Below are 57,671 nucleotides of genomic sequence, written 5' to 3' on the forward strand. Positions count from 1 at the left end.
CCSCCCCAACCCGAAATACAGAAAAGAGCTCACACAGGCCGCTCAATCAGGGCTATGATATTCGCATCGTAATAAATTTTTTGCAATTTAGCCTTTAAACCATACAATTGATATAAGAACATCAAGCAATACGCAATATCTATAAGTCAATCCGCTTATATTTTTTATTTATAAGTAATTATGCTTATATTTGCAGAATGATAGCGGTAATTACCGGAGATATTATTAATTCACAACATGCGGATACGGAAGTTTGGATTACCAGACTTAAAAATCTTCTCGAAAAGTGGGGGAGTGCTCCTCAGACATGGGAAATTTACAGAGGCGACGAATTTCAGTTCAAATGCAATATTGATGAAGTATTCTGGAGATTTTTAGCGATAAAATCACTCATTAAAAGCCAGGAAAATTTAGACGTACGCATCGCTATCGGGATCGGTGAAGAAAATTTTTCCTCCGATAAAATCACAGAATCTAACGGAAGTGCTTACGTCCATTCAGGAAGATTGCTCAACGATCTTAAAAACGACGGACATACCGTTTCTGTAAAAACTTCCAACGACTCTGTAGACAGGGATCTTAATATTCTGCTCAAATGGTCTTCAAAAGATTTCGACAACTGGACGATGGCTACTGCCGAAATTATCCATGAAATGATTATGAATGAGGAGATTACCCAGGAAGACCTTGCGAAGAAATTTGCCATTTCACAGTCCTCGGTAAGCCAGAGACTGAAGCGCGCCAACTACGACCTTATTGTAGAAACCAATCAGTATTTCAGAAAGAAAATAGCAGAACTGTAAGCATGATTTTTATTACGCTCATATTGGCACATTTACTCGGAGATTTTATTCTTCAGCCAAATTCATGGGTTGCCGATAAAGAAAGCAAAAAACTGAAAAGCGGGTATCTGTATATTCATATCATGATTCACACGGTTTTAAGTCTTATTTTTCTTTGGAATCTTCAGCTTTGGTGGATAGCAGTTCTGGTGGGCATTTCGCACTTTATCATAGATGCTGCAAAGTTGAGATTTCAGACCATGCAGAATAAGAAAAACTGGTTTTTTGCAGATCAGGCTTTGCATATTCTGGTAATTGCAGGAATCTCTTTTTATTATAATGAATTCAATTTTAATTTTCTCAAGGATTTAACAATTTTAAAAATATTGGGAGCTGCATTGTTTTTAACAACGCCGGCATCCGTCATGATTAAAATACTACTGTCTTCCTGGACTCCGGCTCCGGAAGCAGCAGGTAATATCCAGACTGAATCCTTATCAAGTGCCGGAAAATATATAGGGATCCTGGAAAGGCTCATGGTTTTTACCTTCATTGTGGTAGATCATTGGGAAGGGGTAGGTTTTATGGTCGCAGCAAAATCGGTGTTCAGGTTTAGTGATCTGGCACAGGCAAAGCAGAGAAAGCTTACGGAATATGTACTTATTGGTACGCTCCTCAGCTTCGGAATAGCTATTTTAACGGGAATTGTAATCAAATAAATATAAATCTAATAAAGACAATTTAGCAATGGAAAAGAAAGAAATGTTGTACGAAGGTAAGGCAAAGCAGGTATTTGCTACCGACAATCCGGATCAGGTAATCGTGCGTTTTAAAGATGATGCTACTGCATTCAACGCTCAGAAAAGAGGATCTGTGGACCTGAAAGGGGAGATGAACAACGCCATCACTACGCTAATCTTTGAATACCTGAATGAAAAAGGAATCAAGACTCATTTCATAAAACAACTGAACGAAAGAGAGCAGCTGGTAAGAAGAGTATCTATTATTCCGTTGGAAATGGTCGTAAGAAACTATTCGGCAGGAAGCATGGCTCAAAGACTGGGAGTGGAAGAAGGAATCAAATCTCCGGTTACTATTTTCGATATCTGCTATAAGAAAGATGAGCTGGGAGATCCGTTAATCAACGATCACCACGCAGTTTTCTTAGGAGCAGCAACGTATGAGGAACTTGACGAAATGTACGAGCTCACTTCTGATATCAACGACATTCTGATTGATCTTTTCGACAAAATGAATATCATTCTGGTTGATTTTAAAATCGAATTAGGAAAAACATCCGATGGCGAAATTATCCTGGCAGACGAAATTTCTCCGGATACCTGCAGACTGTGGGATAAAGATACCATGAAGAAGCTGGATAAAGACAGATTCAGAAGAGATCTTGGTGAAGTTACCGAAGCTTATGTTGAGATCTACAATAGATTGAAACAAGCGTTAGGTAAATAAGTCCAAAAACACTAATCAGATGTAAGTTTTTTATTTAACATAATATTTAATTTTTCATCTAATTAAAAGATCTACCAAATAAAATCTAGATTAGAAAAAATAGAAATGAAAAGTTTAGACATTCATAAAAGTGAATATTTAAAGCAGTTTGAAACCCAGACCTACGGAAGAAATCTTTTCAGAACGCAGGAAGAAGAAAGACTGGATGCTCCCAACGAGGAGTGCGGGATCTTCGGAATGTATTCTGATAATGATCTCGATACGTTTTCGCTTTCGCAGTTCGGGCTTTTTGCATTACAGCACAGAGGCCAGGAAGCGTGTGGTATTTCTGTTTTGAAAAACGGAAGAATTACCAACATGAAAGATGAAGGACTGGTTTTAGACGTGTATAAAGATATACCGGACCCGGAAACTTTTATGGGAAATTCTGCAATCGGGCACACCCGCTACACGACTGCAGGAGACAAGAAAAAATATAATTTCCAGCCATTTTTCGCCAAAAATGAATACGATCAGATCATTCTTTCCATTGCGCATAATGGTAATTTAACCAATGCAAAAGAGCTGAAAAAAGAGCTGGAAGCAGAAGGAGTGGTTTTCAGAGCAACTTCAGATTCTGAAGTAATCCTGAGGCTTATCCAGAAAAACCTTGATCTCGGACTTCGAGGAGCGATTAAAGTGACGATGGAAAAGATTGAAGGCGCATATTCTGTTGTCGGGATGACCAGAAATAAATTTTTTGCTTTCAGGGATTTTAACGGAATCAGACCGTTGGTATTGGGAGCGATCGACGAAAAATCATATGTGGTTGCTTCAGAATCTGTAGCATTGGATGCCGTAGGTGCACAATATGTCCGTGATATTTTACCCGGAGAGATCGTTTACACTAACGAAAACGAGCCTGGAAAGCTTCATTCTTATATGGCCGATGAAGAAAAAGGAAAACAGAGAATCTGCTCATTTGAGTATATTTATTTTGCAAGGCCCGACTCTTCATTAGAAAATATAAATGTTTACGAAATCAGGGAAAAATCAGGGGAAAAGATTTGGCATCAGGCGCCTGTAGATGCAGATGTGGTAATTGGGGTTCCGGATTCCGGGGTTCCGGCGGCCATTGGTTTTGCCAAAGCTTCGGGAATTCCTTTCCGCCCGGTTTTAATTAAGAACAGATACATCGGAAGAAGCTTCATTGTTCCTACCCAGGAAATGAGAGAGCGGGTGGTAAACCTTAAGCTAAATCCTATTATCTCGGAAATTAAAGACAAAAGAGTGGTCATTATAGACGATTCCATCGTTCGTGGTACGACTTCCAAAAGGCTGGTTAAGATTTTGAAAGACGCCGGCGTAAAGGAAATACATTTCAGAAGTGTTTCTCCACCAATTATTGCTCCTTGCTATCTGGGAATTGATACACCGTCTAAAGACGATCTTATCTCTGCCAATATGACAACTGCTGAGCTGAGGGATTATCTTGGAGTAGATTCTCTGGAGTTCTTAAGTGTTGAAAATTTAAAAGAAATTCTGGGCTCTGCCAATCACTGTTTTGGATGTTTCACAGAACAGTATCCTGTTGGCAAAGGAGAAGAAGTGGAATTATTCAATTAAATCTTTACAACATAACATACAAAACAAAAGGTCAGGCTTCATTGAAACCTGACCTTTTTCGTATTGAAATCAAAATTGTTTTAGAATTTAAATGCTAAACCAACCTGGAATAAGTTGTTTCTGATGGCATCAGAGTTGCTTGGTCTGTCTTTAGCAATATCAGTAAGACCTGCAACATATCTTGCAGTAATACCGATATTATCTGTGAAATAGTATCCTGCACCAATACCAATACCAAAGTTGAATTTATTTAGGCTGTCTTTATAATCTCCTGATTCAGTGATAACGTCATTATCAGTCTCATTTTTGAATTTATTCTTTGCATTAACCATAAAACCGAATTCAGGACCTGCTTCTAAATAAAGATTTGGAATAACGTTATACTGGAACATTACCGGAACAGTGATGTAATCTAAATGTCTGGCACGGGAATAACGCGTCCCTGCAGTAGTCTGATCATATTTGTCACCATATTGAGAGTATAAAACCTCCGGCTGGATGCTGAATGAAGTAGCTACCGGAATATTAGCGAAAACACCCGCATTAAAACCGATTTTAGAACCTTGATCATCTAATCCGGCTTCATCTGTTACCGAAGAAACGTTCATTCCTGCTTTAATACCAAATGCTACAGGCGATGCAGATGAAGTAGAAGTCGTGGTTGTAGTCTGGGCAAACGCCAATGAACCAGCTGTAAGTGCTATTCCTAAAATTAACTTTTTCATAACTTTAATTTTTTGATAATTTACTTTAATTTTAAATTTTACTACTGTCAATTAAATTAACGGGGAGTATCTTTCAAATTGCTTGCCAAAAAATAAAAGTATGATAAATGTCAATATAGAATGATTTTATTTAATCAAAATATTTTTTTTAATATTTTGATTTTCAATAAATTATTTGTGTTTAGGTTTTGCTATTTTAGAAATAGTCTAAATTTCCAATTGTCGCTGATAATGAAAATTTGTACCTTTTAAATTACATCAGCATCATTAAGTTTTCTATAATATTCAAGGGAAGAAATTATCTTTTCTTTGCTGCACTGATAATCAAATGTACAAGATCCAATTTCCGAAATCAGTGAAAAATTGATTTTACTGTCTATATTCTTTTTATCATTGATCAGAAGTTCGAAGATATCTTTATCCTTAAAATCACTGATATCGAGATAAGGATAATATTTCTGAATATTCTCAATAATTGCAATGCAGTCTTCTTCAGAAAGAAGGCCTTCCAAAAAGGACAGGTGTGTTTCAGTAATCATCCCCATGGCAACCGCTTCCCCATGAAGAATTGGATTTCCCTGGCTAAGACAAAGGCTTTCTACAGCATGTCCTATGGTATGCCCGAAATTCAGCGTTTTACGGATGTTTTTCTCTTGGAAATCCTGCTGTACAATGTCTTGCTTAATTTCTATGGATGTTTCAATATGAGGAACAACAGCCTCAACATCCAATTTTGAGATATGGATAAGGTTTTCCCAATGTTTTTTATCCGCAATTAAACCATGTTTCAGCATTTCGGCAAAGCCGCTTCTCAATTCTTTAAAAGGAAGTGTTTCTAAAAATTTAGGATACACGAAAATCTGCTCAGGAAAAGTAAACGTTCCTACCATATTTTTGTAATGCATCAGGTCGATTCCTGTTTTTCCTCCAATGGAAGCATCACACATCGATAAAAGGGTAGTAGGAATATTGATAAACTGCACACCTCTTTTATAGGTGGAAGCCACAAAACCTCCCATATCCGTAATCACGCCGCCACCAAGGTTAATGATCAATGCTTTACGGTCTGCCTGCATTTCCGTAAGAATTTCCCAAAGCTGATTGGCGGTCTGAATATTTTTCATTTCCTCGCCCGGCTCTATCTCAAGAATTTCAAATGCCAGATCGGTTTCCAGGTTTCCTAAAAGAACGGGAAGACAATACTCATGCGTATTCTCATCCACAAGAATAAAAATTTTACTGAATGATCTTGAACTTAAAAAATCGTTGAGCTGCGAAAAATTATCATTTAATATTGTTATCATTTTCAGATTTTCTGTTGTGTTAATCGTATCACGATATGCAAAGTTATGATTCTTAATTTTTAACTCGTTACTAAATATGCTATCTTTGCAGAAATTTTTAGAATGAGCAGAGATAACAATAATTCAGAACGACCAAAGAGACCAAGAATTTCAATCAAGAAAAATTCTGATAATTCTCGTGCTTCCAGATCTGGAAATTCTTCAGAATCAAAACCTTTTAAAAAATCTTTCCCGAAAGCAGGAGAGAGAAATTCAGAGTCGAGGAGAAGCGGTGATACCAGTTACCAGGCCCGAATGGATAAAAAATATGGAAAAACCGAACAGGAACCCTTTATAACAAGTGCAGGAGAAGGTAAAAAAACTTTTGGTAAATCTGCACCGAAAAGAGGTGGAACTAGGCCCAATAATTTTGATACCAGAGATAAATACGAAAGAGGCAGCCTGAAATACGGAAAAAGGCCGGGAACAGAAAACCGGGAAGATAAAAATAAATCTTTTGTCCAGAAAAGAAGGCTAACCAAAATTGATAAGGATATCCACAAAGACACCATCCGTCTGAATAAATATATCGCTAATTCAGGAATCTGCAGCAGAAGAGAGGCAGACGAACTTATTACTCAGGGATTGGTTGAGGTGAATGGTAAAGTGGTAACCGAAATGGGTTATCAGGTTCAGAAAACCGATAAAGTTGTTTTTGACGGACAGAGCATCACGCCTGAAAAACCGGTATACGTTCTTTTGAATAAGCCGAAAGGATATATTTCAACCACCAAAGACGACAAGGCCAGAAAAACGGTGATGGATCTTGTAGCAAATGCTTCGCCTTATCGTTTGTTTCCTGTAGGAAGATTAGACCGTTCCACAACAGGAGTTATTCTTTTAACAAACGACGGGCATATGACGAAGAAGCTTACGCATCCGTCTTTTGATGCGAAGAAAATTTATCATGTTACCTTAGATAAAAAACTTACACATGAAGACATGAAGCTTATTGCTGAAGGAATTCGCCTGGATGAAGGAGTAGCAGTAGTAGATCAGATTTCTTTTATTGAAGGGAAACCCAAAAACGAAGTCGGAATAGAAATCCACATCGGGTGGAACCGGGTTATCAGAAGAATTTTCCAGCGATTAGGATATGAAGTGGAAGCGCTGGACAGGGTAATGTTTGCTGGACTTACCAAGAAGAACATCAAAAGAGGGCACTGGAGGATTCTTACAGAACTTGAAGTGAACAATCTTAAAATGCTTTAAAATAAGTATGTAATAATATAAAGACGCTCATGCAGCGTCTTTTTTTATGCCTATGATTTATCGGTCTAAATTTTCTCACAGAACCCGCATTTTCGCATGATTATCATAAGAAATCAATGTTAAAATTCTGCGTAATTCCGTATCTTTGGGAAAAATTTTTACAAAAATGATTGAGTGGAAAACCGCCAAAGAATACGAAGATATTACCTACAAAAAATGTAATGGTGTAGCAAGAATCGCTTTCAACAGACCGGAAGTTCGCAATGCCTTCAGACCTAAAACAACTTCAGAATTGTACGATGCTTTTTATGACGCTTATGAAGATCCTTCAATAGGTGTTGTGCTGCTTTCCGGAGAAGGGCCAAGCCCCAAAGACGGCGGCTGGGCTTTCTGCAGCGGAGGCGACCAGAAGGCAAGGGGACATCAGGGATATGTTGGTGAAGACGGAAGACACCGGTTAAATATTCTTGAAGTGCAGCGACTCATCCGTTTTATGCCGAAAGTAGTTATTGCAGTGGTTCCGGGTTGGGCTGTTGGTGGAGGACACTCTCTTCATGTGGTTTGTGATTTAACCTTAGCAAGCGAAGAACACGCTATTTTCAAGCAAACGGATGCCGATGTGACAAGTTTCGACGGAGGTTACGGTTCTGCATATCTTGCTAAAATGGTCGGACAGAAAAAAGCCCGGGAAATTTTCTTTTTAGGCAGAAATTATTCCGCACAGGAAGCCTTCGAAATGGGAATGGTCAACAAAGTGGTTCCTCACGCAGAATTGGAAGATACGGCTTACGAATGGGCGCAGGAAATTTTAGCCAAATCGCCAACTTCCATTAGAATGCTGAAATTTGCCATGAACCTTACCGACGACGGAATGGTTGGCCAGCAGGTTTTCGCAGGAGAAGCAACACGTTTGGCGTACATGACGGAAGAAGCAAAAGAAGGAAGAAATGCATTCCTCGAAAAAAGAAAACCGAATTTCGGGGAAGATCAATGGATATCTTAAAACATAAGTAATTGGTAATAAGTAGTGAGCAATACCGACATTACTTATTACCAATTACTCATTACTTATAAATTATGACTGATTGGATAAAAGCCGCAAGGCTTAGAACATTACCGCTCTCATTAAGCGGAATTATCATGGGTGCTTTCATTGCCAAATGGAGATTGTACGGTGAAGGCGGAACCTGGGACTGGAAAATTTTTGCTTTGGCACTTTTAGTAACCTTGCTGTATCAGGTTTTATCAAACTATGCTAATGATTATGGGGACGGAATAAAAGGTACTGATGCTAAAAGAGCTACGGAAGCCGAAGCAAGAGCGGTCGCATCTGGAAAAATTACCGCAAAACAGATGAAAAATGCAGTGATCCTGCTTTCAGTTTTGTCTTTTGCAGCAACGGTGGCGCTTCTGTATGTAGCCTTCATCCCGGACTATATGAATGAATTTTACATTTTTATCGGTCTTGGTGTTGCAAGCATTTTGGCAGCCATCGGATATACGATTGGTAAAAAACCATACGGTTACATGGGATTGGGAGATATTTTCGTTTTCATCTTCTTTGGGCTGGTTTCCGTGTGCGGAAGCTATTTCTTGTTTACAAAATCCTTCAGCTGGGATATGCTGCTTCCCGGAACCGCCATCGGAATGATGAGCATGGCTGTTTTAAACCTGAATAACATGAGAGACATCGAAAGTGATAAATTATCCGGGAAAAACAGCCTGGCTTTAAGGATCGGGTTTAAAAATGCAATGATTTATGAAATGATCCTGTTACAGCTTCCATTAATTTTAATATTGATGTTTTTAGCAGTAAACGGATTCTTCCAGACTCAGAATTATTATGTTTTTATTGTGATGATTCTCATGCTTCCGCTGATGAAAATCAGGAGGCAGATTATGGCTGTTAAAAATCCGAGAGAGCTTGATCCGTTCTTAAAACAGGTAGGAATTATGACCTTTATGATGGCGGTTCTTACTGCTGTAGGGCTTAATTTCTTTCATTAAAATAAAGTCAGTGTAGAAGTTGAGTGTTTTGGGGTCATGCTAAGCTGAAGTTTATATTAAGCCTGCCGAAAGAAAACATTTCCAATTAAATTAATAATTCGAAAAAATAAATTCAAAATGAAAATACAATATTTGGGACAAAACTGTTTTTTGTTCACTTACAAAGACAAAACCATTTTATCGGATCCATTTTACAACTACAAAAAAGCAGAATCAGGATTTGACATTGCTGCACAGAAAATCGATTACATCCTTTTGACGCATGCTCACGGAGATCATATTGCAGATGTGGAAGAAGTATTGCAGCACCATCCTGAAGCAACGCTTATCGCAGTTCCTGAAATCTGCGGATATTTTAAAAGCGCAAAAAATACGGATGATGTGAATTTAGGAGGATCGGCAAAAATTGATGATCTTAAAATTTCCATGGTTCCTGCGCATCACACAAGCTCATTTCCTGACGGAAGCTACGGAGGTGTTCCCGTAGGATATATTTTCAGGCTTCCTGAAGGCAGAAACCTTTACCTTGCAGGAGATACCGGTGTAATGGCAGATATGGAGCTGTTTCCTAAATTATACGGAAATCTGGATCTTTCTGTCCTTCCGATCGGGAGTCACTACACGATGTGTCCGAGAAAGGCAGCTTTTGCCGCGGCGGAATTATTGAAAACCCCGAAAGTAATCGGATGCCATTTTGATACATTCCCTGCGATTGAAATCAACCACGAAAGTGCATTAAAGCATTTTGCAGATAAAAATGTAGAGCTTGTTTTACCAAAACTGGGCGAAACGTTCGAATTTTAAATAAATGTTGAAAGATAATTTGAAAATCAGAATGGAATTGTTGAATGCCTTAAAAACAAAAAAAGATAATTTTCAAACTACCTCTCTTCAACTAAAACCAATAAAAAATGGCAAGCTACCTAAATCACACCGCTACGACCGATTACCTTTGCTGCGTTCCCACCCTGGAGGATTCTCAGGAGCTGGTTGTTTAGGACTTGCCGGTGCAAAGATAGCAATATTTTGTTAACTTAAAAATAATATGACAGAAAAAATAATTGAAAAAACGCTTTGTCAGTGCTAAATTACTGAATTTAAGAACAATAATTTTTCAATATTTTTTTAAAAAATTAGATATGACAAAAAGCCCTTCCACAATAGGAATTTTACTGTTTGCCGCTACAATGATTGTCTTTTTTGTAGTGTATTACTTCTTTTCAGGAGTTGAATATTTTGATATTTCATTGAAAGCCAATGCTTTCGTTTTACCCATTATTTATGCCGGGGCAGCGTTCTGGTCTGTAAAGACATACTGGGGCAGCCACAAGACGGTAAGCTTTAAAGAGGCTTTTAATAGAGCTTTTGTACCCATGTTTATCGGTGGAATTTTATCAATTTTCAGCATTTACGCCTTTTTGAATTTTGTTGATACCGATGCAAAAAAACTGTTAAATTACCAATATGTTACGAGGCAGAAATCGGAACTCGACAAGGAATATTCCTCTGCAAGAAAGATTTTAAAGCATCAGAAAGACATTGATGAGCTCGATCAGAAATACAAAGAAAGACTCCAAAGTTTTACGCCGGAAGCAGTTAAAGGAAAAGATATGCTTACGGCAAGTCATTTTTCAGGATATTTTGCGGCAATACTTATATTTTACGTAGTTTTGTCGTTATTTTTCGGGGCGTTTTTCAGAACAAGAACAATGTACCAGGAAACAGAAATTAAAGAATAATTTTTTATCAGAATTAAATGAATTTATCTATAGTTATTCCGTTATTGAACGAAGAAGATTCTCTGGAAGAGCTTTTTTCACGAATTGATAAAGTTTGCAGATCCAATAGTTTATCCTATGAGATTTGGTTTGTGGATGACGGAAGCACAGATTTGTCATGGAGCATTATTGAAAACCTGAAGGTTCAGAATCCGCAGATCCACGGCATTAAATTTTCTAAAAATTACGGAAAATCCCAGGCGCTTCATGCCGCTTTTGAAAGAACCAACGGCGATGTTATTATTACAATGGATGCTGATCTTCAGGACTTTCCGGAAGAAATCCCGGAATTATACGCAATGGTTGTCAATGAAAATTACGACATTGTTTCCGGATGGAAAAAGAAGCGTTTTGATAATGTGATGACGAAAAATGTACCGTCGAAATTATTCAATGCAGCAGCAAGAAAAGTTTCCGGAGTGTATCTTCATGATTTCAATTGCGGACTGAAAGCTTATAAAAAACAGGTCGTAAAAACCATAGATGTATACGGAGATATGCACCGATATATTCCGGTGTTAGCTGCCAATGCAGGGTTCAGAAGAATTACGGAAAAAGAAGTGCAGCATCAGGCAAGGCCTTACGGAGTTTCAAAATTCGGGACGGAAAGATTTATCAGAGGCTTTCTGGATTTGGTAACGCTTTGGTTTGTAAGCCGTTTCGGAGGCAGGCCAATGCATTTTTTCGGAGCAGTGGGCACACTAATGTTTATTGTAGGTTTCCTTTCGGCGATCTGGCTTGGAGTTTCAAAGCTAATTGATGTTGCCAGAGGAATGTATGGTCATCTTATTACCGATAATCCGTGGTTTTATATTGCATTAACGATGATGCTGATGGGGACATTGCTTTTTATCGCAGGATTTTTGGGAGAAATGATTATCAGAACAAACAGAGAACATAAGAATTATAATATTGATGAGGTAATCTAAAAAATGAATACAAAGAGTTGTTTAAACTGTGGCCATTTGGTTTCCGATGAGTTTTGTCCTCATTGCGGGCAGAAAGCCGACACAGCACGAATAACGCCTCGATCTCTCATCAAAAACGATATTCTCGGATCAATCTGGCACATGGAAGCCCGGTTTTTCAGTACTTTACAAGATATTATAACCAGGCCCGGACAAACGGCGATGGATTATATCGCAGGAAAAAGAATCAGGTACAACAATTTTATCCCGTTGTTACTGGTTCTTTTCAGTTTTAATGTATTGGGGCTGCATTATTATGAAAAATTTGCGCCGCCTGAAGTTCTTGCAGATGATTCAGGAATCAAAGATCTTCTTTCAAAATATTCAAAAGCTATTTTATTTGTTATCATTCCGATGCTGGCTGTGAATGCCTATTTTCTTTTCAGAAGAATAAATTTGAATATCGCAGAGCATTTTATCATCGGAACGGTTAGTCTTTTAGGAATTTTAACCTTATTTTTGTTGGATGATATCGTAAGTCTTATTGTTCTGTGGAAACCGGTTTCAAAGATTTTCAATATTGTTGATAGAGCATTATTTGCTGTTTCTGTACTTTTTCCGGCGCTTACTTACTGGAATGCTTTTAAAAGTTCATACACAAGATCTGGTTTAGCTTGGAGAATTATTGTTTTGTATATTTTGATGGTATCGGAAAGTGCGGTTATAGGTTTAATCTTATATGAAATATTTTAGAATGAATATGAAAAATATACTGTATGCATTCATTTTATCAGCAATAATTTCCTGCGGAAAAATTTCTCCGAAAGGAAATATTGAAAGAAAAGATATGGAAGTCTCGGAATTTGTAAATCTTGATCTTAAAGGGAAATTCCGTGTATTTTATGCAAGAGGGACAAAAAATTTCGTGGAGATTGAAACGTATCCCAATGTTGCAGATAATCTTGACGTGGAAGTTGAGGACAAAACATTAACGATTAAAGAAAATCGCGGAACGAAGGGGGTAGATTTCTATAATATTACCATCTATTCAAAATACAATCTGGAAAAAATTGCCATTTCGGATTCTGTAGAAATGAATATTTCAAGCGAAATTAAGACCGATAATTTTAGGCTTAATTTAAAAAATTATGCTACATTTATGGGTAGTGTAAATACAAGAAGGGCAGAAGTTGAAATGCTGAACCGAAGCAGGGCCAACTTCCTCGGGCAAACCCGGGATGCGGTGATAAAGATTTCCGATACGGCAAGCCTGATTGCTCCTTACTGGAAAATCGAAAACCTGAATATCGAATCCAAAAACGGGAATTATGCAGAAGTGAATGTGAAAGATTCATTGAAAGGGCATATTCAGAACACGGCGAAATTTACTTATTATAATGACCCGATCCGTGCATTTAAAATTGATAAAAGTGCAAAGGTGGAAAATAAAAAGTTGGATTAAGCTGGAAGTATGAAGCTGGATGATGGAAGCTTAGTAGTTTTGAATCTGCTAATCACATAAATACAAATGAGTTTCAAATTTGAAAAATTAATTATTTGGCAAAAATCTATGGAATTTGGAGAGGAAATTTTTAAATTATCTCAAGATTTCCCAAAAGACGAAGTATTTAATTTAGTTTCACAGATAAGAAGAGCTTCGGATTCGATTGCCCTGAATATTTCTGAAGGATGTATTTTACAGTCAAGATTAGAGTTTAGAAAGTTTTTAGGATATTCGATCCGTTCTTTGGCTGAAACTGTAACCTGTCTTTATAAAGCAAAGAACAGAAATTACATTTTAGAAGAACAATTTAATAAATTATATAATGAAAGCCATAGTCTTATGAATCAATTATAGCTTTCAGAAATCAGATAAAACAATAATAATATGCTGAAGTCTGGAATCTGATGTAGGAAAACTTCCTGCCTCCATCTTCCATCTTCCATCCAAAATAAACATACACGAAATACAAATATGACAACATTAGAAAAAGCAAAACTTTGGTTGCATGAATCATTTGATGAAGAAACAAGAGGCGCTGTACAATTATTGATTGAAGGCAATTCTCCGGATCTGGAAGACTCTTTTTACAGAGAGCTGGAATTCGGGACAGGAGGAATGAGAGGAATTATGGGTGTCGGAACCAATCGTTTAAATAAATATACGTTAGGTCAAGCAACACAGGGACTTGCGAATTATATGTTAAAGCAGTTTCAAGGTGAAGAAATAAAAGTTGCTATTGCTTATGATGTAAGAAATAACTCCAGAGAATTCGGGAAATTAGTAGCTGATGTCTTGACGGCAAACGGAATCAAAGTATTGTTATTTAAAAATCACAGGCCGACTCCGGAACTTTCCTTTACGGTAAGAGACAGAAACTGCCACGGAGGAATTGTTTTAACAGCATCTCATAATCCACCCGAATACAACGGTTACAAAGTATATTGGAATGACGGGGCGCAGATTGTTCCGCCACATGATGAAGCGATTATTAATGAAGTATATTCCGTAAAATTTGACGAAATTAAATTTAACGGAAATGATGATTTAATCGAATGGATCGGAGAGGAGCAGGATGATGTCTACATTGATGCCTGTATTAAAAATTCCACCTATCAGAATGTTGGAAAAGAAAATCTGAATATTGTTTTCACGTCTATTCACGGAACAACGTATACAACCGTTCCAAAGGCTTTGGAAAAAGCGGGCTTCAAGAAAATTGATCTGGTTAAGGAGCAGATGATCCCAAGTGGTAACTTCCCGACTGTAGATTCTCCAAACCCGGAAGATCCGGCAGCACTGGAAATGGCAATGGATCTGGCAAAGATTACCAACGCAGATATCGTGATCGGAACAGACCCGGATGGAGACCGATTAGGAATTGCCGTAAGAAATCTTGACGGTGAAATTGAGCTTTTAAACGGAAATCAGACCAATACAATTCTTACTTATTATATCCTGAATGAATGGAGAAAGCAGGAAAGAATTACCGGAAAAGAATTCATCGGTTCTACCATTGTAACCTCCGATATTTTCTTTGATATCGCCCAAAAATTCGGGGTTGACTGTAAAGTGGGGTTAACTGGATTCAAATGGATCGGGAAAATGATCCGCGATTTCGAAGGAAAAGAAAAATTTATCTGTGGCGGAGAAGAAAGCTTCGGATTCATGACGGGTGATTTCGTTCGTGATAAGGATTCCTGCGGAAGTATTGTCCTTGCCTGTGAAATTGCAGCATGGTGTAAAGCCAATGGAAGAACGATGTACCAATATCTTATTGAGATTTACCAGGAGACCGGAATGTATTACGAAGGGTTGGTGAATCTCGTAAGAAAAGGAAGAGACGGAGCGGAAGAAATTGAGAATATGATGAAGAATTTCCGTGAACATCCGCCAAAATCATTAGCAGGATCTCCGGTTGAAGAAGTAAAAGACTTTAAGGAACAGACAAATTTCATCGTTTCACAAAATGAGAAAAGGGTGATGGATGACATTCCGAAATCAAACGTACTCATTTATTATACTCAGGACGGGACCAAAGTCTGTGTAAGACCTTCCGGAACGGAACCTAAGATCAAGTTTTATATCTCAGTAAAAAACAGTATTATTTCTGAAGCAGATTTTAAAGATAAATTAAAGTCTCTGGAAGCAAAAATTCAGGAAGTCAGAAAAGATCTGCAACTCAGTTAAATATAACAATGTATCAGTCTAACAGTTTACCAATGATTGGTTTATTTTCAATTAATACACTGTTACACTGTTACATTATAAATTATTACATTAAATAAATTTAAATTAAATAAAGTGAAAGTTTCAAAATTAGCGGCGAACCTGATCGGTTCTGAAATTGTAAAAATTGGTAATGAAGTAAACGATTTAAAGGCAAAAGGAGCGGAGATTGCCAACCTTACAATTGGTGACCTTAATTCTAATATTTATCCCATTCCTGCAAAATTAAAGGAGGAAATTCAGAAAGCGTATCAGAATAACCTGACGAATTATCCGCCTGCTAACGGACTTTTATCTTTAAGAAAAGAGGTTTCAAAAGATTTAAAAACAAGATGGAACCTGGATTATTCACCTAACGATATCCTGATTACGGCAGGTTCAAGACCTTTGATCTATGCGGTTTATAAAACTATTGTAGACGAGGGGGATAAAGTGGTTTACCCAATTCCTTCTTGGAATAATAATCATTATGCATACCTTACTTCGGCAAATGCTGTGGAAGTAAAAACCACCCCTGAAAACAATTTCCTTCCAACAGCGGACGATTTAAGGCCACATCTTGAAGGTGCTGTTTTACTGGCTCTTTGTTCTCCGTTAAATCCTACAGGTACAATGTTCACCAAAGATCAGCTTTCAGAAATATGCGAATTGGTTTTAGCGGAAAACAAAAAAAGAGGGGATGATGAAAAGCCTTTGTACTTAATGTATGATCAGATCTATTCCAATCTTACTTTCGGTTCGGAGCACGTAGATCCGGTTTCGCTTTTCCCTGAAATGAAAGATTATACGGTGTATATTGACGGTATTTCAAAATGTCTTGCCGCTACCGGAGTTCGTGTAGGATGGGGATTCGGGCCGGTTCATATCATGGACAAAATGAAAGCGCTTCTTACACACGTAGGAGCATGGGCACCAAAACCGGAGCAGGAAGCTACTGCAAAATATTATGAAAATCCGGAGGAAGTAAATGCATTTGTTGAAGATTTTAAAGGAAAATTAGAAGCAAGCCTGAAAGTCCTTCATGCAGGAATCCAGGATCTGAAAGATAAAGGCCTAACTGTTGACAGCATCGAACCGATGGGAGCGCTTTATCTTACCATCAAATTAGATTATATCGGAAAAACAAAACCGGACGGAACAGTGATCGAAAATTCTTCTGATCTTGTTTTCTACCTTATTAATGAAGCAGGCGTTGCTTTGGTTCCTTTCTCTGCTTTCGGAGAAGATAAGTCTGAGCCTTGGTTCAGAGCTTCTGTTGGAGGTTTGGCCATCGACGAAATTGAAGTCATGATGCCGAAACTGGAAAAAGCTTTGAGTTATTTGAAATAATTTAAAATATATGCTTAGACAGGCTCAGCATGACAATTCTAAATATTATTTAGCAGCTTATTTTAGAGGTTATACTGAGCAGAGTCGAAGCGTTTTTGGAATTCAGATCCGTATTTCATAATAATGAAGTTTCCGAGAAAATATTTTTTAGATACAAAACTATTATGCCGTTCAACAGTAGTTATTACACTATTGGTAATTTTATGTGTATGGATTTCAGGGCAAAATTCACATAGATCTTTATTTCAAAACTCTATTTTTTCTACTTCGATTTTAGGAACTGCATTTTTACTTTTTATCAGCTTAGGATTATATTACGGCTTAAAACTGAAAGATAATATCGGGCATGTTTTAACAAAAGAAAATATCAAAAAATTATCAGATAAAACTCCGGAAATTGGGAATTTTGATTTTGATGGACCTGCTTTAGGAGATGGAATCGGAGGGATTATTGTATCAATTATTGTCTGGATTGTGATCTCTATAGTTGTTGTTTTTCTTTTATATTTTCTCGGCGTTTTTTTCTGGGCTGTAATTTTATTGTTAGCAGCCATGCTGTATTGGATTTTTTTCCGGGCTCTACGATTGGTTTTTAAAAACTCAAAATACTGTAGGGGAAATTTAGTAAAAAGCTTAGGTTTTGGGATATTTTACTCCTTTTTATATCTATCCTGGATCTACGGGATCATTTTTATGGTTAATTACTTAAATTAAATCTACATCAAAAAATATAAAATGAAAATTATCGCAGTTATCCCCGCACGTTACGAAGCAAGCCGCTTTCCGGCCAAGCTGATGCAGATGTTAGGCGAAAAGACCGTCATCACAACAACCTACCAAAACGTGGTGGAAACCGGTTTGTTTGATGAAGTTTTTGTAGCAACCGATTCGGAAATTATTTTTAATGAAATTTCTAAAAACGGCGGAAAAGCTGTCATGACCGGACAGCATGAAACCGGAAGCGACCGTATTGCCGAAGCAGTGCAGAATATTGACTGTGATATTGTCATTAACGTTCAGGGAGATGAGCCTTTTTTAAAATTAGAACCATTACAGCAATTAATTAAAGTTTTTCATAACGACGAAAATCAGGAAATTTCTTTAGCTTCGTTAAAAATAAAACTTCATGAAAAAGAAGAAATAGAAAATCCTAATAACGTAAAAGTAATTACGGATAACAACGGTTTTGCGCTGTATTTCAGCCGCTCTGTAATTCCTTTTCACCGGGAAATTTCGTATAACGTCGACTATTTTAAGCACATCGGCGTGTATGCTTTCAGAAAACATGCATTGATACAGTTTTCCAAACTGGAAATGAAACCACTTGAAATTTCGGAAAAAATAGAATGCATCCGCTATCTTGAATACGGCATGAAAATCAAGATGATAGAAACCAATTTTGTAGGAGTAGGAATTGATACGCCGGAAGATCTTGAAAAAGCCAGAAGGTTAATTTGAGAATTAAATAATTTGAAAATATGATATCAGTTCTCTATTTTCAAATTGCTTCATATCAAATTTTCAAATTAAAAAAGCCTTATATTTGGCATGATAAAATGAAATTAATGAAAAAGTTACTTTTCGTATTCGTCCTGATCTTTTCCCATTCCATTTTTGCCCAAACCGCAAAAGAAATCATTGATAAAAACATAGAATTGTCCGGAGGATTAACCAACTGGAAGCTTTTAAATTCCGTATTGCTCCAGGGAAAAGTGATCTTGGGAGTAAAAGATGAGTATCCGATCAAAATTTACCAGCAACGCCCGAACCTTACCAAAACAGTCATTACCATTGGCGGAAAAGACACCGCTATTGAAGGCTACGACGGAACGAAAGGCTACGCGATGAATTATGCGGCCAATAAACTTCAGCAATATCCGGATTACGCTCCCGAAAGCTTCGATAACGATTTTATCGACTGGGAAAGCAAAGGTTTTGAAGCTAAATATTTAGGAAAGGAAAAAATCGGAAATATTTATTGTCATAAAGTTGAATTAACAAAAAATGTAAATAAGAATATCTACTATTTCGATGCAAAGGATTATATGCTGATAAAAGAAATTAAAAAAGATGAAACTTTATTATACTCAGAATATAAAAAGGTAGGGAATTTGTTGCTGCCTTTCAGGATAGAATCGTCGAGTGCAAAAAAAGACGGAGATTATGTGATGCTTATCAACAGGGTTGATATTAACAAAGTATTTCCGGCCAATACATTCAAATTTTAATCAAAATAATAAAGGGAATTATGAAAAAGTTATTTTTAATGTTTCTTTCTGTAGTTGCGTTTTTCAACAGCTGCGCTCAGAAAAAAAGTGAAGAATCTAAAGCTAAAACCAATCAACTTATGGGAAAATCAATATATGATTTCAAGGTAGACGCCCTGGAAGAAGGAAAACAGATCAACTTTGCAGATTTCAAAGGAAAGAAAATCCTTATCGTAAACACCGCTTCAGAGTGTGGATTTACACCGCAGTATGCTGATCTTGAAAAAGTTTCGGAAGAATATAAAGACAAATTGGTTGTGGTTGGATTTCCGGCTAATAATTTCGGAGGACAGGAACCGGGAAGCAATGAAGAAATAGGCGCTTTTTGTCAGAAAAATTACGGGGTAACCTTCCCGATGGCAGCAAAAGTTTCAGTGAAAGGTGATGATACGGCTCCGATATTTAAATATTTAACTGAAAAAGAACTAAATGGCGTAAAAAATACAACCATCCTTTGGAATTTCACAAAATTTTTAATTGATGAAAACGGAAAACTGATTGATTCATTTGTAAGCACAACAAAACCTACGGATGAAGCGATTACGAAGTATCTGAAATAAAAAAATATCATTAATATAACAATATAGCAGTGTAACAGTTTACCAATTCAATTCGGAATTATTAAGTTGTTACACTGTTTCATTTTTATATTGCTACATTGATCATTTCTCTGCAAAACAAAAAATATTCCCCAGCTTGATACTTGAGTAACCATTGCTTTTAATTTTGGATGAATTAATCATTGCCTTTGCTAAGACGTTTGTAGGTAATGGTTTCTGGCTCTCAAGCAATCCCAGTTTATTGGCAAATTTTATAATCCTGCTTCCAAGCACTTCTCCCGTTCTGTCGGAATCTCTTCGCTCCAGCATTCCCGGTTTGAAGATGGTGATTTTTTCAAAATGCAGTTTCTTTACAGCCTCTTCCAGTTCGCCTTTCATTCGGGAATAAAATATTTTGGATCTCGGATTGGCACCGTATGCAGAAACCAGAATATAATCGGTCACATTATTTTCTCTTGCAGCTTTAGCAAATTCATATTGATAGTCGAAATCTACTTTTCTTTGGGCTTCTTTACTTCCGGCAGCTTTTAGAGTTGTTCCCAGGCAGGAAAAAACAACATCACCCTCTACTTTATCTTTCCATTCTTCAGGGCGATCAAAATTCACAACATATACTTTCAATTTATCATTTTGAATATCAACTGGTTTCCTTACAAAAATGGTAATTTCTTCGAAGTCACTATCTTCAAGCAACTGGCTGACCAAATCTTTTCCTGTAGCGCCCGTAGCACCAATAACTAAAGCTTTCATATAATCTTGTTTGTGAAATTGTTGTTTGCTTCTTAAATTTACTAAATTTCTGTAATTTCCCCTTAAAATTCTTCACAAAATACTTTTCCGTACAAATAAATCTTTATATTTTAATGCCCTTTTCTCAATCAAATGCCAAGAAATATATCCAAGAATAATTGAGATGGGTAAAGAAAATATGAGCAGCGTAATAGCATCAGATCTGTAAAGATGTACCAATGTTTGCTGCACCGGAAAAGAGTAAATGTAAATGCCGTAAGAAGTATCGCCAATAGTTTGCCCCACTTTATTAATAAGAGGGGTTGATCTTCTACCTAAGAATATAACAATTAGTGGCAGTGTAAGATAGCTTGTATAAACAGTAATATCCAGATATATACCTGCGCTAAAAATTATTGTTGAAAGTATAATAATAATGTTTTCTCTTCTTTTATTTTTTATATCTAAGTAAGTTATAAACATACCTCCTGTAAAAAAGCACATTAGGTTATAAAAATGTTTGCTGCTCAGGGCAATTTTAGCAAACAATCCATTTAGAAAGTAAGGCTGAAAAATACTCAAAGAGTAACTCAGTAGAAAAAGCAGTAGAACAATATATTTCAAATAAGTTTTTTTACGAATAAAATACAAAGCAGATACCATTACATACATGCTGAATTCATAGCTTATCGTCCATAAACTTCCGTTGATACTGTGTTTATAGGGATTGCTTTCAAAAACACCGTCAATGCCTTTTTGCCTGAAAAATAAAGTCATATTGAGAGGAATATAACTATAAACATCACTATTTTTATAATAAGGAATATTATTTTCATAAACAGCCGGTGCCAACAGAACGGTAAAAATAAGAATTACTGTTAATGCGGGGAAAAGCCTTAATATTCTCTTCCAATAAAAATCGACAAGACCTTTACACCGCAAAAGGCTCTTAAAAATAAGATATCCGGAAATGATAAAAAAGCCATGTACACCAAGATATGATAGCTCGATTCTGTGAAGAGTAATTTTTGAAAAAGGCTCATACTGGCCGGTTCCGGAAAGAACATAAGAATGGCTTATCACCACGAGTGCTGCAAAAAGCAACCTCATAAAATCAAAGTTATTCGTTCTTGAAATCATTTTTCGGCTGATTTTTCAGGATTTGTAAAGAAAGGTTTCTTATTATTTTGTTTTCCTGATACTCGCCGGACAAGAATTTTTGTACTAAAAGTTGCTATACAAGCAAAAAAATTTCTCATACAATTGTGTTTTTGTAAATATATAAATTTTTAATAATATTGAAGTAAAATTTTAATTCAATAGATTTTTAATGGATACTAATGAAATCCTTGATTATTGCCTTGCAAAAAAAGGCGTTACAGAAAGTTTTCCTTTTGATAATGAGACACTTGTCCTTAAAGTTGGCGGGAAAATGTTTCTTTTAATGCCGTTAGAAAGGCATCCGTTACAAATCAATGTAAAAACTGATCCGGAGTGGAGCGCAGAACTTCGTGAGCAATATCCACAGATTACCGGTGCATTTCATATGAACAAAACCCATTGGAATTCCGTACAGTTAGACGGGCTGAAAAGAGATCTTATCCTGCAGCTTATTGATCATTCCTATGAACTTATTTTTAAATCTTTAACCAGGAAAATTCAGAATACAATACAAAACTCCTAAATAAAACTAATCCTAACATGAGGAAAATACTAATTTCCGCGGTCTACTTTTTGTCCGTTGGTGCATTGGCACAATCCAAAGAACAGTCTAAAACCTGGGAACTTTTGCTAAACAACAAAAGGGTAGAAGCAAGAAACTTTTATGATAAAAACTTAAAAAATAATTCAGCTAAAGACTTTGAAAATCTCTTTCTCGATGCAATGATTGATGAAGAAATGGGACAGATGATTTTTGATGAAACATTCATTAAATATTTTGCTGACTTTAAGCTGGATGATGCTTATCTGTATCCGATTATTAAAAAGTCTTTCCTGCTCGCCGATTATGAGAACTCAGGATTTGATGATAATTCATACAAAAAAGTTGATTTTTTAGCGCAACATCCGGTATATGGGGAAAGTACAGCTATTCTTGAATATAAGGCAACGCTTGACAGGATAAGGAACAATAATAAAAGTGCGGACGATTACCTTTCTAAAATTAAACGCATTGATCAATGGCAGTTTGCAGGTGTATTTGAAAATCTGAACGGAAGCGGACTTTACAATGAATATGAACCGGAAACTACCGCCTCCGGCGACAAACTCTTTAACGCAGACAGTTTCGGATATGTAGGCTGGTACAACAGAAAATTTCCTACAAACGACGGTTTTGAATTTTTCATTAATGAAACTGAATATGGAAGAGGGATTATGTATGCCCAAAGTTTTATTGAAAATCCGGTTGAAAGAAAAATTTTGCTCGAAGTAGATGCTAATACAGAGTTCAGGTTGTTTTTAAATGATACAGAAATCCTGTCAAGCACAGCAGATAGCTATACCAATCTGGGATCACATCTGGTTGAGGTTTCTCTACCGAAAGGAATGAACAGGCTCCTGCTGAAATTTGATGTAAAGGATACTAAAACGGCCTTTATGGTGGTTCCTTTTGATACCGATTATCAGAAAATTTCTGATCTTAAGTACTTTGATACCTACAAAATATACCAAAAAAGTTCACCAGAACAGTTACAGGCAAAAGAACTTCCTCTGAAATTTGAAAAACTGTTAAAAGAAAAAATAGCTCAGCATCCTGAAAGCATTTTTTACAAATATCTTCTGGCTGCTGGTTACCTTAATAATCTCCAAAACGATCAGGCTAAAGAAATTATAGACCAGATGATGAAAACCTATCCCAAATCTTCGGTAGTGCAAAGTCTTCTGGCTTCATACTATAATAATATTGAAGATAAAGAAAAGGTTAATGAGATCTACAAAAATATAGAGATCAATGATTCGGAATATTTTCTCGTGCCGCTTCTGAAAATGATGGATGGTGAAAAATTCCAGAATATGTCTATTCAGGAACTTGAAAAATACAGGGATATTTTAAACAGAACGAAAGCCAAATCTGTAGGTGGATTTTTCGATGTGGTTATTGCCATTCGAAACCGTGATATGGAAAAGGCAAAGGAGCATATAGCCCATCTGAAAAAAGATTTTGCTAATAATGAGAGATTTTTCAGCATTTTTACCACATTGGAAGATATGGATAAAAAAGATCAAAGCTCTACCATTAAAAAATTTGAAGAAGCTTATTCACAAAAGAGCAGTCCCGATATTATGAATACGCTTTACAGCTTGTATCAGAAATCAAACAGAGTAGAGGATCAAAAGAAAATTCTTAAAAAATACATAGAATTATATCCTTCCGTTAATTCTTTCAGAACCCAATACTTAAATCTTCTCGAAGATGATGTACAAAACCCGGAATATGGAAAAGGTCTGGAAGATGCTTTAGCAAACTTTCCGTATTCTTATTCATTGCTGGCTGCCAAAGCAGAATATCTTGCAAAACTTAACAAAAAAAACGAAGCTGTACAATTTGCCAAACTGTCTCTTTCTCATAATACCGACAACGAGCAGATGCATAAGCTTCTAAGAGATCTAGATCATACGGAAGACGAGATTGATAAAGTGGGTGTAAAAGATCTTTACAAGCTTGTAAGCGACCGCAGAAAAAATACAGCGACAGGAAAAAAAGGTGTTACAACACTTCTTGATGAATATATTGTAAATGTCTATCCTGAAGGAGGTTTTAAAAAGAGAAGCACCTATGCTTACGAAATTACTTCCGAAAACGGAATTGAAGAGTTAAAGGAATACGGAATCGATTATTATGATGACGTTATTAAAGCAGAAATTGTAAAGCCGGACGGAAGCATTATTCCGGGAGAAAGGTCTTCGGAAAAGATTGTATTTACCAATCTTGCAGTGGGTGATGTCATCCTTGTTCAGATCGAAAGTTTAGAAAGAAAAAGCGGAAGATTTTATAAAGATTTTAATGTAAGCTCTTATTTTAATTCGCAATATCCTGTTGTAGAATCAATCTTTACGGTGATCACACCAGAAAATTTAAATTATCAGGTTAAAAGTAATAATAGGGAAGTTCCTTCCACAAAAAAGAAATCAGATGGAAAGCTGTACCAAACCTGGAAGCTTAATAATCTGGAAGAAGTGAATTTTGATGAATATTTCGGACCCAACTTCTATGATACAACCATTTCCGTAACGGCAAATTCCATCAAAACATGGCAGGAAATTGCCAACTGGTATTCGGATCTTACAAGAAAAAGCCTGGTTTCGGATAAAGTGGTAGAAAAAGCTTTTAAAGAAATTTTCCCATCAGGAATTCCAGGAATGAGCGATGCGGCGAAAGCGGAAAAGATTTATAATTATATTGAAAAAAACGTAACGTACAGTTCGGTAGATTTCCGCCAGAGCGGTTATATTCCTCAGAAACCATCCAAAACGCTCAGCTCAAAGCTGGGAGACTGTAAGGATCTTTCAACATTGTTTGTAATCCTTGGAAACCAGGCCGGACTTAAATCTAATCTCGTACTGGTACAGACTAATGATAATTCGGTTCAGCGTCTGCTTTTACCGAATCTAAGCTTCAATCACTGTATTGTAAAAGTAAATCTTGACGGAAAAGAAACGTTCCTTGAAATGACGGATAAGTTTCTTCCTTTTAACTCTCTTGTGAAAGGTAATTATAAAGCAAAAGGATTGGTTATCGACACAGATAAAAATACATCGCAAGCAGCAGATCTTATTGAAATCTCAAACACAAATAATGCAAAATCAATATTTAAAACCACCAGCGAAGTCAATGTAAACGGCGATGATCAGAATTTTACCGTTAAGCAATACGTGACTGGAGAATCTAAAAGCTATTACAACAACTTTTTCCAGGGATCTCAGACCGATGATTCACGTAAAAAGACAGTAGAAGAGGAATTGGGTTCGGTTCTGGATAAGGTGATCAGCGTAAAAACCGTAAAACTTCTAGATGGAAAAGATCTTACTCCAAAACCTCTTTCGTATGAAGTTCAGTTTAGCGTAAATGATAAACCGCAGTCTGTGGGAAGCCTGAAAATTATGAAAATCCCTTTCGTAACAAAGCCTTTCACAAAAGAAATTGTGGCTACGGAAAACCGAAAAACAGATATTGTCTACACACGCTATGAAAAAGAGAATAATTATTTTGAAGAAGTATATCTGAATATCCCTGAAACTATGAAGTTTATTGAAATTCCGGAGAATAAAAAGCTGACTTATAATAATTTTACATATTCAATCAATTATGAATTGGTAAAAAATAACAAATTAAAGATCACAAGAGTTGCAGATACACCTTGGGATAATATCAAAGCCGGGCAATATTCCGAATTTAAGAAATTTGTGGAAGAAGCAATTAATGCAGAAAACCAGATTTTAGGATACAAATAAAAACAGAAAGCTTACAGATGATTGTAAGCTTTTTTATTTAAAAATGAAACTCCTGAGTTAATCTTTTATCTTCGTCCAGCCTTTCAATTAGTTTCTCAAGACCTTCGAATTTAATTTCATCATGCAGAAAATCCCTGAAAGTAACGGTAATTTTTTCGTCATAAATATCTTCTCCAAAATCAAGAATGTAGACTTCAACCGTTAGCTTTTCTCCATTTACGGTAGGGTTGGTACCGATGCTGAGCATCCCTCTATATAATTTGCCTTTTACCAAAACTTCTACGATATAAGCTCCTTTTTTCGGCAGTAATTTAACAGAATCCGTTTCGATATTGGCAGTAGGATATCCAATTGTTCTTCCGATTTTTTTTCCGTGAACTACGGTTCCTGAGACAGAGTAGGGATAGCCGAGCATTTCGTTAGCATCAGCAATATTTCCAGCTAAAAGGGCATTGCGGACTTTAGTAGAGCTGATGTTGTTTTCATGAATATTAATGGCTTCCATCTGTTCCACTTCAAAATCCAGTTCTTTGGAAAGTTTTTGCAGCAACTCAAAATTTCCACTTTTATTTTTTCCGAAAGAATGGTCGTACCCGATAATCAGATATTTGATATTGAGCTGATCCACCAAAATTTGTCTCACGAATTCTTCTCCGGTAAGATTTCTGAATTCTTCATCAAATTCTTTTAAAAATAAAGTGTCAATACCATATTTTTTCATTAAAAATTTTTTCTCGTCCAGCGTATTGAGAAGCTTTAAGTCTTCATTCGGGTTAAAAACAAATCTTGGATGAGGCCAGAAGGTGAGGACTGCAGTTTCCAGATTATTTTCAGAACCTACTTTTATTAATTCGTTAATAATACTTTTATGTCCGAGATGCACCCCGTCAAACATTCCTAAAGATAAGGCTAAAGGCTTTTGAGGCGTATAATCGCTAAAATTCCTGAAAACTTTCAAAATGAAAAAATTTTGACTGCAAATATATGAAATATTGTAACAATGTATCAATTAAACAATGTACTAATATTTAGCGTCTGGATGATTGCCAGACTGGCAAACTGTTAGATTGGTGTACTAAAAGAAAAGTATGATAAAAATCTGTTTTTTACCAATTGCGGGTTAAGCAAGAATCATTATATTTGCACCAAGAAAAAATTTAGCAATGGCAAACCAAATTAAAGGTAAAATTTCTCAAATTATTGGTCCGGTAATCGACGTTGTCTTTACTGATGTGGAAGCAGTTCCAAGCATTTATGACGCGTTAGAAATTACAAAGGATAGCGGTGAAAAAGTAGTTTTAGAGGTAGAACAGCATATTGGAGAAGATACAGTAAGATGTATCGCAATGGACGCTACTGATGGTCTTAAAAGAGGGCAGGAAGTAATCGGGTACGGAAATCCTATTACAATGCCAATCGGAGAGGCTGTAAACGGAAGACTTTTCAACGTTGTTGGTGATGCTATCGACGGGCTTCAGAATATTTCTAAGGATGGAGGACTGCCAATCCACAGAGAAGCTCCAAAATTTGATCAGCTTTCAACTTCTGCTGAAGTTTTATTTACAGGTATCAAAGTAATTGATCTTATCGAACCTTATGCAAAAGGTGGTAAAATCGGTTTGTTCGGTGGTGCAGGTGTAGGTAAAACCGTATTGATCCAGGAGTTGATTAATAATATTGCAAAAGGACACGGTGGTCTTTCTGTTTTCGCCGGAGTTGGTGAAAGAACGAGAGAAGGAAATGACCTTTTGAGAGAGATGCTTGAATCCGGAATCATCAAGTATGGTGAAGATTTTATGCACTCTATGGAAAACGGAGGTTGGGATCTTTCTAAAGTAGATTTGGAAGCGATGAAAGATTCTAAAGCCGCATTCGTTTTCGGACAGATGAATGAGCCACCTGGTGCAAGAGCAAGAGTAGCACTTTCCGGTCTTACATTAGCTGAATATTACAGAGACGGTGGAGAAAGCGGACAGGGTAGAGACGTACTTTTCTTCGTAGACAATATCTTCCGTTTTACACAAGCGGGTTCTGAGGTATCTGCACTTCTTGGTCGTATGCCATCTGCGGTAGGATACCAACCGACACTTGCTTCTGAAATGGGGGCAATGCAGGAAAGAATTACTTCTACTAAAAACGGTTCCATTACTTCAGTACAGGCGGTTTACGTACCTGCGGATGACTTAACTGACCCGGCTCCTGCAACTACATTTGCCCACTTGGATGCTACAACGGTATTAGATAGAAAAATTGCTTCACTGGGTATTTATCCTGCGGTAGATCCGTTGGCTTCTACTTCAAGAATCCTTGCTCCGGAAATTATCGGTGAAGAACATTATAATTGTGCTCAGAGAGTAAAAGAAATTCTTCAGAGATACAAAGCACTTCAGGATATCATCGCTATTCTTGGTATGGAAGAACTTTCTGAAGAAGATAAATCAGTGGTTTACCGTGCCAGAAAAGTTCAGAGATTCTTGTCTCAGCCTTTCCATGTAGCAGAGCAGTTTACAGGTATTCCTGGATCTTTGGTAGATATTAAAGATACCATTAAAGGATTCAACATGATTATCGATGGTGAGCTGGATCACTTACCGGAAGCTGCTTTCAACCTTAAAGGTACTATCGAAGAAGCGATTGCGGCAGGACAAAAAATGTTAGCTGATAACGCTTAATTAGACATAAGATTTTTAGATGTGAGATGAGAGACATTTAATGTTTGTCAAAATCTTTTAATCTTCAATCTTTTAATCTTTTAATCTAAATTAAAATGAATATAAAAATTTTAACACCAGAATACGTAGTTTTTGAAGGAGAAGTAGATTCTGTATTACTGCCTGGAAAAAATGGTGAATTCCACATCATGAAAAACCACGCGGGAATTGTTTCTTCTTTAATCGGCGGTAAAGTAAAATTGTACACAAAATCGGTTGATGAAGCGTATAGTAAATATTTTGCAAAAGAAAATGAAAAAGATTCTGTTTTTTCTTATCCTATCAAAAGCGGTGTTGTAGAATTTAATCATAATAAAGGGATTATCCTTTGTGAATAATTAAATGAAAAGCTAAATATATTTTCAAGAAAGTGTAACTTTGGTTACACTTTTTTTATGTTATGTAAAAATCTGGTTTTATGAAGAAGAATTTGATTATCATGTTTACAATTCTGGGGTTTCTGCTCCATGCGCAAACGGTAAAAATCAAAAGAGGAATTGTAACCCTTGAAGGAGTTCATGTTGCCAAAGTTTCCAATAAATCCAATATATATACTTTCATGGATCTTAAAGAGACTCCGATCTACACCATAGAATTTGTTGATAAAAGTATAGTAGATTCAGTAAGAGATAGTTATATAAAAATTAACCGGGTTTATAATAAAGAAAAAACGCTTGAGCTGGATTATATTTCACCGTCTGCTTTCTCAGGGGAAGAAAAATCTGCAGCTTATACCTGTATCAAAAGCCTGAAAATTATCGATGAAAGAGGTATTAATATCAAAAACCTTGATGAACTATTTAAAAATTCGCCTAAGAGAAAATTAGATAACAAAACCAAGGATGCATACACCATCAGAAACAAAATTGATAAATTAAATATCACCGTTAATAATGTAGGTGAAATTTTAAGTAATGGAAAACCAGTGGGTTACTTTACCAATTTGCCTGTAAGTTTTGGATCTGAAGATACCATTACCGATAAAACATTTGTAGATATTGAAATCTATGACGCAAACAGCAAATACATTGGCAAATATATTACCACTACCAAACAAATAAAAACAGCCGGCGGAAAAACATTTACCTTATACAGGGAAATTTCCGGGCGTGCATCTCTTCTGAAGTTTCCGACTTACAAAGCAATAGCCGAAAGAATGGCAATTCTGGATCCGAATTTTATCAAAATCCAGGAAAAAGTAATTGTTGGTGAAGTTAAACGAGATGGTGTGGAGAAATAGTCGAACGGGCTTTAGCCCGTTTTGTATAGATAAAAATTCAGTAGGCTTTAGCCAAACAGTCTCTTGGATTTAAGAGGCTTATATTTTTTATTCGAATATTACAAATTTGTAATCAACAGAATTTCAACACCATTTATTACGTGCTAATCAATAAAATCTACAGACTTAAAATCACCCCATTTTCTTTCAATTGCTGCATTGGTTTTGAGAACCAGAACAATTCAAAATGATCAAAATTTTCTTCGAAATTAGCTTTAAGTTGTTGAAGCATAGGTTTTTTCGGATTCTCAACAGAATATTCACTGAACATTTTTATCAGCCATTCAGCATGCTCCGTATCAAAATCAACGGTCACAATATTGGTTTTTAAATGCACTGTAATTTTCGTATACGTATAGTTATGCTTGTTTTTATTTTTTATGCGATTCTCAGCGATTACGTTTTTGGCTAAAAAAATAATTTTTGAATTCCCTTTAAAAGTAAAATCATCATTTTCAAGCAAAGCATCATGAATGTAGTCCGGATGAACGGTTGTTTGTGGAATTTTAAAATCAAACCATTCCTGAAGAGGAAGCTCAAAATTAATTCCGTGCATATAATTGAAAAGAGATTTTTTTAAGCCAAAGCTGAATTTTCCATGATCAATTCCTGTTCTGTCTGTAAAATCCATGTCATTGTTCGCAAAATAGATTTCTTGCTTAATCGGAGTTACTCCAAACTCTTCAGGATTTAATCCAACGGGTGAGTGAGCCGTCATCGCAAACTGATGCCAGAATCCGCTTTGTAAAATTCCCATCTCAAAAAGCTGGCGAACCATTTCCAGAGAATCCACTGTTTCCTGAATGGTCTGGGTAGGATAGCCATACATTAGATACGCATGAATCATGATCCCGGCTTCCGTAAAATTTCGGGTTACCTTCGCAACCTGATTTACAGAAATCCCTTTGTCGATCAACTTCAGCAAACGATCGCTCGCCACTTCAAGTCCTCCCGAAACGGCAACGCATCCGGAAAGTTTTAAAAGAAAGCACAAATCCCGAGTAAAACCTTTTTCAAAGCGGATATTTGTCCACCACGTTACAACAAGATTTCTCCGCAAAATTTCCAGGGCAACTTCTCTCATCAGAGCAGGTGGGGCAGCTTCATCCACAAAATGGAACCCTGTCTCTCCGGTTGTCCGGATCAATTCTTCCATTCGGTCAACCAAAATTTTTGCAGAAATGGGTTCGTAGATTTTAATGTAATCTAAAGAAATATCACAAAAGGTACATTTTCCCCAATAGCAGCCGTGGGCCATCGTCAATTTGTTCCATCTTCCGTCGCTCCATAAACTGTGCATCGGATTGGCAATTTCAATCACCGAAATATATTGGTCCAGCAATAAATCTGAATAATCAGGAGTTCCGATATCAGCTTGTTTATAATCGTGTTTTGAAGAATTATTTTTATAAGTAACTTCTCCACTTTCAATTAAAAAAGTTCTTTTGAACTGAGATTCTTTACTTTGTTCAGAATTACAAATATTTTGATAAAGTAGTTCTATAGGAAGTTCTCCATCATCTAAAGTGATAAAATCAAAAAATTCAAAAACTCTTTTATCCTTCACTTCCCGCAGTTCGGTATTCGGGAAACCACCGCCCATCGCTGTTTTTATATGCGGATAATTTTCTTTGATAAATTTTGCACATCGGAATGCAGAATATAAATTTCCCGGAAAAGGAACGGAAAAGCAAACCAGCTTTGGCTGAACAGCTTCTAATTTTTCATGAAGAATTTTTAAAGTAATTTCATCTGTAAATGTTTGACTACCTGTAATTTTCGAATACAATTCATTGAATGAGTTGGCACTTTTTCCCAACCGTTCTGCATACCTGCTGAAACCAAAATCGGGATCAATATTTTCCACAATATAATCCGAAAGGTCTTCTAAATATAAAGTTGCCAGATGTTTAGCCTTATCCTGCAGCCCCATATTTCCGAAAGCAAATTCCATATCATCCAGCTGGTTGAAACGTGAAGCTTCCGGGAGAAAATTCATGGAACAGATCTGTCTTGCCAGCGTTGGTGTTTTACCCTGCAGGAAAGAAATTACCTGATCGATGGTCTTGATATATTCGTCCCGTAATGAAAAAATACGCTGTGAATTTTCAGAGATTGTATGAATATTAATTTCTTTGGTGAAGACTTTTCGGATTCCGTCTTTAGAAAACAACTTCAAAATAACTTCAATTCCTAAATCTGCCTGAAAGGATGAAATACTCTTAGTGTTTAAAAAACCTTTGATATAAGCGGTAGCAGGATAGGGTGTATTAAGTTGTGTAAAAGGCGGAGTGATTAGAAGCAGGTCTTTCAACAGTAAAATTTTTGCAAAGTTAAGGTTTTCAGAATATATTAGTTCAAAAAAACCACTGATCATTCAGTGGTTTTAATTGTATACTTTTTAAATTTCTTTAAAACTTAAACCTTGTTCGGCCAGCAGTTTTTGCTCCTGATCTTTATAATGACCGCCAACAAGTTTGTCGTGGATAGCCTCAAAAGCAGCCAGTGTTTCATTGATTTCAGAATCGGTATGTGATGCTGTAGGAATTAATCTTAGCAGAATCATTCCTTTAGGTATCACAGGATAAACTACTACAGATGTGAAGATTCCATAGTTTTCTCTCAAGTCTTTCACTAAGAGTGTTGCTTCTACCGGAGTTCCCTGCATCATTACCGGAGTTACACAGGTATTGGTATCACCGATGTTGAATCCTCTTTCTTTTAATCCGTTCTGAAGCTTGCGGGTATTTTCCCAAAGCTTAGCCTTAATTTCCGGTCTTGTTCTTAAAAGTTCCAGTCTTTTCAACCCTCCGATTACCATTGGCATCGTTAAAGATTTAGCAAAGATTTGTGACCTTAAATTAAATTTCAGATATCTTATAATTTCTCTATCACCGGCAATAAAAGCTCCGAAACCTGCCATTGATTTTGCAAAAGTAGAGAAGTACACATCAATCTTATCCTGACAGCCCTGCTCTTCACCGGCCCCGGCTCCGGTTTCACCCAGTGTTCCGAATCCGTGTGCATCGTCAACCAAAAGTCTGAATTGATATTTTGATTTTAATTCGCAGATTTCTTTCAATTTACCTTGCTGCCCTCTCATCCCGAAAACACCTTCCGTAATCACTAAAATTCCTCCTCCATTTTCTTCGGCTACTTTAGTGGCTCTTTCAAGATTCTTTTCAAGACTTGCAATATCATTGTGTCTGTAGGTAAATCTTTTTCCGGCGTGAAGTCTAACTCCATCTACGATACATGCATGAGAATCAACATCATAAACAATTACATCATTTCTTCCTACCAAAGCGTCAATGGTAGAAACCATTCCCTGGTATCCGAAATTCAATAAATAGGCAGATTCTTTTTGTACAAAATCAGCCAGTTCTCTTTCCAGTTGCAAATGTTGTTCAGTTTCTCCGGACATTGCTCTTGCGCCCATAGGGTAGAACATTCCGAACTCTGCGGCTGCTTTAGCATCAGCTTCCAAAACTTCCGGGTGGTTACACATTCCCAAATAATCGTTAGCGCTCCAGAAAATAACTTCTCTTCCCTGAAATCTCATTCTCGGGCCGATAGGTCCTTCTAATCTCGGGAAAATAAAATATCCTTCACCATAATCTGCAAATTGTCCAAGAGGTCCTGGATTTTCTTTTATTCTGTCAAAAATATCCAACATTTTATTAATATTTTAAGTAAAAAAGCCTTTTGTATTTACAAAAAGGCTTGATTTGTATAACTTTTTTATTCCTTATTTAATGAATTCAGTTTTGAAAACTTCATCGTAGTTGTGAACACAATTGTTTACAAAGCCCTGCTCGGCCATCCATTTATCACTGTACACTTTAGTAATGTATCTTGAACCGTGATCAGGATAGATCAGAACCACAAGATCATTTTCTGAAAACTCGTGAGATTGGGAATATTGAAGTAATGCCTGGGTAACAGCTCCTGTAGTATATCCTCCCATGATAGCTTCTTTCAAAGCGATTTCTCGGGTTCTGTAAGCCGACATTTCATCGTTTACCCTTACAAATTCATCCACTTTATCAAAGAGAAGGGCAGAGGGAATTAAATTTTTTCCCATTCCTTCAATCTGGTAAGGATGAACATCTTCTTTGTGGATTTCTCCTGTTTCGTGATAGCTTTTTAAGATAGATCCGTCTGCATCCACACCAATAATTTTGATGTCCGGATTTTTCTCCTTTAAAAACTTGGCTGATCCTGATAATGTTCCGCCGGTTCCTGTACATGCAAAAAGGTGGGTAATTTTACCTTGTGTCTGCTCCCAGATTTCGGGCCCGGTAGTCTGATAATGGGCATCAATATTCAGTTCGTTGAAATATTGATTGATGTATACCGAATTGGGAGTTTCTGCAGCGATTCTTTTGGCTACTTCATAATATGATCTCGGATCGTCTGCCGGAACATTGGCCGGACAAATATAAACGGTAGCTCCCAATGCCTTCAGATAGGCTATTTTTTCAGGCTTGGTTTTATCACTTACTGCAAGGATACATTTATATCCTTTAATAATACAAACCATAGCAATTGAAAATCCTGTATTTCCTGACGTAGTTTCTACCACCACGGAATCTTCTGTTAATAAACCTTTTTTCTCAGCGTTTTCTATAATATGAAGTGCTATTCGATCTTTTGTGGAATGTCCAGGATTATATGATTCTAACTTGGCATAAACAGTTGCAGGAATTTCTTTCGTCACAGTGTTAATCTTCACCATAGGAGTATTTCCTATTAGGCCAAGTATATTATCGTAAACATTACTCATTATTTGTTATTTTTCAATAAAAATCTGTCGGCAAAAATACAAAAAAATAAATTTATTTCTAAACTTTTGTTTTGATTTCTAACCTCTAAAATAGAGAAAATAAATTTTATATTATCATTCAACCAAGAAACTTTTCAAAAAACGAGCCAATTTTTTTAAATTTTGTTAAAAACCGCCTAAAATCACAGAAAAGCCTTATTTTCGCATAATTGATTTAATACTATGAAAAATTGGACTTTCAGGCGATGGAACACCGTTCTCGGATGGGTGGTTTTCGTTATTGCATTTATTACATACTTGTCCACCGTAGAACCGAATTTCAGTTTTTGGGATTGTGGCGAGTATATTTCCTCGGCGGTAAAACTTGAAGTAACGCATGCTCCCGGAGCAGCATTATTCCAGATTGTGGGTGCTGTGGCAGCCATGTTTGCGTTGGGAAATGGCGAAAATTATTCTATCGTAATCAATGCGATGTCCGCATTGTTCAGTGCTTTTACAATCCTGTTTTTATTCTGGACGATTACACACCTTGTGAGAAGACTTTTAAATAAGGATTTTGACGAAATTACTAAACATCAGGAAATTTCCATTCTTTTTGCCGGAGTTGTAGGAGCTTTGTGCTTTACCTTTTCAGATACCTTCTGGTTTTCTGCGGTAGAAGGAGAAGTTTATTCAATGGCATCCATGTTTATTGCACTTTTGGTTTGGCTTATTACCAAATGGGAAAATGAATACTTATTGCCGGATAATGAAAGATGGATCATTTTAATTTTCTTTATATTAGGGCTTTCCGTGGGTGTTCACATGATGTGTATGCTCGCAATTCCAGCGGTATGCTTTATATACTATGCAAGAAAATATACTTTTACCTGGAAAAACTTTATCTGGGCTAATGTCATAACTTTGCTTATCCTTGCGGTTGTTTTTAAAGGAATTTTCCCTTTCATTATGACCATGTTCGGAAAGCTTGAAATTTTCTTTGTAAATGGATTAGGACTACCTTTCCATTCAGGAACCATTGCGGCATTTATCATTATGATTGCGATCTGCTATTTCCTGATTTCTTACACAAGGAAGATGAAGAGAAATGTGTATCAGACCATTTCTTTATCGGTAGTATTTATGATGATCGGTTTTTCATGCTGGATGGTAATTCCTATCAGGGCCAATGCCAATCCGCCAATGAACCTTAACGATCCGGACAACGCCATCGGAATGCTGGATTATTACAACCGAGAACAATATGGGGACTGGCCTACGATTTATGGTCAAAACTATACTGCGTATCTTGATGCTAAAGGAATCGAAAAAAATGAGGATGGAAGCTTCAAGACCCAGAAAACGGGTGAAATCTATGAAAAAGATGAGAAAACCGGAACGTACAGAAAGACAGGAGACCGCTTCAATTATGTATTCAATAAAGCGCACGTCGGTTTCATGCCGAGAATGTTTAATGAGGATAAGGATGTTATGTCGAATTACATTTCCATGTACGGCGCACCAGACTTCAGCTTTAATTATGGCAATGAAGATATTGCAGACAGTCCTGAAGCAAAGCAGATTTTCGATGATCTGCGAAAAAAATATGAAGATAAAACCATTACTGCTTCAGATTATTTAAAGGTAAGGCCGTATGATCTTATCAATGTTCAGAGACCTTCTTTGGGACAGAATTTAGATTATTTCATTACCTTCCAAAATGGATATTATTTCGTACGGTATCTGATGTGGAACTTCGTGGGACGCCAGAATGATCTTGAAGGAAACATGGAAAGTACCCGCGGAAACTGGATCTCAGGAATTCCTTTTATTGATGATTCCATTGTAGGAAACCAGGACAAAATGCCTGCGAAATTTAAAAATGAAAGTACGGTGAAATTTTTCTTTTTGCCATTGCTTTTAGGACTCATCGGGTTCTTTTTCCAACTGAACAAAGATTTCGGAAGATTCTATGCCATGCTTTCGATTTTCGTATTAATGAGTGTGGGAATTATTTTCTACACCGGTGTAAAACCGTTTGAACCGAGAGAAAGAGATTATGCAATGGTAGGTTCATTCTATGTTTTTGCCATTTGGATCGGGTTGGGAGCAGCCGCTATTCTCTGGTTCCTGCAATCTAAAGTTAAATCTAATGCAGCCAATATTGTTGTGGGAGTCGTTCTTTTAGGAGTTCCTTTCATGATGGGATTCCAGAATTATAATGTACACAACAGGCACAACCGATATACTTCATACGACTACGGATATTCTGTCTTAAAATCACTGCCTAAAAATGATATTTTATTTGTATATGGTGATAATGATACCTATCCGGTTTGGGCAATTCAGGAGACAGAGCAGTTCAGAGACGATGTAAAAGTGGTTAACTTTACCCTTGCTTCCACTCCGTGGAATATTGACCAGATCAAAAGAAGAACCTATAATGCGGCTCCGGTTCCGGGTATTTTAACGCATGATGACTACAGAGACGGAACCAACGACCAGATCTATATGATGAAAAAAGAAGACTGGGAAGGTGTTTTCTCTATGCTGAAAGAACAGGGAGCTCCTGAAACGGAGTTTGCAGAATTCAAAAAGTATCTTGTTCAGGATTCCATGACGATGAAAGAAGCGCTCAACTTCCTTAAATATTCATCACCGGCGAAGAATGAGCTTCTTAAAATGTATTTCGGAGAAGAAAAATATGAAAAGTATAATATTCTTCCGGTGAATAAATTCATTCTTCCTGTAAATAAGGCGAATGCCGTAAATGCAGGAATTATCAATGCATCAGATCTTCCGAACACAGTAAATCAGATTATGATTACATATAAAGCCAACACGTTATACAAAAATAACCTGATTATGCTTGATATTCTGGCTAATTTCGACTGGAAAAGGCCGATCAATTTCTCTTCAGGTGGAATCTATGACAGCGAGAATGTTTTCTATCTGGATGAATATCTTCAGTTTGACGGTTTCAGTTACAGACTGATTCCGATCCACACGCCGCAAACACCGGATGGGGAACTTGGAAGAGTAGATGCTAACTCATTATACAATGTCGTTAAAAACTTCAGATGGGGTAATTTTAAAGATCTTGATACGCATTTCGATGAAACAGCCACTTCCAACATTATGAGCTACAGAGCTTCGGCAAGCAGAGCTGCAGCAGCTTTGGCAACAATGGGACAAAAAGGAAAAGCGGTAGAACTTCTTGATCTTGCATCAAAAGAGATTCCGGCCGAAAAATATAATGATCCGCGTTCATTGAGCTCAATGGTTTACGGATACATCGTTTCCGGACAGGAAGCTAAAGGATTGAAGCTGGCAGAAGTTCTGAAAAAAGGTATTTTTGAAGAATACGATTATTACATGAGCCTCAGCAAGTCTGATCAGAACTATCTGAGAAGGCAGATCAGAACAAAACCGATGGAATATTCATTAGTGATTTCTGCGGTTACGGATGCTTACACCAGAATCGGGCAGAAAGAAAAAGCGTATGATTATCTGGTAAAATCCATTGAACCTATTGATAAGAAATTCAATACATTTATTGAAGGCCTTAAAGAAATGGGCAAGGAAAAAGCTATGAATGAATCTGAGCAGGTACAGAAGATCACGCCATTCTACCAATATTTGTTTGATATTATGGAACCTTTCGATTCCACCTATTCGAAAGAAAAGGAAACACAGATTACCAACGCGATAATCAAAGCAACACAATAATATAATTAAACGGAACTTCGGTTCCGTTTTTTTTTATGTTGGGATTCAAATGCTTAAAAAGATTATATTTGCCAGAACAAAGAAGCACAATGGCAGAAATAAAAAATCATAAAATCCCGGTTTATGCTGTACTGGTTACAGTACTTTTTAAATTATTGTTTTTATTAACCCATTACATTCAGGAAGATGCATTCATTACCTGGAGGGTTGCGCAGAATCTCTTGGATTACGGCGTCATCGGCTTTAACGGGAATGAGAAAATTTCTGCATCTACAACACACTTATACGTTTTTGTTTCGTATTTTTTTAATCTGATTTTCGGTAAGGAAAACTTTATTGAGCCGTTGCTTATTTTCAATTCGGTACTTTTCACCATCGGCAGCCTTTTTCTTTCTAACTTGTTGCTGAAAAATGTCTGGCATAAAGCAATATTTATCTTTTTAATAGGAATTTTACCGCCTGCCATAAAAATTTCCATCCTCGGAATGGAATACGGAATCCTTTTCTTCCTCGAAATGATGCTGTTGTATTACGGCTTTAATAAAGGTAAAAAATGGGCTCTTATTATACTTCCCCCTTTGATTTTATTCACAAGAATCGATACCGTGATTTTCCTGGGAGTTGTTTTCATCATTGATCTTTTCTGGAATAGGAAAATGCGACGGCCGTATATTCTTGGTGGAATTTTAGGAATGGGAGGTGTGCTGGCGTTCAACTGGCTGTACTTCGGCGAACTTGTCAATAATACAATTGTTGCTAAAAAATTAGCCTACGACAGAAACTTTACATTAGAACAAGATCTGGAGTATTTTATGCAAAATTTCGGAAATTTCTGGGGAATGCTGAAACTTCCGGGTGATTTTAATCCGCTGACTGTTGTATTGCTGGTTTTTGAGTGGCTTTGTTTTATATATTTGGTCAGGCAGAAAGAAAAAAGAAATTTTTTCCTGTGGGTGATTTTCATTTTCGGATGGGTAAAACAGCTGGTTTTCCTTTCCCAGAAAAGCCTGTTCGACTGGTATTACTGGGTGCCCCAAATCCTGCTTTTTGTTCCGGTTTTGCTTTTTGTTCTTGAGCAGAAACAGAAGAGAAATCTTTGGCTGGCTTTATTAATCATGTTTTACAGCATTCCTATGCTGGCTTTCCAGACGGTTCATTCCATCGCAACCGGAAATGGGGAATGGAATTACAGGCGCACCATAGGCTTATTTTTAAATTCCTACGAAAAGGATAAAAACCAATGGATTTTTCTCGAACCCGCAGGATATGTTCCGTATTTTTCAGGATTGAAAACCATTGATGAAGTTGGGCTGGTTGATAAAAAAGTTCAGGATGAGATCAGAAAAGATAAAAAAAATTTCTGGCTCAATACCGTAAAAAGCAGAAAACCCAAATATCTGCTTTCTTATAATGATTTATTTACTTCTGAAAACGCAGGGTATTTCAAGCTGCATTATAAATTGATTAAAGAATTCCGTGTAAAAGACCATCTGAAAAGTGATAACAAACTTTTAGAGAAAATCTATATTTTGAAACCTTCAGGATCAGATTACAATTTATACGAGAGAATTGATTAATTTCGAAACCTTATCAATACATAATTTAAATTCAAAAAATGAAATACTGTGCATTTCTTCGCGGCGTTAATGTGAAAGGTACCAATATGAAAATGGCTGAAGCATGCAAAGTCTTTACAGATGCGGGAATGCTTAATGTAATTTCGGTACTGGCTTCAGGAAATATCCTTTTTAGCTCTGAAAAAGATCCGGAAGAATTAAAAACTGCTCTTGAAAAAGCAATGTCTGTCCATTTTTCCTATGAAGCATTTTTATTCATAAAATCTGAACAGGAAGTCGAAAATTTCCGGAACGGAAATCCTTTTAAAAAAGATGAAAATCTGCATTGCTATACTTTTATCGGTAACAACGGAGTCGAAAATATCCTGATGAAAGAGTTTGAATCTGCATCAAAAGCTGTACACGAAGATGCAAAAATTATCAATCAAATTTTTTATTGGCAGGTTCCCAAAAGCAATACGCTGGATTCTACATTCGGGAAAATTTTAGGAAAGAAAAGCCTTAAAAACCAATTTACCAGCAGGAATATCAACACTTTTGATAAAATCCTGAAAGCATTCAGCAAAATATAGCGTAACCAAATCCAGCTTTTGTCTTATCTGATTTTTCTTTTATATTTATTAAAGGCATAATTATTAAAAATTCAATATTGTGAAGGATTATTCACAGATTTAAAAATTGAGGTATTCTTTTCCGGAGAATAAATAATTGTTTATTCTTACAAGTTTATCAATTGTATAAATTATTTTTAGGACAGGGTACTGCAAAAAAATAATTGTTTCGTACCAGAAACATCTACAAAACTAATTCTGCATATAAATAATACGTTGCAATGCCATAGCAGTACCATGAATAGTATGGTTTGTGATTGTCAGCTAATACTTTATGTAATTCATTGTAAATATAATTCACATTTTTCATCCCTATTGATTACAATCATAAAAAACAATTTCAGAATACTTTAGTTTTGTTCTCAGATTATTGAAATATTTTAAACGACCTGATGTAAAGGATAAAGGCAGCATTAAAGAAACTGGCGTGGTATGTATGTGGTATTTTAATTCAGGAAAATTTTAATCATTTTTTCTTTCTTTGTCTTTACCTAAAATATAATCGCAATTTTGTGAAAATATTTTAAAATTAAATGCAAAAAGCAGGAAAAACGTAATTACTACTAACGCAGGCCAATTTTCAAAATGATAAAATATTAAGCATAAAGATAGAAACTTAAAAAAGCTGAACAACCCTTAAGAAAGTTTATGCCAAGTATTATGCTGAAGCTTACAACAGGAATTAGTAGAGATGAGAAAACATTATGAAAAACGAAAAGACTGAATTCAATTTAGAAGATGTAAACCAAAAAATTTTTGTACAGGATGAAATTTTGGCATTAGCAAAAGAAAATTCTCCGCGTCTGTTGAGCAAATTCAGATTAGTGGATCCGGACTTTTTTAAGAAATTGTCTGGCATTCAGCCCAATTTAAAAAATTCTGAGCTTATTTTTTGTATTTATTTAAAGCTCAATTTAACAACCAAGGAGATTGCAACCTACACATTTGTAACTCCTAAAGCCATTCAGAACAGGAAAAACAGGCTGAGAAAAAAGTTGAATATTGCATCTAATATTGATATCTACAAATGGTTTAATGAATTTTAAACCATTTTTTATTTTTTATCACCTACAGAATTGCTTTACCAAGATCATGATGTAACAAAACTTTCCGGTGATTTTCAGCCGCATCTTTTTGTTATTTCTGTATTAATTCCTTCGTTTTCTTCCATCAAAATCAGATTTCAGAAGCATTTAATAAAATTTTATTTTTAAATAATTGATTATAAGAGATGCTAGTTTTTTATGTGGTTAAACTCTAAAAATTATTTTTTTAATAAGCTATCAATAAGTTTACTTTGGCTCTCAATTAATTTTGACATTTGTTTCTGATTTTCTAACATCTTATCAATGACATCTTGAGATTGAAAGTTAAATATATTTGATTCCATAGGATTTATGACAATTCATAATCGGCGAATCCAAATGTAAAAAAAAAAAGGTCAATGAAAACAAGTTTTCGATTCTAATTTTTGAAAAAGATGGCCAAAGTTTAAACACTATTTAAATAGTGTTTAAAAAGAAACAGCACGCTCTTCAGGCGTGCTGTTGTCAATAAAAAACCCACTGTAAACAAAAAAATCAGTGGGCCATCGTGTAACCGTGGAATGCTTTAAAATCAATATTCATCATCCTCAAAATAACGCTCATCACACAATATACAAGCTAAATGAAACAACGTTTTAGCATCGTATGACTTACGTATGTTTTTAAGGTTCTTTTCAACTGAACTCAGGCTATTTGGTGTAATCTCTAAATCTTTCAACTCACTTGCGATCTGATCCTGGGTGTAACCATCTTTAAGCATTAAAAGTATTCTGCGTTCGATTTCCATAATCCAAAAGTACTTTGAAGAATATTGCGTAAAAAACGGTTAACCGTAATGCAATAAAATTCTTTATTTTTATATTACCCAATTACAGCACATTATATGAAATTCCGAGGCACAATAAAAGAAGAAGTATCACCAAAAGATAAATCAGTAATAGTACAATTTGAAGGTGATAAACAAAAACAACAGTTTGAAGTACATTGTAATTTCAGCCCGTTTTACAAGGAAATGCGAAAATGGGATACCTGGGACTTTGTTCTGAAGTTACAGAGCGAAATATTTACTGATCCGAAATCAGGCACAAAATCTTATTTCACACACTTGATATGCACTAAAGCCACGCTATATCATGAACTCGGAACAATTGGCCCAAAGTACAGATAAGAGCCATAATAATAAATTTTTAATTTGCAATACGGTTTACCATAAGGCATGTGAAAAACATAGTATTAATATTACAAAGTGAAAATTATATAACATTTCATGATTTTTATATAAAAGTTTTATGTTTCTAAAGTAATAAGTTTAACAAACAAAAATTAATTCTATGAAAAAACTCATTTTAGTAGTCGCGATTGTTGCGACCGGATTAGTAAGTGCAAAAGACGGTGAAAAAATTAAAGTGTCAGAAGATACCAACAAAAAGGAGGTAGTACAATCGAAAGCATCTCAAAACGACACGCCACCGGATGATACAAAAATGCAATGCTATGAATATTCTATGTTTATTCCTTGTACAGAAACTTTTATTACTGACACTCAGTGTTGGGGACCAGGTTCTGGAACTGCAACTTGGGAAGATGCTTGGGATTGCATTCAGCAAAACGGCTCATTGGCTGTTGATTATTTTTGTGGGTAGTATTAACGTAAATAAGTCTCAGTGTAATGCTGAGACTTTTCAAATAATTGTAAATTTATATCATGCATAAATGTTTTTTTTTAATTTGTCTCATCTTATCTCAGTTCATACTTTGTCAAGAACTTGAATACTCTAATATAAAATGTAATTACCATACTACGTTTTTAATTGACACTACTGATATTAACACAAAAAAAGAGGAAATGACAGGCTTATGGATAGGAAAAAATTCTTCTGTTTTCAGAAGCGACCAAAAGGCAATATATGATTCATTAGCAAAACAATCAACAAAAGAAAGTTTTTCAAATCCCGTTAAAGGAAAAATAATATTAGATTTTTCGCGGATTCCAAAAGCATACTTTATACCTGAAGTTTTCAAATTTGGAGAAAAAACTGAGATTTTTGACAAAATTTTAGGTACTTACTATAAATACGAAAACGAAGAAAAAATCAACTGGAAAATACTCAATGAGACCAAAACTATCAGCACTTATAAGTGTAGAAAAGCAGTTGGTAAATATCGAAATAAGAATATTATAGCATGGTATACAGAAGAGGTTCCAATATCAGAAGGCCCTTACACTTTTAAAGGCTTACCGGGATTGGTCATAGAAGCATACGATGATAAAAATTATTTTCATTTTACATTAGTAAAATTAAAGGATTTAAAACAGCTCATAGCACCTATAAGAGGTGAGATAAGTACAAATTATGAACGGTTTTTGAAAAAAAGAAATAATTTCCAAAATGATCCGGCAGGAGCCTATTTTGTTGCAACAGGAAAACAGACTCCAAAAGATCAAATTGAAAGGATTACAAAAATACACCGTAAAAATAATAATCATTTAGACTAAAATTTAACCGTACGATTATTAATGCATTATATCTATCCTATCCTTAATTCAACACCCCGCAATAATCATTATCTAATCTTACCAGGACGATTTTATTTTGTCCGTTAACGTAAAAAGTTGCGCTGCTTTTGGGCGGTATCGAAACATTAACCGGTGTATAATCTATTGTAAAGTTTGCGCTGTTACCGCTAACATTCATCACTGTGATTTCCTGATATCGGAAATAATTTTGCATTGTTATGGTTCCACCATCCATTAAAAGCACTTTGACGATTCGTTGATCTGTATCGAAAGAATTACTCATACCGTTGAAAACACGATCATAAACGGAAAGCCTTAAACTGCCGTCTTCGTGGGAAACATCTTTATCCAGTTGATAAAGGTCGCCCGATGTGGCATACACCTGGGCTCCGTTTGCGGATTCTGAATAAATACCGCCAGTAATTCGGATAGTGCCATTAAAGTAGTGGTTATGTGATGCTGTCGGCATCACCCCACCGTAACCCATGTGTGCATTGCCCGGATCAACGATAACACCGCCGGAACCTCCATAATCCGAACCGAATTTATATAGTCCGTTTTCTTTACCGGCAACCAATATATTTGCTTCTTTGTCAAATAATCCGACTTCACCGCCAATCATATAATCAGAGAGATAAAAACCGCTTCCGGAAAGTGTGGAAAATTCTTCGTTTACTTTTATACCGTCATTTGCCGGTAATTGAGAGCTTGGCACTTTACCGTCGGCTCCGAGTTCTGCCACTCCGTACGGCTGCCCTTTGAATCCAAGTGGAATGAAATTACTTACTGTCTGGCCGAGCAGCCAGTCCAATTGACCAAAATTAACGGCGTGACCATTTAAGGTAGCATTTGGCACGATCGGGCTGTGTGTGAAAGTCTTTGTATCGGAAATTGTTTCAACTCCATTTTTCCCAACAAATTGGCTTAATGATTCCGATTTTGTATAATAGTTTGAGGGGCTAAAATCTTCAGTTGTCAAATTTTTCTTCCACGCTGACCAAGTTGCGCCATTATCTTCGGTACTCCTTATAAATGTCACATTACCACCGGAACGTCTGGTCTGATATTCTTGTGTGATTCCTGTCAATAGCGTTTTATATACCTTTAAATTTCCGGCAAATAAACCCTCTGAAGGATAATTATTAGCTGCAATAGACCCCGCATTAGTTACTTGCAGATAAAATCCAGGTGTAAGCACAGTATTAAGATCAGCTGATCCCAGAGCGGTTGGAGCTTTTGGTAAAGAACCTGCATTATTTGTATCTACCCAGGTTCTTGTTGCTATAACTTCAGTAGCAATTGGTTTAAGTTGTGAATAGGTTGAAACATCTGTTTCAACAGTTTGCGACCAACCTTTTGACCAATCAAAATTTGCTCCTTGATGAAAAGCTACAACCCTGTCAACCTCTACGTTAAGATATGAATTCCATACAGTTGTCGGCTCGCCGATATTAATACATATTTTACCGGAAGCGTCAACGCCCATATTAATTACCGTTGATGGAAAATTATCAGAAGCTTCAATAATTGCTTTATGATTACCATTTAATTCGGTTACGGAAAACCGATAAAAAGCAACCCTAACAGTTCCTAAAATCCTTCCTCCCCATCCAAACATTTTGATTGTTACATCAAACATCGTTGCAAGTGTTGTAGGTGGAGGAAATTTAAAACTTAAAATTCCTGTCTGGGATGTACCCAATAACCTTTGATAAACTTTATTAAAAACCCGTGAGTTACTTTCAAATCTTGAAAGGCTTCCAGTCGTGAAATTAATATTCTTATCAGTCATATTAATATCCGTTCCGGCGGCTACATAGGAAGTACTATCCACGGAACCGTCCGCCTTCAGGAATTGCGCGGCTGTACCGCCAACAACCCTGAAGCCTTTGGACGTGTTATAATAAGCATATTTAATATCATGCATATTTTACAAATCTTTTCCGGTTACAGTGATTGATACGGCGTTCGGTAGAGCTGAATCGAACTCAACATCAACTTTATTAATATCTGTGATTTTAATACGGCCGTCGATACGGTAATTCGTCACGGTATCGTACATATCTATGCTAACCGCTTTCGTTCCTAAATTATGGATCACGGTTGCAGATGCCGAAATAGTGGTGGTGTATGATTTTACCGGATTGCTTCCGGCTGTCACTCTACCTTTTGCATCAACAGTTACCTTTCCATAGGTTCCGGCAGCTACGCCGCTATCGGCAAGCGTTAAAGCTGATGTAACATTTGCGGAACCGTCAAAGCTTACCGACCACGTACCGTCACCGGTTGCGCTTATTGTCCGGGGCGTTGTGAGTTTTGCCGCTGATCCGGTTGTATTGATAGATGCCGTACCCGTCAATAATGTAGCCGGAACTCCTGTGATGGGAATTGTTACGTTTCCGGTTCCGTCGATGGTCTGCGCGGTTGCCGTCACACCGGAAAGCGTGATCGTTCTTGATGTAGTCCATTTAGTAGCAGAAAGCACGTTTTTAGCGGCATCGGCCGTGTTGTCAACATTGGATAAACCCACATGAGATTTATTCAATACAACTACACCCGTAAGTCCGTTAACGGAATCAACCGCTCCGGACGTAATGTAAACGAATACGGTTCCCGTATAACGGTATGTTTTATTCGTGTCCAGGGAAACATAAATTTTCCCGGTTTCACCCGCGATCAAATTCGTATAAGCTGCTTCCTTGTAGAATTTACCGTCAGCGGTTTTATAATATCCCTCGACAATATCGTCCACATAGGACGGCAACTGCGAAGCCGGAACCTGTCCGGTTGCATCAAGTGTGGCAACACCATTGGCAACGCCTTTCTGTGAGTTTGGAATATAGTTGTTAAGATCGGCCGTCGTTGGCATCGATCCCAGATAAATAGTCAATCCGTTGGCCGTTTGTGATACACCGGTTACAACGTTTCCGTTTCCGTTTGTAGTAATCGGCAAGGAAAAGGTTGTACCCGTTAAAGTCAAACCATTTCCGGCGCTATAGGTTGTATCGGTTGATGCCAGTGTAATTGTATTTCCTGTCTGGCTGATGGCCATATTCGCACCTGCTGAAAGGGTGATATCTCCGGAAACAAGTGTTCCGGAAGCACCGCCCTTTAATCTTGTGATCGTGTCCGGAGTTGTGAATGATCTGTTTGCCGATAAATCGAAGGATGTTCCGTTGATTGTAATGGTACGGGTTTTCGGTACATAGTCTGACGGCGTGAAATTTCCGTCATGGTAGAAGGAAGAAAGCGCCTTTGTTCCACCGCCGGCAGTGATGATGTCGTTATCGGTTTTTCCGACAATCTTATATCCGACGGAACTCTGATAATATGCGTATTTAATATCGCTCATGATTACTTTTTATTATAATTTTTTAATTGTTATTTGAATGAAGTTTTGAGGGGCGCTGTCAAATTCAATATCAACAGCATTCATATTGGCCAGTCTTACTTTAATAGGCAGCATGTACATTGTTACGGTGTCGTATGCAACCGCGATCAGATCGTAAGTATTTAAATTATGGGTGATCGTAGCGTTTGCTCTGATCTGTTCCTGGTGTTTAACTTTGCCGGTATCAACAGCCGCCTCGATATCCTGAATTTTGACGTAAACAACATCATTAAACTGGTTCTGAAGAGTGAGCGCTCCCCATTCAGGGTAATCGTTCACCAAGTCGATTTTATCGTCGGTTGTGCTTCCGATAATAACCTCCTGTAAAAGTTCGATCTGTTCCCTGTTCTGCTTGATGTAGGTTACAATTTCCTGAAGTTCGTCCAGGTTCATATCATCGGATGCAAGTGTCTCGCGGATATCCTCAATGACGGAACCAAATCCGTCTACTTTGTCGTGAAGTACATTCAGAAAGCTATTGATCTGATCTTTTGCGTACACATTCCCGTCCTTAATTTCTAAAGAACTGTCAATTGTTGCAATAAACTCAATCCCTAAAGCCTTTTTCCAAAGCAGTTTCGTTTCCGGATTTAAATTGGTTGCATCGATCATTGCAAGCTTTTCGATACGTTCCTGAAGGTTTTCCCTAAATACGTCATACGCTTCGGTAGATACCGTACTCTGAAACGCTTCCGGAAGACCTTTAACGTCGTTAAAAGGAACTTTTGTATCTACATGCCGAAAAGCTGAGAAAGTCTGCTGAAATTGTTCCTGTGTTGGTACGTCGCCAGTTTCAAACCAGCTGAATATTGTCGTTAATGGTGTGGCCATAATTATTGGAAATTCGGTTCAATAAAGTTTACAAGTCGATGAGGGTTTAAAATATCTATCGGTTCAGAGCTTCCGAGGGGTTCAGATTCCATGTTCTTCCAGTTCCATTGGTTGCTACTACTCCCGTCAAATCCTCCCTGTCCGGTATTTGGCCCATAAGGCTGCAAAAGGTTCGTTTTAATCTTAACATTTGGAAGGTTTTCTTTCTTCAGTGTAATTGTTGATGTTCCGCCCTGGTGATTAAGATCAGACCAAACACCCGGATCAGTTGGATCGTAACCAAAAATTGTCTTTTTTCTAAAATCTGTGCATTCCTTCCATCCTGCCGGAATTTGTGAAGCCGGTTTCCGGAACAACCAAACAACACCCCCGTTTTCAATTGGCGCGGTTTTTAATTCTAAACGTTGTAAGCGTGCTTCATGGTTATCTACCTGAGTTTGATTGGCTTTTAAGTCTAAACTTTGCTGAATGCCTTTCAACGTTTGGAGCCTTACGAAATCAGCCCAGGCGTATTGGTTCGGTGGAACAGTATTTCCGAAGTTAACGGTTCTTTTTCTGATTAATACTTTATTCTGCTGATCCTGAAAAGTCTTTGAAATTTTCTGCTCGTTTACAAAAACGTTTGGTGTAATCTGGCCGCCTTCAAAAAAAAGTACTTCATCATTAATAGCAACCACACCAGGTGAAACCGTATTCGCCGAACCGGCAACCGGCTCACAACCCGAAAGTATAGTCATGTGACCGGCAACACTTCCCAATACATCATAAAGCTTGATAGCTTCCATAATGTTCGCCATAAGGTCATTGGTTAACGGTACGCCGCCGGTCTGTAGGAATTCTATATTGAGTTTCATATAATTTCTATTTTGTAATTTTTTGACTGGAGCATATAATATTCAATTTCTGCTCTCAACTGTATTTGATTGATATCGGAATCCGGAATCTTTACAATGAAATCAAATTCAGAATACAGTTCCGCTTCCGTGTAGATGTAAATCGGATTTTCATCACCGAAAAGCCATTTCGTTTTAGTTCGCCACTGATCGTCTTCAGCTTCAGTGTATAGATAAGTTGCATCGAATAACACGGCTTTAACAATCTTTATTCTTCTTTCAACCGGATCAAACACATCATTAAGTCTTTTTTGCATGGAAAACTTTTGACAGGTTGTGTTAATCCGGATCAAGTATTGTTTTCTTACCTTTAAGAATTCCATGTATATTAATTGTAAGGGAGCCAGAAGCACAAAGACGAAAGCCGTTAAAAAATCCCCTCGCATATACAGCGGTAACCATTCAGTGGCAAGCTTTCTGAAATTTATTTTATAAACTTTTTCCATTACGCTATAAATTGAAGCCCTGTAAAATCTTCTACTTTAAATCTTCCGGATGCAGGAATTACAGACATTACCACCGGTTGATATAAACCGTAACCTGTTTGCGCCGGATCAATCCATTTTGTTTCCATACTTAAAGTTTCAAGATCCACAACACCATCAACGGCCAGAATCGCGGCTTCAAGTTTTTGAATACTGAGTTCTCCGTTAAATGGTAAGTTCTTTAAGAACCCTTCTATTGCATCTTTAACCGGATATTTAGCGCTCACAATATTCATCCCATCGTTAAGCAGGACCATAGGATCATATTTAATCCGGAAGGCGAATTTTAAGAGGTCCGGCAAATAGTTGATTACTGTTACATGATCGCCCGCCGGTGCTATTTCTTCAAGATATTTTATAAATGCTTTCATAACATCTGAAGAAAAAATATCATTCATATTTTCAGGGGCTATCTTCAATACTATTTTAGCCCTGCCATTATCAACAACGCGGCTACATGCTGCGTATTTAATAATCTTAGAATTCTGAATAATATCATCACTCGCAATTATTTCTTCACCATTAACAACATAACTATTTTTAAACTGGTCAGAATCTTCAATCAGATCAAATCCGTATTGGAATCTCAAAGCCTCGAATCTGTATCTTTTTAGGTGGAAAACTTTTTGCGTTGCAATCAGCTCTTTTATTTCCTGAAGAAAAAAGTTACAAGCCTTCTGAAAATTAAAAACACACCAGGCAATCACAATGAAAAGCTGTCTCCAGATAGAAACTTTTGATTCCGTATCAAGTTCATCAAGTAATGAATTCGCCGCCTTTGCAGTCAGCATTTCATTCAATATTTCGTCAAAACTCCTATTCATTTTAATCTATTTTTAGTGTCCCGCCTATCCTCATAGTACCTATTCCTTTATGTTCAGCGAAGACTGTTTCATCTTGTACACCGGTTGCCGGCCTGATGCCGTTAGCTGCATAATAATTCAGTACATCATCATTCATCGCTATTGTTTCCGGAATGGTGATGACTGTTCCGGAAACCGGCGTATCTGATACAGCCATATTGTTAGCCGCTGCGATATCAAATGCATTGAGAACATCACCTGTATGCTGTAGCGCTAAATCCATAAAGGATTGATTTCTCAGAACAGTTATCTTCATTGGGTCTTACCGCTTAATTGTTTATACTTCCTTAACTCTTCAGTAAGCTTTTCCACCTTTTCTTCCAATTGATGAATGGTTTCTGTAGCATCACTGAACTTCTTAATCACTTCCTGCTTTTCAATTTCAGACAGTTGGAGCTTCTCAATAGCTTTTTCCAAGCGTAAGCCCAGATCATCGGCTAACTTCCTGTAGTACTCCAGAAGTTTTTCGGCATTTTCAATTTGCGAAGCTTCAGCTTCAGCATTAGCTTTCTTTCTACCGAAAAACCAACCGCCAAAACCCGTGGCTAATGCTGATAGTAAGATTCCGGCATTCTCTAATAAAATTTGTTTCATGGTTAGGTAATTTTCCCTTGTGTTAAAGGACCACCGCCTGAAGGACATACCCCGATGACAGTAGCATTTGTTATTAGTTCTTTTATGATTTCATATATGGCATCTACCAAAGCATCTAAAGCTTCATCTGCATCGGTAGTGTTGTTTCTTGCTAAAAGCAACTTTTGTTTAATTTTCGCCTTTGCTGTGGCCTCAATTATTGGCATTTAATATTATTTTAAAAAGTTGTTAAACCTATTTTGCAACAGTTGAAACTCCGGATCTGTTAAAAGCTCAATAGTTATCCCGGAATTGGTTTTAAAAACCATATTTCTGCAAGCTTGTATAAAATCGGACATCAATTTTTTCAAGGTTTCATTTTCTTTTTTTATCAGAAACCCGTCATCAATGGTCAGTTCACAATTTCCTGCTTTTATCTCCAGTCGGTCGATTTCCTCAGCACTCAGCAAAACCGGTGTAGTTTCTGTATTGTTAATCATCCCGATGATGATGAGCGCCCCAATTTTTGGTTTTTGATCAAAGCAACCCGCGCCGATCAGGATATCATAAAATTCCAGGTCATCATCAACCCCTTTTGCATCACAAGTTTTATTTTCCCAGTCAACGGCTGTAACTTTGGCCCATTGAAGGATCAGCGTCTGCTGTTTTTTATTTTTCCGTCCTGAAAGGTTTACAAATTCATCTATTTCTGCGCTCATCAGTATGCTCTTTGTCCTAATTCAATATTTTGTCTATATCCGTCCTTGCCAAAACTTTTTTGTACCCGGTCAATGTAATACGTCCCTGTTCTATCAGGATATTGGGTGCTTGTCAGATACACCTTTTCTCCATGCTGTACACTGTCAAGGCCGAAAGTGGTAAGAGAACCATCAAAGCCATCCTTTTTCCGATCGTTATACATTTTTTTTACAGCAGCTTCCAAATCCTTTTTTTCGCGGAAAGTAAAATGCCAGTTTAGTGTTTCCTTTGGATCATCGTCACCAAATTCAAACTCCAGTTTTTTCCCTTTTCCGAATATTGACTTTCCAACTATTTTGATTAATCTTTCTTCCTTACTTAAATAATTTAGATTATTGTCTACACAGTTTCTTTCTAAATCAAAGTGATGAACTTTTTCCATATCTGAGTAAGGTTTTGCTATAGTAAGTTTTCCATTCCGGATAAAACTGTAAATGCTCATATCCTTTTGCAGCTTGTCAAATACTTCTCCTAAAGTTGTTTTGCTAAATCGTACGGCGCCCAGTTGAATATCAGCATCTATATCAATCGGATACTTTGTGACGTATTTAGAAATAAACTCTTTTAAGCCTATGGTTTTAGCTGCAAAGTTCACAGGAATGCGCCTCAGCATTCTCATATCATCTTCCAGTTTAATTTTAATAGGAAAATCAGCAGAAACCTGTGCTATATAGCCACTGAATTCTTCAATTAATACCTGATCGTAACCCAGTCGAATTATACATTTTGTATCCCGTTTAAATACTTCATTAACCTTCAACCGATCAAAATCCTTCGTATTACGGGGCAATGTTATTTGAGCGGTTGCAGTGAGCATTTTCCAACTTTTTTCAAGTTCTACACTATTAATTTTAAATATGGAGAACTCTTCGGAAGTACCTGGATTAAAGATTATTTCAGCACTTTGAGTTAAGGTCATTTTTTATCACTTTTGTATATAAGTTCAAAAGGTTCATCGCTGGAGCATTGCAATTCAATAGGTATTACATTGGGAGTTCCTTCTACACTTTTAATATCAATATCATCTATCACAATATTATCAATGCCTTTCCACATAAATAAGTCGCTTTCCACTGCGATAGATTGTACGATTTTCGACCAGTCAACAATATTTTTCTCATATTCACGGGCTGACATTTCGTCCGTAATACATAAGGTTCTAATACGAATACTCCAGTCTTCAAATCCAAATATTTCTTTCACCGTCCCATTACCACCCAGAATATCAGTCCGAGTAATGTTTTTTGATTGGCTAAAGTCAACCATTGTCGCCGGTGGAAACCAGAAGTCTTCATATTTCCTTTTAATTATTTTTCCCTTTATATCATAGTTTTGATAATCATTTCCCTTAAACATAAGTGGAAAAACAATTGGAGTTCCGAACCTGCTGAGGCGTTCAGCTTCCGGAAGTTCGGCTTCTTTAATTCCAATTCCAGAATATTGTATTTCCGGCTGCCTTTGTTTTCCAATAGGAACCGTGAGATAGACAGGGCTGCTCACCCCAAAAGCAAGCTTAAAAAGCTCAGCAATTTCAATACGCCTATCCATAATTATATTTTATGTTGTTAACAATATCCTCATACCTCTTACCATCACGCTGTAATTGAATTCTGATTTTACGTTCAATTGCTGTCCGGTTCTCTTTACTTTTAATGAAGTGTTGAAGGTTTACACCCAGGATCGGATCACTCTTTAATTCTCCTTGCCGTAACTGTAAAATGATCGCCACTTCCTGAAGCTCACTTTTACCGGTTCTGAAGTCACCTCCTATAATTACCGGTTCATTATTTTCATTGAGTAAAATATCTTTCATCTTAATCCAGTGCTACCATGCCGTCACGCAGGCGGTCATTAATTTTTGAGATTACAGTATTTGCAGCCCTTTCCAGGCTCCCGTAACTTTTATCAATACTAAAATGATTATGCATGTTAACCGTTACAGTTATTGTTTTTACACCGGCGCCATTTCCGTTCACGGATGTTTCACCGTCACCTTTTTCGCCCTTTTTCTTTTTACCTTTCTTCTTCTTGTCCTTATCACCTCCCAGAACACTGTCTGGTGAAAGTATTGTCGGTGTTTTCTGATTTTTCTTATCAGCAGCTGCCTTTTTCTCTGCTGCTGCTTTTGTTGCAGGAAGTACGGCCTTGCCATTGTACATCACCAGTTTTCCATCCTTCAGGGCTTTGTCAATATCCTGCTTTTCGTATCTTGCCTTTGTCGATGGAAGAACGGCCTTTCCGTTGTACATAACCAGACCGCCGTTTTTTAGTGCTTTCGCGATGTCTTTGTTATCCCTGGCAACGAGATCCTTTTTCTCTTTATCGTTAAGCAGATCCATTTTGCCACGCATTTTCATCATGCCGGCTTCCAGGTCCGTTCCGAAAATAGAATCCATCCATCCGGCAATCTGCTGTATTGGTTTCAGCAACACGTCCAGTAAAACCTGCCCAAGCCGTTTTAAACCTCCGATAATCCCTTCAGTCTGGAACGCTTTTTTTATGCTCTCCCAGTGATCATAAACATTCTTAAAAGCAGATATTATAAGACCGATCGGTCCCATAAACAGAACCAGTGTAGCTCCCCAATCATCCCAATATTTAATTGCTAATGCCACGAACCCGATTAAGGCCGCAATACCTACAATAATAAGCCCGATTGGATTGGCTGTCAAAGCTGCATTCCAAAGCCACTGAGCTGCCGTTGCGATTCCAGTCCAGGCACTTACAAGTTTTTGGGCGAGAGCGGTATTTTTAAGCCAGGAAACGAATGTTTTTAAAGGTCCCCAGTTAATTGTTTTGTTCCAAAGATTTTGCGCAATGGTAGAAACCCCGGTCCAAAATGATAGGAACTTTTGTCCCAGTCCTGCATTTTTAACCCATGTAACAAAATTCTTCAGGACCGGACCGAATCCATTATAAATGTTAGCCAGGTCAGCACCAACCTTGAGGAATTCACCGCTTGCTTCCGTAACCGAAATCACCGGTGCAATAGCGTCAAATATGCTCGTTTTCCAATCATCGACCTGGGCGGACCATCTTTTCATTCTTTCATTCCAACCTCCCATATTTTCAGCGGCCATTTCATACGCATCTTTTGTACCTGTAACCTGTTTTGTGAGGTCTTCCTGGTACTGGATTGTTGATAACATTGCCTGAGCGCCCTGAACGTTTTCTGTTCCGAATATGAGCGCTAACGCATTCATATCATGCCCCACTTTATTAAGCTCCTTTAAACGGTCTGTAAATGGAATAGTTGTATCAGATATTTTTTTGATATCCACACCGTACGCCTTCAGGTATTCAGAGGCATCATTGCTGAGTGTAGCCGGTGCAGCCATCTTTAAGATCGCATTACGGGCCGAAACTCCCAGTTTACCAACTTCCACACCACCTTTTGCCATTCCCTGGATTAAAGCATTGGTTTCTTCAAATGTTAGATTACTCATTTTAGCAACACCGCCGGCTTCAGATAAAGCCTTTGAGATATCCGGGACTTCGACAGATCCCGCTTTTGCTGAAGCAACCATGACATTCATCATCCGGTCCATTTCTTCCGCCGCTTTCATAGGATCCGAAAGGTCTGTTTTAAACTGGATCATGGAATTGGTCAAAGCTTCCTGAGCGCCCGCAACATCATTTTTCATGGTCTTTGACATTACGGCGACATTACGGCCCATTTTTGCCATTGCCTTATCGTTTTGTGCAATCTCAGGTCCCAGTTTTCCCAGGATTCCCTGGTACGCTCCCAACTGAGCAGCACCATTCCCTCCGAACTCCAGGGCAAGATCACGGGCGCTTTCGCTCATCTTTGCCATCTGTTCATCTGTAGCACCTGTAAGACCCTTTAACTCGTGCATTTGCTCATCGAAGGCGGCACCAGGTTCTTTCATTTCAGAAAGCCGGTTCGAGATCCTGTCAATCCCTTCAGATACGGAACCCCACTTTATAGAGCTTACATCATCAAAGGATTTTTTAAGTTTGTCCGTTTTTTTCTTTGTTTCATCGATCTTTTTCCCTGCTTTATCAAAAGAATCATCGATTTTATCACCGGCATTTTTTCCTTCCTGGCCAACGGATTTAAACTTCGGAATAATATTTTCCGAAAGTTTTAATACCCAGGTTGTAGTTGCCGTACTCATTACTTTGTTTTATCATAGCAGCCTGAAGCTGCCTTTACAGTTTTATGGTTATTAATTATTTTGATACCTGTTCCGGGAATAGTTCATTAAGAACTTCAGTAAGCGCGTTCTGCATGTTTATTTTATAGATTTCACTGTCAAAGCGCTTCACAAACGCGTAATCATTGACCAGGCGGCCGAACTCTTCATCACTCAACGTATCAGGATCAAGACCGTACGTGATACGAATGATAGCATTTGCTTTTCTTATTGAATCTATCCCCAGACTGGGGTTGCCTTCATCGTCATCGAGAATTTCGATACGTGAGGCCTCTATAGCTTTTTTGCCTCCAGTTCTGCTTCTTTTACCATCGAAGTAATGAAAGTGGTCACTTTTGTGAATACCACAGCATCATCTTCGATATCCTGAATATCACCTTCAACAACGCAATTCGTAAGCATAATGGTTTGCGCCAGGTCTTCATCATTTTTATCAATTGCTTCACGTACGGCACTGGAAGTGGCGCGACTGGGCTTTTTAATGATAAATTCAGATTCACCGTCCGGTGTGACAACCTTCAGATATCTTAGTCTTTTCCCGTACTTCAGCCTGAAGCCTTTCACTTCATCTTCAGAAAAGCGTCCAAAATCATCGGATTCATAATACAGATCGTTGATCAGTTCTTTTTCTGCTTTCTCTATGGTAATAATTTCCTGGTCATTAGTTTCGACCATCTGTGTATTTTCAGTTTTTACGGTTGTATCCACGTTTAAATAGTGTTTAAATGTTAATTAAAAATTATCTGACATTCCAGTCAATGTGCGAAATAATAAGCTCCAGTTTAATTGCTATTGATCCGTCTCCTTGTTTGACGTCAATTGAATTACCTGTAAATTCCGCGTTACGGATGATATCCTTTCTGATCTTTCCGGTTTTCATTGCGAATTGAACCACGATATCAGACGGTTCAATGTCCTGAAGGCGCGTTCCTGGTGGCAATGTATCCAGGATTGCATCAACTTCTTCCTTCAGTAAGGTTACTGAAGCTTTCGCTTCATAGTTCCCTTCTGATCTTCCCACCATATACTGACCCGCGGCATATACATTTTCCTTTTTGGTTGTATCGTCATAAGCCAGTTCGGTGATTCCTACTACATCATGAGCAAATAAATTTGTCGTGATGTTATTCCAACCCTGTAATTTTCCCAGGGAATTAATAATACTTCCTGCTCTCATTATTGTTAAATACTGTTAGTTAATCCCAGTGATACTTCAAACTCGTGTACAATACCATGAGCAACAAGGGAACACTGGATTTTAAATGGCATGCTTTCGTCCGGATATTGCTGTGGATCCAGGAACAAAGAATAACCGCTGATTTCGTCAGCTTTGACCATTTGATCCAAGGCCGCTTCCAGTAACGTTTCCCAGTTTGAAATCGTTGTTGTTTTCACAAATCCGGTTGATGGATCTTTCGGCACTTTCGATTTTACTTTAGGAAGAAGCGTTCTGGAGATAAGTCTCTTTGCTTTATTCCAGGTCCTGTTTCTTTCGATGTAGGAATAATCACTGGCTGCCGATACGCATGTCGATGAGTTGCTGAAATAATAATCAGCTTCAGCTTC

Annotated in this window: 56 protein-coding genes and 1 other RNA gene (1 of these 57 running past the window's edge); 29 read left to right on the forward strand and 28 right to left on the reverse strand. The window is 37.1% G+C overall.

The window, feature by feature from the left end; genetic code table 11:
* Positions 1–197: 197 nt before the first annotated feature.
* The 4 genes from SOP96_RS10195 to purF all read left to right on the forward strand — a co-directional run bounded on the left by SOP96_RS10195 (position 198) and on the right by purF (position 3,854).
* Entirely contained in the window at positions 198–803 is a 606-nt protein-coding gene (locus SOP96_RS10195) for a SatD family protein (protein WP_326320881.1), read from the forward strand.
* A gap of 2 nt (positions 804–805) precedes the next feature.
* Positions 806–1,501 (forward strand): DUF3307 domain-containing protein, encoded by a 696-nt coding sequence (locus SOP96_RS10200; RefSeq protein ID WP_326320882.1) that lies wholly within the window; start codon positions 806–808, stop codon positions 1,499–1,501.
* A 28-nt stretch (positions 1,502–1,529) separates the two neighbouring features.
* A complete protein-coding gene (purC, locus tag SOP96_RS10205; RefSeq protein WP_326320883.1) occupies positions 1,530–2,249 on the forward strand; it encodes a phosphoribosylaminoimidazolesuccinocarboxamide synthase in 720 nt (239 codons plus the stop codon).
* Between the two features lie 105 nt (positions 2,250–2,354).
* Complete coding sequence (gene purF / locus SOP96_RS10210; RefSeq protein WP_326320884.1) at positions 2,355–3,854, forward strand: amidophosphoribosyltransferase; 1,500 nt, start codon at positions 2,355–2,357, stop codon at positions 3,852–3,854.
* 80 nt (positions 3,855–3,934) lie between these two features.
* Here purF and SOP96_RS10215 read toward each other — a convergent pair whose 3' ends face one another.
* Both SOP96_RS10215 and aroB read right to left on the reverse strand, forming a co-directional pair.
* A complete protein-coding gene (locus SOP96_RS10215; protein WP_326320885.1) occupies positions 3,935–4,579 on the reverse strand; it encodes a porin family protein in 645 nt (214 codons plus the stop codon).
* Positions 4,580–4,827: 248 nt separating this feature from the next.
* Positions 4,828–5,883: a 3-dehydroquinate synthase gene (aroB, locus tag SOP96_RS10220; RefSeq protein WP_326320886.1), complete on the reverse strand. Its 1,056-nt coding sequence runs from the start codon at positions 5,881–5,883 to the stop codon at positions 4,828–4,830.
* Positions 5,884–5,985: 102 nt separating this feature from the next.
* Between aroB and SOP96_RS10225 the strand changes: the two genes are divergently transcribed.
* The 4 genes from SOP96_RS10225 (at position 5,986) to SOP96_RS10240 (ending at position 9,945) form a co-directional block, all read left to right on the forward strand.
* Positions 5,986–7,134 carry a pseudouridine synthase gene (locus SOP96_RS10225; RefSeq protein ID WP_326320887.1) on the forward strand — a complete coding sequence of 383 codons (1,149 nt, stop codon included), beginning with the start codon at positions 5,986–5,988 and terminating at the stop codon, positions 7,132–7,134.
* Between the two features lie 166 nt (positions 7,135–7,300).
* Positions 7,301–8,137, forward strand: a complete 837-nt coding sequence (locus tag SOP96_RS10230; RefSeq protein ID WP_002979196.1) for a 1,4-dihydroxy-2-naphthoyl-CoA synthase — start codon at positions 7,301–7,303, stop codon at positions 8,135–8,137.
* Positions 8,138–8,211: 74 nt separating this feature from the next.
* Positions 8,212–9,141, forward strand: coding sequence for a 1,4-dihydroxy-2-naphthoate octaprenyltransferase (gene menA / locus SOP96_RS10235; RefSeq protein ID WP_326320888.1), 930 nt, complete (start codon positions 8,212–8,214; stop codon positions 9,139–9,141).
* Between the two features lie 117 nt (positions 9,142–9,258).
* A complete protein-coding gene (locus tag SOP96_RS10240) occupies positions 9,259–9,945 on the forward strand; it encodes a metal-dependent hydrolase (protein ID WP_326320889.1) in 687 nt (228 codons plus the stop codon).
* A gap of 105 nt (positions 9,946–10,050) precedes the next feature.
* On the opposite strand, the gene ffs is transcribed toward SOP96_RS10240, so the two are convergent.
* Positions 10,051–10,148, reverse strand: an RNA gene (ffs, locus tag SOP96_RS10245) — signal recognition particle sRNA small type.
* Between the two features lie 132 nt (positions 10,149–10,280).
* Here ffs and SOP96_RS10250 point away from each other — a divergent pair.
* From SOP96_RS10250 to SOP96_RS10280, 7 genes are all read left to right on the forward strand, one after another.
* Complete coding sequence (locus tag SOP96_RS10250) at positions 10,281–10,880, forward strand: DUF4199 domain-containing protein (protein ID WP_326320890.1); 600 nt, start codon at positions 10,281–10,283, stop codon at positions 10,878–10,880.
* Positions 10,881–10,897: 17 nt separating this feature from the next.
* The gene (locus tag SOP96_RS10255) at positions 10,898–11,848 is read left to right on the forward strand and encodes a glycosyltransferase family 2 protein (protein ID WP_326320891.1); all 951 of its coding nucleotides are present in this window, start codon (positions 10,898–10,900) and stop codon (positions 11,846–11,848) included.
* A gap of 3 nt (positions 11,849–11,851) precedes the next feature.
* Entirely contained in the window at positions 11,852–12,580 is a 729-nt protein-coding gene (locus tag SOP96_RS10260) for a DUF3667 domain-containing protein (RefSeq protein ID WP_326320892.1), read from the forward strand.
* 7 nt (positions 12,581–12,587) lie between these two features.
* Positions 12,588–13,289, forward strand: a complete 702-nt coding sequence (locus tag SOP96_RS10265; RefSeq protein ID WP_326320893.1) for a GIN domain-containing protein — start codon at positions 12,588–12,590, stop codon at positions 13,287–13,289.
* Between the two features lie 66 nt (positions 13,290–13,355).
* The gene (locus SOP96_RS10270) at positions 13,356–13,685 is read left to right on the forward strand and encodes a four helix bundle protein (protein ID WP_326320894.1); all 330 of its coding nucleotides are present in this window, start codon (positions 13,356–13,358) and stop codon (positions 13,683–13,685) included.
* A 117-nt stretch (positions 13,686–13,802) separates the two neighbouring features.
* Complete coding sequence (locus SOP96_RS10275) at positions 13,803–15,518, forward strand: phospho-sugar mutase (protein WP_326320895.1); 1,716 nt, start codon at positions 13,803–13,805, stop codon at positions 15,516–15,518.
* Between the two features lie 114 nt (positions 15,519–15,632).
* Positions 15,633–16,886, forward strand: a complete 1,254-nt coding sequence (locus SOP96_RS10280; RefSeq protein WP_326320896.1) for a pyridoxal phosphate-dependent aminotransferase — start codon at positions 15,633–15,635, stop codon at positions 16,884–16,886.
* Positions 16,887–17,200: 314 nt separating this feature from the next.
* Here SOP96_RS10280 and SOP96_RS10285 read toward each other — a convergent pair whose 3' ends face one another.
* Positions 17,201–17,440, reverse strand: a complete 240-nt coding sequence (locus SOP96_RS10285; protein ID WP_326320897.1) for a hypothetical protein — start codon at positions 17,438–17,440, stop codon at positions 17,201–17,203.
* 181 nt (positions 17,441–17,621) lie between these two features.
* Between SOP96_RS10285 and kdsB the strand changes: the two genes are divergently transcribed.
* From kdsB to SOP96_RS10300, 3 genes are all read left to right on the forward strand, one after another.
* A complete protein-coding gene (kdsB, locus tag SOP96_RS10290; RefSeq protein ID WP_326320898.1) occupies positions 17,622–18,344 on the forward strand; it encodes a 3-deoxy-manno-octulosonate cytidylyltransferase in 723 nt (240 codons plus the stop codon).
* Positions 18,345–18,451: 107 nt separating this feature from the next.
* Positions 18,452–19,114 (forward strand): histidine kinase, encoded by a 663-nt coding sequence (locus SOP96_RS10295; protein ID WP_326320899.1) that lies wholly within the window; start codon positions 18,452–18,454, stop codon positions 19,112–19,114.
* Between the two features lie 20 nt (positions 19,115–19,134).
* Positions 19,135–19,713 carry a glutathione peroxidase gene (locus SOP96_RS10300; RefSeq protein WP_326320900.1) on the forward strand — a complete coding sequence of 193 codons (579 nt, stop codon included), beginning with the start codon at positions 19,135–19,137 and terminating at the stop codon, positions 19,711–19,713.
* 102 nt (positions 19,714–19,815) lie between these two features.
* Here SOP96_RS10300 and SOP96_RS10305 read toward each other — a convergent pair whose 3' ends face one another.
* Entirely contained in the window at positions 19,816–20,463 is a 648-nt protein-coding gene (locus SOP96_RS10305) for an NAD(P)H-binding protein (RefSeq protein WP_326320901.1), read from the reverse strand.
* Positions 20,464–20,535: 72 nt separating this feature from the next.
* Positions 20,536–21,582, reverse strand: a complete 1,047-nt coding sequence (locus SOP96_RS10310; protein WP_326320902.1) for an acyltransferase family protein — start codon at positions 21,580–21,582, stop codon at positions 20,536–20,538.
* A gap of 190 nt (positions 21,583–21,772) precedes the next feature.
* On the opposite strand from SOP96_RS10310, the gene SOP96_RS10315 reads away from it, so the two are divergent.
* Together SOP96_RS10315 and SOP96_RS10320 are read left to right on the forward strand one after the other, a co-directional pair.
* Entirely contained in the window at positions 21,773–22,126 is a 354-nt protein-coding gene (locus tag SOP96_RS10315) for an MmcQ/YjbR family DNA-binding protein (RefSeq protein ID WP_326320903.1), read from the forward strand.
* 17 nt (positions 22,127–22,143) lie between these two features.
* On the forward strand, positions 22,144–25,896 hold the full coding sequence (locus SOP96_RS10320; RefSeq protein ID WP_326320904.1) for a DUF3857 domain-containing protein: 3,753 nt from the start codon (positions 22,144–22,146) through the stop codon (positions 25,894–25,896).
* A gap of 37 nt (positions 25,897–25,933) precedes the next feature.
* Here the strand turns inward: SOP96_RS10320 and SOP96_RS10325 are convergent, their stop codons facing one another.
* Complete coding sequence (locus SOP96_RS10325; RefSeq protein WP_326320905.1) at positions 25,934–26,854, reverse strand: bifunctional riboflavin kinase/FAD synthetase; 921 nt, start codon at positions 26,852–26,854, stop codon at positions 25,934–25,936.
* A gap of 205 nt (positions 26,855–27,059) precedes the next feature.
* Between SOP96_RS10325 and atpD the strand changes: the two genes are divergently transcribed.
* The 3 genes from atpD to SOP96_RS10340 all read left to right on the forward strand — a co-directional run bounded on the left by atpD (position 27,060) and on the right by SOP96_RS10340 (position 29,847).
* Positions 27,060–28,568 (forward strand): F0F1 ATP synthase subunit beta, encoded by a 1,509-nt coding sequence (gene atpD / locus SOP96_RS10330; protein WP_326320906.1) that lies wholly within the window; start codon positions 27,060–27,062, stop codon positions 28,566–28,568.
* 95 nt (positions 28,569–28,663) lie between these two features.
* A complete protein-coding gene (locus SOP96_RS10335; RefSeq protein ID WP_326320907.1) occupies positions 28,664–28,945 on the forward strand; it encodes a FoF1 ATP synthase subunit delta/epsilon in 282 nt (93 codons plus the stop codon).
* Between the two features lie 80 nt (positions 28,946–29,025).
* Complete coding sequence (locus tag SOP96_RS10340; protein ID WP_326320908.1) at positions 29,026–29,847, forward strand: hypothetical protein; 822 nt, start codon at positions 29,026–29,028, stop codon at positions 29,845–29,847.
* Between the two features lie 157 nt (positions 29,848–30,004).
* Here the strand turns inward: SOP96_RS10340 and SOP96_RS10345 are convergent, their stop codons facing one another.
* The 3 genes from SOP96_RS10345 to SOP96_RS10355 form a co-directional block, all read right to left on the reverse strand.
* Positions 30,005–32,200 carry a B12-binding domain-containing radical SAM protein gene (locus SOP96_RS10345; RefSeq protein WP_326321141.1) on the reverse strand — a complete coding sequence of 732 codons (2,196 nt, stop codon included), beginning with the start codon at positions 32,198–32,200 and terminating at the stop codon, positions 30,005–30,007.
* An 87-nt stretch (positions 32,201–32,287) separates the two neighbouring features.
* Positions 32,288–33,559: an aminotransferase class I/II-fold pyridoxal phosphate-dependent enzyme gene (locus SOP96_RS10350; protein ID WP_326321142.1), complete on the reverse strand. Its 1,272-nt coding sequence runs from the start codon at positions 33,557–33,559 to the stop codon at positions 32,288–32,290.
* Positions 33,560–33,634: 75 nt separating this feature from the next.
* The gene (locus tag SOP96_RS10355; protein ID WP_326320909.1) at positions 33,635–34,672 is read right to left on the reverse strand and encodes a PLP-dependent cysteine synthase family protein; all 1,038 of its coding nucleotides are present in this window, start codon (positions 34,670–34,672) and stop codon (positions 33,635–33,637) included.
* 222 nt (positions 34,673–34,894) lie between these two features.
* Between SOP96_RS10355 and SOP96_RS10360 the strand changes: the two genes are divergently transcribed.
* The 4 genes from SOP96_RS10360 (at position 34,895) to SOP96_RS10375 (ending at position 41,614) form a co-directional block, all read left to right on the forward strand.
* Complete coding sequence (locus SOP96_RS10360; protein WP_326320910.1) at positions 34,895–38,380, forward strand: glycosyltransferase family 117 protein; 3,486 nt, start codon at positions 34,895–34,897, stop codon at positions 38,378–38,380.
* 89 nt (positions 38,381–38,469) lie between these two features.
* Positions 38,470–39,957, forward strand: coding sequence for a hypothetical protein (locus tag SOP96_RS10365; RefSeq protein WP_326320911.1), 1,488 nt, complete (start codon positions 38,470–38,472; stop codon positions 39,955–39,957).
* Between the two features lie 38 nt (positions 39,958–39,995).
* Positions 39,996–40,529 (forward strand): DUF1697 domain-containing protein, encoded by a 534-nt coding sequence (locus tag SOP96_RS10370; RefSeq protein ID WP_326320912.1) that lies wholly within the window; start codon positions 39,996–39,998, stop codon positions 40,527–40,529.
* A 743-nt stretch (positions 40,530–41,272) separates the two neighbouring features.
* The gene (locus tag SOP96_RS10375; protein WP_326320913.1) at positions 41,273–41,614 is read left to right on the forward strand and encodes a helix-turn-helix transcriptional regulator; all 342 of its coding nucleotides are present in this window, start codon (positions 41,273–41,275) and stop codon (positions 41,612–41,614) included.
* Positions 41,615–42,185: 571 nt separating this feature from the next.
* Here the strand turns inward: SOP96_RS10375 and SOP96_RS10380 are convergent.
* Positions 42,186–42,401, reverse strand: a complete 216-nt coding sequence (locus SOP96_RS10380) for a helix-turn-helix transcriptional regulator (protein WP_123854481.1) — start codon at positions 42,399–42,401, stop codon at positions 42,186–42,188.
* Between the two features lie 544 nt (positions 42,402–42,945).
* Here SOP96_RS10380 and SOP96_RS10385 point away from each other — a divergent pair.
* Both SOP96_RS10385 and SOP96_RS10390 read left to right on the forward strand, forming a co-directional pair.
* Complete coding sequence (locus SOP96_RS10385) at positions 42,946–43,257, forward strand: hypothetical protein (protein ID WP_123854479.1); 312 nt, start codon at positions 42,946–42,948, stop codon at positions 43,255–43,257.
* Positions 43,258–43,319: 62 nt separating this feature from the next.
* Entirely contained in the window at positions 43,320–44,111 is a 792-nt protein-coding gene (locus tag SOP96_RS10390) for a GLPGLI family protein (protein WP_123854478.1), read from the forward strand.
* A gap of 43 nt (positions 44,112–44,154) precedes the next feature.
* Here SOP96_RS10390 and SOP96_RS10395 read toward each other — a convergent pair whose 3' ends face one another.
* From SOP96_RS10395 to SOP96_RS10475, 17 genes are all read right to left on the reverse strand, one after another.
* The gene (locus tag SOP96_RS10395; RefSeq protein WP_123854477.1) at positions 44,155–46,059 is read right to left on the reverse strand and encodes a pyocin knob domain-containing protein; all 1,905 of its coding nucleotides are present in this window, start codon (positions 46,057–46,059) and stop codon (positions 44,155–44,157) included.
* A 3-nt stretch (positions 46,060–46,062) separates the two neighbouring features.
* Complete coding sequence (locus tag SOP96_RS10400; RefSeq protein ID WP_123854476.1) at positions 46,063–47,484, reverse strand: phage tail protein; 1,422 nt, start codon at positions 47,482–47,484, stop codon at positions 46,063–46,065.
* A gap of 12 nt (positions 47,485–47,496) precedes the next feature.
* Complete coding sequence (locus tag SOP96_RS10405) at positions 47,497–48,354, reverse strand: hypothetical protein (RefSeq protein ID WP_123854475.1); 858 nt, start codon at positions 48,352–48,354, stop codon at positions 47,497–47,499.
* A 2-nt stretch (positions 48,355–48,356) separates the two neighbouring features.
* A complete protein-coding gene (locus SOP96_RS10410; protein WP_123854474.1) occupies positions 48,357–49,208 on the reverse strand; it encodes a hypothetical protein in 852 nt (283 codons plus the stop codon).
* Complete coding sequence (locus SOP96_RS10415) at positions 49,205–49,504, reverse strand: hypothetical protein (protein ID WP_326320914.1); 300 nt, start codon at positions 49,502–49,504, stop codon at positions 49,205–49,207. The genes SOP96_RS10410 and SOP96_RS10415 overlap by 4 nt, the downstream gene beginning before the upstream one ends.
* Positions 49,505–49,692: 188 nt before the next feature.
* Positions 49,693–50,556 (reverse strand): hypothetical protein, encoded by an 864-nt coding sequence (locus SOP96_RS10420; protein WP_123854472.1) that lies wholly within the window; start codon positions 50,554–50,556, stop codon positions 49,693–49,695.
* A gap of 1 nt (position 50,557) precedes the next feature.
* Positions 50,558–50,818 carry a hypothetical protein gene (locus tag SOP96_RS10425; RefSeq protein WP_123854471.1) on the reverse strand — a complete coding sequence of 87 codons (261 nt, stop codon included), beginning with the start codon at positions 50,816–50,818 and terminating at the stop codon, positions 50,558–50,560.
* Positions 50,819–50,847: 29 nt separating this feature from the next.
* Entirely contained in the window at positions 50,848–51,189 is a 342-nt protein-coding gene (locus tag SOP96_RS10430; RefSeq protein WP_123854470.1) for a hypothetical protein, read from the reverse strand.
* 2 nt (positions 51,190–51,191) lie between these two features.
* Positions 51,192–51,395, reverse strand: coding sequence for a hypothetical protein (locus SOP96_RS10435; RefSeq protein ID WP_123854469.1), 204 nt, complete (start codon positions 51,393–51,395; stop codon positions 51,192–51,194).
* A gap of 6 nt (positions 51,396–51,401) precedes the next feature.
* Complete coding sequence (locus SOP96_RS10440; protein WP_123854468.1) at positions 51,402–51,887, reverse strand: hypothetical protein; 486 nt, start codon at positions 51,885–51,887, stop codon at positions 51,402–51,404.
* A complete protein-coding gene (locus tag SOP96_RS10445) occupies positions 51,887–52,846 on the reverse strand; it encodes a hypothetical protein (protein ID WP_123854467.1) in 960 nt (319 codons plus the stop codon). The genes SOP96_RS10440 and SOP96_RS10445 overlap by 1 nt, the downstream gene beginning before the upstream one ends.
* Positions 52,843–53,475 (reverse strand): DUF6046 domain-containing protein, encoded by a 633-nt coding sequence (locus SOP96_RS10450; RefSeq protein WP_123854466.1) that lies wholly within the window; start codon positions 53,473–53,475, stop codon positions 52,843–52,845. Before SOP96_RS10450 ends, SOP96_RS10445 begins: the two co-directional genes overlap by 4 nt.
* Entirely contained in the window at positions 53,468–53,740 is a 273-nt protein-coding gene (locus SOP96_RS10455) for a hypothetical protein (protein WP_123854465.1), read from the reverse strand. Before SOP96_RS10455 ends, SOP96_RS10450 begins: the two co-directional genes overlap by 8 nt.
* Position 53,741: 1 nt before the next feature.
* Positions 53,742–56,066, reverse strand: coding sequence for a phage tail tape measure protein (locus tag SOP96_RS10460; protein ID WP_123854464.1), 2,325 nt, complete (start codon positions 56,064–56,066; stop codon positions 53,742–53,744).
* A gap of 312 nt (positions 56,067–56,378) precedes the next feature.
* Positions 56,379–56,813: a hypothetical protein gene (locus tag SOP96_RS10465; RefSeq protein ID WP_123854463.1), complete on the reverse strand. Its 435-nt coding sequence runs from the start codon at positions 56,811–56,813 to the stop codon at positions 56,379–56,381.
* A 31-nt stretch (positions 56,814–56,844) separates the two neighbouring features.
* Positions 56,845–57,282 carry a hypothetical protein gene (locus SOP96_RS10470; RefSeq protein WP_228445205.1) on the reverse strand — a complete coding sequence of 146 codons (438 nt, stop codon included), beginning with the start codon at positions 57,280–57,282 and terminating at the stop codon, positions 56,845–56,847.
* Between the two features lie 5 nt (positions 57,283–57,287).
* A protein-coding gene (locus tag SOP96_RS10475; protein ID WP_123854461.1) for a DUF2586 family protein crosses the window boundary here: on the reverse strand, positions 57,288–57,671 show its final stretch. It continues 846 nt past the right edge of the window; 384 of the gene's 1,230 nt are visible here — the last part of the coding sequence; its start codon lies off the right edge, out of view — the gene reads right to left on this strand; its stop codon occupies positions 57,288–57,290.

Source organism: Chryseobacterium salviniae, from assembly GCF_035819015.1.
In the GTDB taxonomy this organism is placed as follows: domain Bacteria; phylum Bacteroidota; class Bacteroidia; order Flavobacteriales; family Weeksellaceae; genus Chryseobacterium; species Chryseobacterium salviniae.

Coding starts and splice junctions, on each gene's coding strand:
- menA (WP_326320888.1), top strand. CDS start 8,212: ATGACTGATTGGATAAAAGCCGCAAGGCTTAGAACATTACCGCTCTCA.
- SOP96_RS10265 (WP_326320893.1), top strand. CDS start 12,588: ATGAAAAATATACTGTATGCATTCATTTTATCAGCAATAATTTCCTGC.
- SOP96_RS10450 (WP_123854466.1), bottom strand. CDS start 53,475: ATGGATAGGCGTATTGAAATTGCTGAGCTTTTTAAGCTTGCTTTTGGG.
- SOP96_RS10400 (WP_123854476.1), bottom strand. CDS start 47,484: ATGAGCGATATTAAATACGCATATTATCAGAGTTCCGTCGGATATAAG.
- SOP96_RS10310 (WP_326320902.1), bottom strand. CDS start 21,582: ATGATTTCAAGAACGAATAACTTTGATTTTATGAGGTTGCTTTTTGCA.
- SOP96_RS10430 (WP_123854470.1), bottom strand. CDS start 51,189: ATGAAACAAATTTTATTAGAGAATGCCGGAATCTTACTATCAGCATTA.
- SOP96_RS10305 (WP_326320901.1), bottom strand. CDS start 20,463: ATGAAAGCTTTAGTTATTGGTGCTACGGGCGCTACAGGAAAAGATTTG.
- SOP96_RS10285 (WP_326320897.1), bottom strand. CDS start 17,440: ATGGCTGCTAACAATAAAATTACAGCCCAGAAAAAAACGCCGAGAAAA.
- SOP96_RS10370 (WP_326320912.1), top strand. CDS start 39,996: ATGAAATACTGTGCATTTCTTCGCGGCGTTAATGTGAAAGGTACCAAT.
- SOP96_RS10315 (WP_326320903.1), top strand. CDS start 21,773: ATGGATACTAATGAAATCCTTGATTATTGCCTTGCAAAAAAAGGCGTT.
- SOP96_RS10410 (WP_123854474.1), bottom strand. CDS start 49,208: ATGAAACTCAATATAGAATTCCTACAGACCGGCGGCGTACCGTTAACC.
- atpD (WP_326320906.1), top strand. CDS start 27,060: ATGGCAAACCAAATTAAAGGTAAAATTTCTCAAATTATTGGTCCGGTA.
- SOP96_RS10390 (WP_123854478.1), top strand. CDS start 43,320: ATGCATAAATGTTTTTTTTTAATTTGTCTCATCTTATCTCAGTTCATA.
- SOP96_RS10260 (WP_326320892.1), top strand. CDS start 11,852: ATGAATACAAAGAGTTGTTTAAACTGTGGCCATTTGGTTTCCGATGAG.
- SOP96_RS10425 (WP_123854471.1), bottom strand. CDS start 50,818: ATGGATTTAGCGCTACAGCATACAGGTGATGTTCTCAATGCATTTGAT.
- aroB (WP_326320886.1), bottom strand. CDS start 5,883: ATGATAACAATATTAAATGATAATTTTTCGCAGCTCAACGATTTTTTA.
- SOP96_RS10415 (WP_326320914.1), bottom strand. CDS start 49,504: ATGCAAAAAAGACTTAATGATGTGTTTGATCCGGTTGAAAGAAGAATA.
- SOP96_RS10270 (WP_326320894.1), top strand. CDS start 13,356: ATGAGTTTCAAATTTGAAAAATTAATTATTTGGCAAAAATCTATGGAA.
- SOP96_RS10375 (WP_326320913.1), top strand. CDS start 41,273: ATGAAAAACGAAAAGACTGAATTCAATTTAGAAGATGTAAACCAAAAA.
- SOP96_RS10335 (WP_326320907.1), top strand. CDS start 28,664: ATGAATATAAAAATTTTAACACCAGAATACGTAGTTTTTGAAGGAGAA.
- SOP96_RS10230 (WP_002979196.1), top strand. CDS start 7,301: ATGATTGAGTGGAAAACCGCCAAAGAATACGAAGATATTACCTACAAA.
- SOP96_RS10455 (WP_123854465.1), bottom strand. CDS start 53,740: ATGAAAGATATTTTACTCAATGAAAATAATGAACCGGTAATTATAGGA.
- SOP96_RS10365 (WP_326320911.1), top strand. CDS start 38,470: ATGGCAGAAATAAAAAATCATAAAATCCCGGTTTATGCTGTACTGGTT.
- SOP96_RS10355 (WP_326320909.1), bottom strand. CDS start 34,672: ATGAGTAATGTTTACGATAATATACTTGGCCTAATAGGAAATACTCCT.
- SOP96_RS10385 (WP_123854479.1), top strand. CDS start 42,946: ATGAAAAAACTCATTTTAGTAGTCGCGATTGTTGCGACCGGATTAGTA.
- purF (WP_326320884.1), top strand. CDS start 2,355: ATGAAAAGTTTAGACATTCATAAAAGTGAATATTTAAAGCAGTTTGAA.
- SOP96_RS10250 (WP_326320890.1), top strand. CDS start 10,281: ATGACAAAAAGCCCTTCCACAATAGGAATTTTACTGTTTGCCGCTACA.
- SOP96_RS10300 (WP_326320900.1), top strand. CDS start 19,135: ATGAAAAAGTTATTTTTAATGTTTCTTTCTGTAGTTGCGTTTTTCAAC.
- SOP96_RS10240 (WP_326320889.1), top strand. CDS start 9,259: ATGAAAATACAATATTTGGGACAAAACTGTTTTTTGTTCACTTACAAA.
- SOP96_RS10200 (WP_326320882.1), top strand. CDS start 806: ATGATTTTTATTACGCTCATATTGGCACATTTACTCGGAGATTTTATT.
- SOP96_RS10470 (WP_228445205.1), bottom strand. CDS start 57,282: ATGAGAGCAGGAAGTATTATTAATTCCCTGGGAAAATTACAGGGTTGG.
- SOP96_RS10255 (WP_326320891.1), top strand. CDS start 10,898: ATGAATTTATCTATAGTTATTCCGTTATTGAACGAAGAAGATTCTCTG.
- SOP96_RS10360 (WP_326320910.1), top strand. CDS start 34,895: ATGAAAAATTGGACTTTCAGGCGATGGAACACCGTTCTCGGATGGGTG.
- SOP96_RS10435 (WP_123854469.1), bottom strand. CDS start 51,395: ATGCCAATAATTGAGGCCACAGCAAAGGCGAAAATTAAACAAAAGTTG.
- SOP96_RS10445 (WP_123854467.1), bottom strand. CDS start 52,846: ATGACCTTAACTCAAAGTGCTGAAATAATCTTTAATCCAGGTACTTCC.
- SOP96_RS10215 (WP_326320885.1), bottom strand. CDS start 4,579: ATGAAAAAGTTAATTTTAGGAATAGCACTTACAGCTGGTTCATTGGCG.
- SOP96_RS10225 (WP_326320887.1), top strand. CDS start 5,986: ATGAGCAGAGATAACAATAATTCAGAACGACCAAAGAGACCAAGAATT.
- SOP96_RS10340 (WP_326320908.1), top strand. CDS start 29,026: ATGAAGAAGAATTTGATTATCATGTTTACAATTCTGGGGTTTCTGCTC.
- SOP96_RS10295 (WP_326320899.1), top strand. CDS start 18,452: ATGAAAAAGTTACTTTTCGTATTCGTCCTGATCTTTTCCCATTCCATT.
- SOP96_RS10195 (WP_326320881.1), top strand. CDS start 198: ATGATAGCGGTAATTACCGGAGATATTATTAATTCACAACATGCGGAT.
- SOP96_RS10275 (WP_326320895.1), top strand. CDS start 13,803: ATGACAACATTAGAAAAAGCAAAACTTTGGTTGCATGAATCATTTGAT.
- SOP96_RS10395 (WP_123854477.1), bottom strand. CDS start 46,059: ATGCATGATATTAAATATGCTTATTATAACACGTCCAAAGGCTTCAGG.
- kdsB (WP_326320898.1), top strand. CDS start 17,622: ATGAAAATTATCGCAGTTATCCCCGCACGTTACGAAGCAAGCCGCTTT.
- SOP96_RS10420 (WP_123854472.1), bottom strand. CDS start 50,556: ATGAATAGGAGTTTTGACGAAATATTGAATGAAATGCTGACTGCAAAG.
- SOP96_RS10380 (WP_123854481.1), bottom strand. CDS start 42,401: ATGGAAATCGAACGCAGAATACTTTTAATGCTTAAAGATGGTTACACC.
- SOP96_RS10405 (WP_123854475.1), bottom strand. CDS start 48,354: ATGGCCACACCATTAACGACAATATTCAGCTGGTTTGAAACTGGCGAC.
- SOP96_RS10320 (WP_326320904.1), top strand. CDS start 22,144: ATGAGGAAAATACTAATTTCCGCGGTCTACTTTTTGTCCGTTGGTGCA.
- SOP96_RS10460 (WP_123854464.1), bottom strand. CDS start 56,066: ATGAGTACGGCAACTACAACCTGGGTATTAAAACTTTCGGAAAATATT.
- SOP96_RS10440 (WP_123854468.1), bottom strand. CDS start 51,887: ATGAGCGCAGAAATAGATGAATTTGTAAACCTTTCAGGACGGAAAAAT.
- purC (WP_326320883.1), top strand. CDS start 1,530: ATGGAAAAGAAAGAAATGTTGTACGAAGGTAAGGCAAAGCAGGTATTT.